General features: G+C 57.8%; 38 protein-coding genes. 34 read left to right on the top strand and 4 right to left on the bottom strand.

Annotated features, from left to right (window positions below):
- Positions 1-236 precede the first annotated feature (236 nt).
- Together HIJ39_RS10465 and HIJ39_RS10460 are read left to right on the top strand one after the other, a co-directional pair.
- Positions 237-1,688, top strand: coding sequence for a transposase (locus tag HIJ39_RS10465; RefSeq protein ID WP_169099412.1), 1,452 nt, complete (start codon positions 237-239; stop codon positions 1,686-1,688).
- Positions 1,689-2,027: 339 nt separating this feature from the next.
- On the top strand, positions 2,028-2,492 hold the full coding sequence (locus HIJ39_RS10460; RefSeq protein WP_169099410.1) for an amino acid permease: 465 nt from the start codon (positions 2,028-2,030) through the stop codon (positions 2,490-2,492).
- On the opposite strand, the gene HIJ39_RS10455 is transcribed toward HIJ39_RS10460, so the two are convergent.
- Both HIJ39_RS10455 and HIJ39_RS10450 read right to left on the bottom strand, forming a co-directional pair.
- Entirely contained in the window at positions 2,425-2,892 is a 468-nt protein-coding gene (locus HIJ39_RS10455) for a cyclase family protein (RefSeq protein WP_169099408.1), read from the bottom strand. The genes HIJ39_RS10460 and HIJ39_RS10455 overlap by 68 nt on opposite strands.
- 14 nt (positions 2,893-2,906) lie before the next feature.
- Complete coding sequence (locus tag HIJ39_RS10450) at positions 2,907-4,100, bottom strand: MFS transporter (protein ID WP_169099406.1); 1,194 nt, start codon at positions 4,098-4,100, stop codon at positions 2,907-2,909.
- A 185-nt stretch (positions 4,101-4,285) separates the two neighbouring features.
- Here HIJ39_RS10450 and HIJ39_RS10445 point away from each other — a divergent pair, with 185 nt between their 5' ends.
- From HIJ39_RS10445 to HIJ39_RS10380, 14 genes are all read left to right on the top strand, one after another.
- Positions 4,286-5,725, top strand: coding sequence for a purine-cytosine permease family protein (locus tag HIJ39_RS10445; RefSeq protein WP_169099404.1), 1,440 nt, complete (start codon positions 4,286-4,288; stop codon positions 5,723-5,725).
- Positions 5,726-5,798: 73 nt separating this feature from the next.
- Entirely contained in the window at positions 5,799-6,491 is a 693-nt protein-coding gene (locus HIJ39_RS10440) for an FCD domain-containing protein (protein WP_169099402.1), read from the top strand.
- Between the two features lie 14 nt (positions 6,492-6,505).
- Positions 6,506-7,549: a cupin domain-containing protein gene (locus HIJ39_RS23675; protein ID WP_207711606.1), complete on the top strand. Its 1,044-nt coding sequence runs from the start codon at positions 6,506-6,508 to the stop codon at positions 7,547-7,549.
- A 24-nt stretch (positions 7,550-7,573) separates the two neighbouring features.
- Positions 7,574-7,978: a RidA family protein gene (locus tag HIJ39_RS10430; protein ID WP_169099400.1), complete on the top strand. Its 405-nt coding sequence runs from the start codon at positions 7,574-7,576 to the stop codon at positions 7,976-7,978.
- A gap of 16 nt (positions 7,979-7,994) precedes the next feature.
- A complete protein-coding gene (locus HIJ39_RS10425) occupies positions 7,995-8,927 on the top strand; it encodes an amidohydrolase family protein (protein WP_169099398.1) in 933 nt (310 codons plus the stop codon).
- A 7-nt stretch (positions 8,928-8,934) separates the two neighbouring features.
- A complete protein-coding gene (locus HIJ39_RS10420; RefSeq protein WP_207711605.1) occupies positions 8,935-9,822 on the top strand; it encodes a fumarylacetoacetate hydrolase family protein in 888 nt (295 codons plus the stop codon).
- Between the two features lie 6 nt (positions 9,823-9,828).
- Positions 9,829-10,713, top strand: a complete 885-nt coding sequence (locus tag HIJ39_RS10415) for an FAD binding domain-containing protein (protein WP_169099396.1) — start codon at positions 9,829-9,831, stop codon at positions 10,711-10,713.
- Positions 10,706-11,197, top strand: a complete 492-nt coding sequence (locus HIJ39_RS10410; RefSeq protein ID WP_169099394.1) for a (2Fe-2S)-binding protein — start codon at positions 10,706-10,708, stop codon at positions 11,195-11,197. Before HIJ39_RS10415 ends, HIJ39_RS10410 begins: the two co-directional genes overlap by 8 nt.
- Complete coding sequence (locus HIJ39_RS10405) at positions 11,194-13,662, top strand: xanthine dehydrogenase family protein molybdopterin-binding subunit (RefSeq protein WP_169099393.1); 2,469 nt, start codon at positions 11,194-11,196, stop codon at positions 13,660-13,662. The genes HIJ39_RS10410 and HIJ39_RS10405 overlap by 4 nt, the downstream gene beginning before the upstream one ends.
- Positions 13,663-13,673: 11 nt before the next feature.
- Positions 13,674-14,423 (top strand): SDR family NAD(P)-dependent oxidoreductase, encoded by a 750-nt coding sequence (locus tag HIJ39_RS10400; protein WP_169099391.1) that lies wholly within the window; start codon positions 13,674-13,676, stop codon positions 14,421-14,423.
- A 25-nt stretch (positions 14,424-14,448) separates the two neighbouring features.
- A complete protein-coding gene (locus tag HIJ39_RS10395; protein WP_169099389.1) occupies positions 14,449-16,095 on the top strand; it encodes an FAD-dependent monooxygenase in 1,647 nt (548 codons plus the stop codon).
- Positions 16,096-16,111: 16 nt separating this feature from the next.
- On the top strand, positions 16,112-16,561 hold the full coding sequence (locus HIJ39_RS10390; RefSeq protein WP_169099387.1) for an SRPBCC domain-containing protein: 450 nt from the start codon (positions 16,112-16,114) through the stop codon (positions 16,559-16,561).
- Between the two features lie 20 nt (positions 16,562-16,581).
- Complete coding sequence (locus tag HIJ39_RS10385; protein WP_169099385.1) at positions 16,582-17,391, top strand: sugar phosphate isomerase/epimerase family protein; 810 nt, start codon at positions 16,582-16,584, stop codon at positions 17,389-17,391.
- The gene (locus HIJ39_RS10380; protein ID WP_169099383.1) at positions 17,384-18,964 is read left to right on the top strand and encodes a phytoene desaturase family protein; all 1,581 of its coding nucleotides are present in this window, start codon (positions 17,384-17,386) and stop codon (positions 18,962-18,964) included. Before HIJ39_RS10385 ends, HIJ39_RS10380 begins: the two co-directional genes overlap by 8 nt.
- A gap of 507 nt (positions 18,965-19,471) precedes the next feature.
- Here the strand turns inward: HIJ39_RS10380 and HIJ39_RS10375 are convergent.
- Entirely contained in the window at positions 19,472-20,578 is a 1,107-nt protein-coding gene (locus HIJ39_RS10375) for a substrate-binding domain-containing protein (RefSeq protein WP_169099381.1), read from the bottom strand.
- Between the two features lie 149 nt (positions 20,579-20,727).
- Between HIJ39_RS10375 and HIJ39_RS10370 the strand changes: the two genes are divergently transcribed.
- Genes HIJ39_RS10370 through HIJ39_RS10355 form a run of 4 tightly spaced genes read left to right on the top strand, consistent with a single transcriptional unit; the run spans position 20,728 to position 27,623 of the window.
- Entirely contained in the window at positions 20,728-22,449 is a 1,722-nt protein-coding gene (locus HIJ39_RS10370) for a peptide ABC transporter substrate-binding protein (protein WP_169099379.1), read from the top strand.
- Between the two features lie 50 nt (positions 22,450-22,499).
- Positions 22,500-25,616 (top strand): alpha-mannosidase, encoded by a 3,117-nt coding sequence (locus HIJ39_RS10365; RefSeq protein ID WP_169099377.1) that lies wholly within the window; start codon positions 22,500-22,502, stop codon positions 25,614-25,616.
- 35 nt (positions 25,617-25,651) lie between these two features.
- A complete protein-coding gene (locus tag HIJ39_RS10360) occupies positions 25,652-26,623 on the top strand; it encodes a Gfo/Idh/MocA family protein (protein ID WP_207711604.1) in 972 nt (323 codons plus the stop codon).
- 4 nt (positions 26,624-26,627) lie between these two features.
- Positions 26,628-27,623, top strand: a complete 996-nt coding sequence (locus tag HIJ39_RS10355; RefSeq protein ID WP_207711603.1) for a Gfo/Idh/MocA family protein — start codon at positions 26,628-26,630, stop codon at positions 27,621-27,623.
- 26 nt (positions 27,624-27,649) lie between these two features.
- Here the strand turns inward: HIJ39_RS10355 and HIJ39_RS10350 are convergent, their stop codons facing one another.
- On the bottom strand, positions 27,650-27,787 hold the full coding sequence (locus HIJ39_RS10350; protein WP_169099373.1) for a hypothetical protein: 138 nt from the start codon (positions 27,785-27,787) through the stop codon (positions 27,650-27,652).
- A 450-nt stretch (positions 27,788-28,237) separates the two neighbouring features.
- On the opposite strand from HIJ39_RS10350, the gene HIJ39_RS10345 reads away from it, so the two are divergent.
- The 14 genes from HIJ39_RS10345 to HIJ39_RS10280 are packed head-to-tail and all read left to right on the top strand — an operon-like array spanning position 28,238 to position 41,617.
- Entirely contained in the window at positions 28,238-28,960 is a 723-nt protein-coding gene (locus tag HIJ39_RS10345) for an SDR family NAD(P)-dependent oxidoreductase (protein ID WP_169099371.1), read from the top strand.
- A gap of 20 nt (positions 28,961-28,980) precedes the next feature.
- Positions 28,981-29,643: a DUF4286 family protein gene (locus HIJ39_RS10340; RefSeq protein ID WP_169099369.1), complete on the top strand. Its 663-nt coding sequence runs from the start codon at positions 28,981-28,983 to the stop codon at positions 29,641-29,643.
- The gene (locus tag HIJ39_RS10335; protein WP_207711602.1) at positions 29,643-30,221 is read left to right on the top strand and encodes an amino acid synthesis family protein; all 579 of its coding nucleotides are present in this window, start codon (positions 29,643-29,645) and stop codon (positions 30,219-30,221) included. The genes HIJ39_RS10340 and HIJ39_RS10335 overlap by 1 nt, the downstream gene beginning before the upstream one ends.
- 20 nt (positions 30,222-30,241) lie before the next feature.
- On the top strand, positions 30,242-31,261 hold the full coding sequence (locus HIJ39_RS10330) for a dihydrodipicolinate synthase family protein (protein ID WP_169099365.1): 1,020 nt from the start codon (positions 30,242-30,244) through the stop codon (positions 31,259-31,261).
- Positions 31,258-32,238 (top strand): ornithine cyclodeaminase family protein, encoded by a 981-nt coding sequence (locus HIJ39_RS10325; protein WP_169099363.1) that lies wholly within the window; start codon positions 31,258-31,260, stop codon positions 32,236-32,238. Before HIJ39_RS10330 ends, HIJ39_RS10325 begins: the two co-directional genes overlap by 4 nt.
- Positions 32,239-32,242: 4 nt before the next feature.
- Positions 32,243-33,424, top strand: a complete 1,182-nt coding sequence (locus tag HIJ39_RS10320; protein ID WP_169099361.1) for an ABC transporter substrate-binding protein — start codon at positions 32,243-32,245, stop codon at positions 33,422-33,424.
- Between the two features lie 9 nt (positions 33,425-33,433).
- Positions 33,434-35,284 (top strand): ABC transporter permease, encoded by a 1,851-nt coding sequence (locus HIJ39_RS10315; RefSeq protein ID WP_169099359.1) that lies wholly within the window; start codon positions 33,434-33,436, stop codon positions 35,282-35,284.
- Positions 35,281-36,060 carry an ABC transporter ATP-binding protein gene (locus HIJ39_RS10310; RefSeq protein ID WP_169099357.1) on the top strand — a complete coding sequence of 260 codons (780 nt, stop codon included), beginning with the start codon at positions 35,281-35,283 and terminating at the stop codon, positions 36,058-36,060. The genes HIJ39_RS10315 and HIJ39_RS10310 overlap by 4 nt, the downstream gene beginning before the upstream one ends.
- The gene (locus tag HIJ39_RS10305; protein ID WP_169099355.1) at positions 36,047-36,763 is read left to right on the top strand and encodes an ABC transporter ATP-binding protein; all 717 of its coding nucleotides are present in this window, start codon (positions 36,047-36,049) and stop codon (positions 36,761-36,763) included. Before HIJ39_RS10310 ends, HIJ39_RS10305 begins: the two co-directional genes overlap by 14 nt.
- 5 nt (positions 36,764-36,768) lie before the next feature.
- Complete coding sequence (locus HIJ39_RS10300) at positions 36,769-38,205, top strand: aldehyde dehydrogenase family protein (RefSeq protein WP_169099353.1); 1,437 nt, start codon at positions 36,769-36,771, stop codon at positions 38,203-38,205.
- 16 nt (positions 38,206-38,221) lie between these two features.
- Complete coding sequence (locus tag HIJ39_RS10295; RefSeq protein ID WP_243239531.1) at positions 38,222-39,082, top strand: VOC family protein; 861 nt, start codon at positions 38,222-38,224, stop codon at positions 39,080-39,082.
- Between the two features lie 19 nt (positions 39,083-39,101).
- On the top strand, positions 39,102-40,403 hold the full coding sequence (locus tag HIJ39_RS10290) for an aromatic ring-hydroxylating dioxygenase subunit alpha (RefSeq protein ID WP_169099349.1): 1,302 nt from the start codon (positions 39,102-39,104) through the stop codon (positions 40,401-40,403).
- A complete protein-coding gene (locus tag HIJ39_RS10285; protein WP_169099347.1) occupies positions 40,403-40,891 on the top strand; it encodes an aromatic-ring-hydroxylating dioxygenase subunit beta in 489 nt (162 codons plus the stop codon). Before HIJ39_RS10290 ends, HIJ39_RS10285 begins: the two co-directional genes overlap by 1 nt.
- A gap of 45 nt (positions 40,892-40,936) precedes the next feature.
- Complete coding sequence (locus tag HIJ39_RS10280) at positions 40,937-41,617, top strand: GntR family transcriptional regulator (RefSeq protein ID WP_169099345.1); 681 nt, start codon at positions 40,937-40,939, stop codon at positions 41,615-41,617.
- Positions 41,618-41,700 lie beyond the last annotated feature (83 nt).

The raw sequence follows: 41,700 nt of genomic DNA, 5'->3' as shown, positions 1-41,700 counted from the left end.
GTGTAGGAAAATCGCAGCGTCCAATGCGTCAAACCCGCGCGCCGTGCGGGTTCGGATTAAATGAAAAGGCTCCTAGGTGTCACGGACCATACGGCGATATCGGCCCCATCTTCGATGGGCGCGCCCGCAAAAAAATTCGGCTAAACCGTAGCAATTCCTTGACAATGCGCCCCGGACCCCAAGAATTCGGTGACTGGCAATATTTTGCAGTCAATCCGACGTAGAGGGGCCTGACCATGTTACGCAGCATGATGACCGATGCCCAAATATGGGCGCAAATTGAGGCCGATTTAGCCACTTGGAACGACGCGTGGGGCGCGCGTGAAGCCTGGGAAAAGGAAACGCGATGGAGCTTAACCGCGACCTTTGACGCTCAAGCCGAGGCGGCCCAATCCCGGTATGCATCCGATCGGGGCCGTCCGGCCCGGGATCCGTTTCAACTGCTGCGGGCGTTGGCATTAATGACAGTGCGACAGATTCCCAGTCTAGTGGACGGCGTGGCCATGCTCCGCCAATCCGTGTGGCTGTGTCACCTTTGCGGATGGGAGAGTCCCCGCGAGGTGCCGGCGGTGAGCACATTTTATGGGTTTTTGCGGCGGATGTACCCCGAAGAGCGCCCGCGTCACGGGGCCATGCGACGGTCCTCCGGCCGTCGCTTGAAGTTGAAGCGGGGCCAAAAAATGCCGACGCGCCGGCCGGGGGCCATTGGCCGTGTGGCCACCAGGGTTCAGCGCGAAGCGAAACGGGGGCGCCGTGCGGCGCCCGGCGATCTCTGGGACCGATTTTTAGCGGATACCAGCCGCGAGAGTGTGGACCGCGGGGTGTTGCCGCCCGTATGGGATTTGGCGGTGGACGGATCCCCGATTGAAAGCGGTGCGTCCAGCTTTGGCGCCAAACGCTGTACCTGCTCCACGCGTGGCTGTGGTTGTTTACGTTATTTTAGCGATCCCATGGCCTTGGTGGGGTGGGACAGTCATCGGAACCGGTATTACTTTGGCTATGATCCCTCGGCCATGGTGGTGGTCAACACGGTGCCCGGCCAACCGAGTCATCCGCTCATTGTTAGCTTCGCCCTCCATCCCGCGAATCGTCATGACGGCGTGGCCCTCCCCGATTTGTTGGTGAAGACACAAGGCCTGTATGCCACGCCAACGATCGCGATGCACCATCTCATTGGCGATGCGGCCTATGATGTCCAAGCGCTCTGGGATTTGACGCGGCAACGCGGGCTCATTCCGGCTTTTGCGCCCGGGCAACCGCTCGAACCGCCCCATGTGAGTGACGAGGCCACCGCGGCGGGCATCACCCTATCCGACACCCATCAGCCCATCTGTCGGGACGCCCGTCCAATGCCGCGCATGGGACAACCCCGGCCGGGGGTCATGGTCTATGGGTGTCCGCTCCGGAAAAAATCGGCCCTCCCCTGTCCCAATCCCTGCGACAAGGCGATGAAAACGGTCACCGTTAATGGCCGGGGATCCCGCTATACCGACAGTGGCGTGCCGTACGGCACGCCTGAATGGACCACCTTATATAACGAACGCACTGGGGTGGAGCGGGCCTTTAGTTTATGGACCGCGCACGGAATAAAGGCGGCGCATCATCGCCGCCCCTATCTCTGGTATGCCCGATTGGCACTCGCTGCCATCGTCTCACATCACGAAGCCTGGGTCCGAACCGCCGCGTAAGGCGGCGGTTCCTGAGGAGGTGATGATCCGACCCACCTATCGTCGCACATTTTGAGTCGTTTGTCACGACTCGGGCATCATCTGCGCAAAAACGGTGCTACGAATGCGACCCCTCTTGCTAAAAGCATTTTAGGCCCGCGCCTCGAGGACTTTATGAAAACTCTCCTAGGGAAATTTCTCAGGGAACGCCGTATTTTTGGTAGCCCAAGGGGGCGGGCCGTCCGTCTGAGCCTTCATTACTACAACAACGAAGATGACGTGAATCGGACCCTTGAGGCGTTAAGGGATTTTCGAACACAGGCTGCCCCCTAGAGGCAGCCAGCCAAGGAGGAGTCGTTCATGGCGGAAGATAGGCTTAAACCCAACACCCTGAGTTCTACGGACGCTTTAGCGTTGTCCGTGGCGTTGTTGGCCCCGGTAATGGGAGTCGCGCTGTCGACCCAATTTGCGGCTACCGCAGCTGGCGGGGCCACGCCGTTGTCGTTTTTACTGGCCGGAGTCGCGACTCTAAGCCTGGCATACGTCATTATCCATTTCACACGTAACTTGCCGTCGGCGGGGTTCGCCTACACATATCTTTCTGCAGGGTTAAGGCCTGCCGTGGGATTTATGGGGGGATGGACGTACGCGTTCGCCTTTGCGATCGGCATTCCGATGGTGCTCGGGGTTGCGAGCCTGTACATGGCCCAGGTGTTCCAGAATATCTTCGGGGCGAGCCCCAGTTGGTCCATCTTCTTCATCGTATTTCTAGCCATCGTGGTGGCGAGGGGGCGTCGACCAAGACCATGCCGACTTTCTTTTTAAGAAGCCACTCGGCGCCGTCTTCAGTAAGGACTGCGAAGGGACCGAAGTACCTTGGTGTTCCCCAGTGACGGTACTGGCCTGTCAACAGCAATACACCTTCGCCTGGTGCGAGGTGCGCGAGTTGTCGCATTAAGTGTTGTGCCGTGATGTCGTCTACGTTCTGACAATCTACCGTTCTCACAGTGGTCACGAACCGTTCGATGGGAAACTGGTCCAGTGTCCATCCCTCCGCATAGAAATGGGTCGGTGCATCGATATGGGTGCCAAGATGATTCCAAAAACAAAATTCGGACATACCATAGCCGTCCACCGCAGGTGTAGCAAAGTCATGAATGCGGGGTTGTGGAATTCCCGGGTAGAGGAGCATGGTCTCACTGATGGTGTGGGTTAGATCATTCACTTTTGAAGCCTCCTTTAGGAGTTGATGGCGGTCGACGGCTCCGTAACTGGTGCTCCAAGGTTAGCCGGAATAGCAAGGGCGGCGAGTCCGACCGAAAGCCCTAGGGCCGCCACCAGAAACATTGCGCCCGATGCCGTGGCACCGAATAGCGCACCAAATCCTAACGGCCCCGCCACGGCACCGATATAGCCAACGGTAAGCAAGAGTCCGGAGTCGCGGCCCACTGCCTTTGAGTTAGAAAGAAGGGCAGGGGCGGCAAGACCTAAGGTAAAAACGATTGCCGTTGATGCGCCTGCCAACCATGCCCAGAAATAGTCTAGAAGAGGGAGGACGACGAGCCCCACGACCGCAACGCCTATGACCACGGCTAGGCCGAGAAACGGCCTCCGAAATCCTCGACCGACTTTTAATAACCATGGCGACATTACCCCACCGACGATAGAACCAAGCGAAAGGAGTGCGACAAGAAGAGACGCCTGCGCGAGTGGCCAACCTTGGTGCACAGAATATTCCGGAAGCCAGGTAACCAGGGCGTAAAATACCGCACCTTGAGCCGCAAATCCCATGGCAATGGGGTATAGGCCCGGGGGCCGTGACGAAGAAGAGGGAAGGTTATGGACAGGAAGGGAACTTATTTCCCGAGGCTCTCGACGCGTTTTCAGGAAGAGCCAGCCGAGTCCAGTTATGGCTACCAAAATTCCCCACGCGAGAAATACTGACGGCCACCGATGACCGAGGTGGTTTAAGAGGGGGATGGCGAGTAAACTCGCACCAAGCCCGCCTGTCACTAGCCCATTGGCGTAAAGGGTGGTCGGCAAGGCGGGATTCCTGGGGCTGACTCCCCGCGCCACTTTCGCTAATGTCGGTTGAGCTAGGCCGACACCCAGACCGGAGAGAGCGACATTGAGAAAGAGGGACCCTTTTGTCGGACCAGCAAGCGATGGAACAATGCAGGCCAGAGTGAGAAGTCCCAAGGCTATCGCTAACGCCGTGCGGTGACCTACTTTATCGGCAATCCAACCGGATGGAACAGAAACGACCGCGATAATGAGCAAGGGAATCGCCGTCAGCGTTCCGCCCCAAAAGCCCCCGAGATGGAGCTGTTTCATAAATACCGGCAATAGAGGACCGATGGAGACCAGTGTTGTGCGGCACGAGAACGCGGCCAGCCACACAAGTACGAATCCAGCAATCTCGGCCAACGCCATAACCCCTTCCTTAGTCATTATAGGCCAACGGTTCATAACTAAAAACCTAGTCAATATCAGGTGATAATACGAGGTAAATTGAATATGGATAAACGATTGACAAATCCGAAGATATCACTTATCACTGATATTGGTATCGGTTGGTCAATCTGTGAAGGTCTGCTTTTTCAGGAAAGGAGAAAGCAATGGCTGCAAACAGCACGTTAGCCGACGTGGTCGAAGACCATGCGCTAGGCCGTGTTCCGGACTCGCAGCGAAAGAGTGGTTGGGCGCTCTCCTGGATGGCCATGGGAATCGCCACTACCCTTGTGCAGTTACTCATTGGAAGTTACGTGGCCGCAGTCGCCGGGATGGGATGGGCCATTACCGCCGATGTTCTAGTGGCTCTCTTCGGCGGTACGCTGGGGTGGATGGTCGCGCTGATTAGCCGGCAAGAGGGCTTATCGAGTACGGTGACATCCCGATTTTATGGGTTAGGTGCGCGAGGGTCGATAATCGCGTCCGTCATCTTCGGATTTATGATTCTGGGGTTTCTGGCGTTAGAGAATTCCCTCTTGTATTACGGGACTTTATTCGCCTTTGGATGGCACAATACCCTCGCTTTACGGATCGTGATTTTCGGGATCCTCACCATCGGTTGGATCTTGTTGACCACCTTCGGTGTCAACTTGGTCCTGAAAGTAGCGTCCTATTTGATGGTTGCATTTTTGATCTTGCTCGCCTACATGTTCTACCGTTCGGGATTCGCCGGCGGTCTGTCGTTCGTCACCATCTTCACACATGGGGCCTTGATACCGGGACTCGGTGGGGCCGGCCAGCGGTTTGCCGATGCGTTGGTCACGCTGGCAGGTTCGGCAGGAGCGCTTGCGCTGTGTGATGCCGACTACGCGCGGTATGCCCGTCGCCCAAAGGATGTCATTATCATGGCGTACGCCGGTAGCTTTATGATGGATGTCGTCATCATGATTGCTGGGGCGGTCATCGTCTTCGGCGGGATGGGACCGGCCGTTCACTATCTGATTGCGCACCACATGGCCACGTCCGCCACGGCGTCCAAAGCCGCCAACGCGCTGGCCTCCAACGACACCGGGGCATTTTTCATCATTCTGTCCGCGGTGTTCGGTTTCATTCTGATGTATGCAGCCCAGATTAAAGCCCAGGTACTGAACACTTACTCAGGATCTTTGGCCCTGACCAATCTGTTCGACGCCTTGGGAAAGTGGCGGCCGGGTCGATTTTGGATGGTCATTCTGGGGAACGTCGTGGCGCTTTTGATGGCTGCGGGAGGCATTCTCGGTCTGATTAACAGTTGGCTCAATATTTTGGGTGTGATGACGACTGCGTTTGCCGCCGTGATGATTGCTGATTACTACATCGTGCGCAAGCGTACGCTTGCTGATCATGCGCAGGTGGAATCGGTAAACGTGGCAGGGGTGACCAGCGTGGTCATTGCGGTTCTGCTTGCGGTGGTGCTGGAAAGCACACACGTGTTCCCGCTTGGGTTTTTAACCTCACTTATCGCAGTACTGGTAATCTATCCGATTCTTCGTACCACCGTGCTCAAGCCCGGCACCATGACGGGCACCGTTGGCGCTGAGTTGGCTCTGCAAGAAGTTGAAGGATAAGAAGTAAGGTGGGACGGCTTCCGGGTCATGCCGGTAGCCTGAGACAATTCAAACCGTCAAGGAGGCCGATAAGGTGTCGGACGAGACACTACGAAACATTGTCAGTAGCCGGAAGCCCCCCACTTTAGCGGCTCATGTAACCCAAGAACTTCGAGATGCCATCATTCAAGGAGAGTTGAAACCAGGCGAGCCCCTGTTGTTGGGTGAACTTGCTAAGAGACTTGACGTAAGTGTCATGCCGGTACGCGAGGCATTGAAGCGTCTGGAATCTGAAGGCCTCGTAGAGCAACCGCCCCAGAAGGAGGCGCGGGTAGCGCGGCTCTCGCTGGAGGATCTCGATGATACCTATGCGGCTCGAATGCTGCTGGAGCCACGGGTGATTAGGCGTAGCGCACAAAAATTCACTGACGCCGACTATCAACGCCTGTCGGCTATATTAGAGCGCTACGAGATCGCTTATGAAGCTGGCGACGAAGCGGAAGGGCGCCGTCTACACAAGGCCTTTCATTTTGGGATGTACCAGGTCGGTGGCTCGGTGTGGTTGCTTCGGCTTATCAGCACACTGTGGGATAACTCGGAACGCTATCGGCGGCTCTCGTTAACTCAACGGGGAACCGTTCACGACCGCCGACAGGAGCATGCTGGGGTGCTCGATGCCTGCCGGGCTAATAATCCCGACCAGGCAGCCAAGTTGTTGCAGGCGCACTTGCAACGTACGGCAACCCTGGTCTTCGAGCGTTCGAAGTCGTTGTTGGAACAAGCATGATGGGGGGCGATGGAGTGGCATTGACAGAAAATCATACGCCCGTGGAGCACCGGCTAATCTTGGAGAACGAATTGGTGCGGGTGTGGGACGTGTTATTGTACCCCGGCGAACTGCTTAAGCATCGTGACTATGCTCTGCCGTCGCTGGTCGTTGTGGTCGAAGGCGACCGAACCGAGACGGTTCGGTCCGACGGATCCCGTGAAACATTGGATGAGACTCCTGGGGCGTTTCGGTATCTTGAGGCGGGGGAATCGTTCGCGCTGAAAAACGTCGGAAGCCATCGGTACTGGAGTCGAATCGTGGAGATCAAGACGGCTCCGCATATGCGCAACATTGATCCGAAGGAAACGTTTTACGATGACGCATACGCACCTGTGGCCCAAAAAGTGCTCTTCGAAAATGAGCTAATCCGGCTTTGGGAAATTTCGCTACCGGTGGGCGGGGGTCACCCGACGCATCATCACATGCTACCATATGTGATTTTGTCGGTAGAGGGTGGACACAACCAAATGAAGTGGCAAGACGGCCGAACGACGCGCTCGTATGAGGGACCGGGCTTTGTGTTGTTCCGCGAGCCCGGCGGCATTCACCGACTTTACAATATGGACGAGACCAAACCGTATTTGAACCGGTTGATGGAAATCAAGGTTCCGTCCTATCCTCTGCCGGATTTGGAGACGCCGCTTACCGAGGAAGTGCTGATTGATACCACCGAGTCCGAATGGCGACCGAAGTCCTTGGAAGGGCTGTCGGAAATCCGGCTCTTCACGAACGAGGAGACGGGAGCCACCATAAGCTTGGTGAAGTTTGCCAAGGGGAGCGGGATCCCTGAACCCCATAAGCATGCGTCAAACCAGTTTATGTTCTGCCTGTCGGGCGAATACGTTTACACGGCCACCAACACGGTCTTGAGGCCCGGTTCGTTCTACTGGAATCCCAAGGGCAACGTCCACGGTCCTACCATGGCCAATGCGGATTCTGTGTTGCTAGAGATTTATGATGGGCCCCATTACCCTCAAAAACCCTCCTGGTACACAGACGACAAGGACGCTAAATAGGAAGCTTGAAAGGAGCTAGACATCATGCCGAAAGAAGAACTGCGCAATCCCGAGCTGAATGCACCCTTAGGCGTGTTTTCGCAGGCGACCAAAATTGAGGCTCAAGGAACCTTAGTGTTTGTTTCGGGTCTGACATCTCGCGATCCCGATGGCAAGGTCGTCGGCGTTGGGGACGTGAAGAAGCAAACGGAAGTCATTCTTGATCATATGCAGACCCTGTTACGTGAGGCAGGTGGTAGTCTCGACGATGTTTGCAAGGTCACTGTATATATTCGCAATATGAATGACTTCGCCGCGATTCACGAAGTGCGCCGCCGGTACTTCAAGGCACCGTTGCCAGCATCAACCATGGTGGAAGTGTCCATGCTAGTGAGCCCGGAACTCCTCATTGAAATCGAAGCCATTGCGGTAATACCGCCTAAAGCTTAAGCGAGGGGGCCTCGATGTGTGGGACGTGCACGTGCATCTAATTCCGCCCGACGTGGTGGACGCAGCTCAGAAGGGACAGTTCGGACTTCAGCGCGATGGAGATTGGATCGCTCTCGACGACGACCGCGTGCTTGCTGGAGGGCGGATGACCGATCTGCAAGCGGTCGAGCATTATGCCAGCCAACACGGGCTGTCCATCGTGCTTTCTGTCCCACCGGCCTTGCTCCGTCAAGGGCAGGATCCCTTATGGGCCTCCTTTGTCAACGACGCGCTAATATCCGTAAAGCGCGGCTTGACATGCGAAGTTGAAGTGCTCGCGATTCTCCCGTTTCGCGACGGCGACGCGACCGCTCGGGAGTGGAACCGGGTGCGCTACACGTGCGCCGGCGTCACCGTGGGGGGGAGCATGGGTGAGTCCCGGCTATCGGATCCGCGCTATGCGTCCTTATGGGGAGCTCTCGCCGAACGCGGGGCACTGGCACTGGTTCACGGTGGGGTACATAGCGATCCGCGTTTGTCTGCCCACTATCTCGGGAATCTGGTGGGTTATCCATACGAGGATACGGTGGGAGCCGCAGATCTTGTGTTTTCGGCTTTACCACTCAAGTACCCGGGACTCCAATGGTGCATCTCGCACGGTGGGGGTGCGGCCCCGTTTCTCATCGGTCGCTGGCAACGAGGGTACGATACGCGCCGACCTGGCATCGATACGACCCAACCGCCGCCTAAAGAGGTATACCGGGCACTATGGTTCGACAGCGCGGCCCACGACATAAGAGCCCTTAAATTTCTTCTCGAAGGGGCACCGGATCATGTGGTGCTTGGCACGGACTATCCCTTCCCCATGGGAACTGTTTGGCATTTGGAAGAAAATGCGTTGCCTGCGGGGGTGCTCGACACCCTCCAGGCTAATTCCGACCACTTGATGGAACGCGTAAGAAAGGGCTGACTCGGAGATGAAATTCTACACTATGCGAACCGGTGACGGTCGCGAGCGGCTTGCGGCCGAATACGGCGGTGGGTTGCGAGACATCACCACTGTTTTTCCTTCCATGCTCGACTTGATTCGCGGAGGACATCAAGCCCTTGAGCGCGTGCGAGAGGCCCTCCCCCAGGCACCAGCCCTGCCAGTCGGCGACTACAAGATTTTGGCGCCAATTCCACACCCGCAACGAGATGTGTATTGCGTGGGTTGGAACTACTTGAAGCATTTTAACGAGGGCGTGGGTAAGCGGGGCAGCCAGGAAACCGATCTCCCCGAGTTTCCCACGTTCTTCAACAAGGCAACTCGAGCCGTCATTGCGACGAACGATCCTGTTCCCTATGACCGCCTGTTCACCGAGAAGTTGGACTATGAGGCAGAAATTGCCGTGATTATCAGTCAGGAAGGGAAGAACATCGCGGAGGATCAAGCGATGGACTACGTGTTTGGCTATACGTTAGCCAATGACGTGTCCGCCCGCGATGTACAGAGACGCCATGGCGGACAGTGGCTGAAGGGCAAGAGCATGGATGGCTCGTGTCCATTGGGGCCCGCGATTGTCACCCGAGACGAGGTGGCAGCGGTCGAGTCCCTGAACATTCGCGGGATTGTGAATGGGGAAGTAAGACAAGAGGCACGTTTGAGCCAACTTATCTTCTCCATTCCTCGACTAATCGCTGAACTATCCCGCGGTATGACATTATTACCGGGTGATATTTTGCTGACCGGCACACCAGACGGTGTGGGGTTCGCCATGGACCCACCTGTCTACTTGCACCCCGGTGACCGAGTGGTGGTAGAAAGCGACGCTCTCGGGCGGTTAGAGAATGTCATCGGGCCTGACTTTCATGAAACGAGGTGAAATTAAGTGCTGTTAAAAGAACTCGAGTACGTCCGGCCGGAGACCGTAGACGAGGCAGTGTACCTACTCAATACGCTGACTGATGCGGGAATTCTTGCCGGGGGACAAAGCTTGGTCAATGTTCTGAAGCTTCGGATTGGCGGGTACAGCACGCTGGTCGACATTTCGCGTCTATCGGAGCTCAAGGAAATAGAGGTCTCCGACGAGGACGTTCACATCGGCGCGGGGGTGACCTATGACGAGTTGATCCGCTCCCCCGAGGTGGCCATGGCGCGTCCTATCCTGCCCGCAGTTGCCACCCGCATTGCTGACCAGCAAGTGCGTAATCGGGGTACCGTGGGCGGGAATTGTTGCTATAACGATCCCACGTGTCATTTTCCGCCGATTCTAACGGCGCTAGGAGCTACCTTTATCATTCGGGGCCCCGGTGGGGAGCGCGAAGTGGCCGCCGAGGATTTTTTTGTGAGCTACTACCAAACGGCTATCGAACATGGGGAAATATTGACGACTATCCGAGTCCCACGGCAACGTCCTGGTCAGGGCGACGGATTTGCACCTTTGTCAGCGGGGGGAACCGATGTTTTGAACATCATTACGGGCGCCAGTTCCGTTCAGCTTTCCGCGAGCGGAAAGGTAGAGGATCTTCGTCTTGTCGTCACCGGCGCGGGTGAGCGGCCAATGCGCCTCGCCTCCGTAGAGAAATCCTTGTTGGGGACGGACGGCGAGAGTACCGCGCTTGATACGGCTTTTGATGCGTTGGATGTCGCCATGTTTGAGCCGCCGGAAGACGTGCACGCATCGGCCGAATATCGGCGAGCCATGGTCCCAGTATTTGCGCGTCGGGCCGTCGAACAGGCCTTAAGCAATGCAAGGAGGGGTTTAAATGAATGAGCCAGCCAGGCGGCTATCCGTTCAGTTCACAGTGAACGGGACCCAGTGTGCACGCGATGTCGATGCTCGCATGTTGTTGGTCCGCTTTATCCGCGAGGAATTAAATCTGACGGGAACGCACTTTGGCTGCGACACGGGTCATTGCGGCTCGTGCTCTGTGATTGTCAATGGCAAGGTCGTAAAGTCCTGCATGATGCTTGCTGTACAGGCTGATGGGGCGGCGATAGAAACGGTCGAGGGATTAGCGAATCCGGACGGCACTCTTAGTCCGATCCAGGAAGCCTTCTCCAAGAACCACGCGCTACAATGCGGGTTTTGCACGCCGGGCATGATGATGGCCACCAAGTATTTACTGGAAACCAATCCGAACCCGTCAGAAGAAGAAATTCGGCGCGGTATTAAAGGAAATCTCTGCCGTTGCACTGGGTACGTGAACATTGTCCGGGCCATTCAGTCGTTAGCCCATGAGGAGGCGAAAGTATGAGCACCACGACGTTGACGAGGGAAAAAACAACAACCGGTCGGAAGACCTGGTCCGGCCAAAACGTTCCCCGAAAGGAAGATGGGAGGCTCGTTAAAGGACAGGGGCGATTTGCGGACGACATCCGCCGGCACAACGAGTCGCATGTCTACCTGTTACGCTCTCCTTATGCCCATGCACGCATTCGCTCCATCGATACGCGGTCGGCGCTGGAGGCACCGGGAGTCCTCACCATTCTCACGGGGGATGAGGTTCGGCAGTTGCAAAAGCCGTTTATGGAAATTGCACCCTTGCCAGGGGGGTACATCGAGGACTACTGTTTGGCGGTCGATAAGGTGCGGTTCATGGGGGAGCCGGTCGCGGCTGTCCTGGCGGAGACGGCCGAGCAAGCACGAGATGCGGCCGATCTAATTGAGGTCGATTATGACCCCCTGGAGGCCATCGTCGACGGTGAGGCGGCATTGCGGGACGACGCCCCGTTGCTTCATGGTAAGGTGGGGTCTAATGTTGTCTGGCATGGCCTCTATGACTGGGGGCAGTTCGAGGAAGCCAAGGCTAAGGCCGATAAAGTCGTCAAAATCAAGCGGCTGCACTTCCACCGGTTTACCAGCACACCCATCGAATGCAATGCGGCGGTGGTCGAATACTATGCCGGCTCAGGCGAGTATACCTTCTGGTGTAACAACACCATGCCCCAATTTGCGGCCATGTTTATGGGACCGGCCCTGGATATCCCTACGGACCGCTTGCATTTCGTCACACAGGATATTGGAGGCTCGTTCGGAAACAAGATTACAACCTACGTGTATCTAACGATTTGCGCCATCCTAGCGAAGAAGTCGGGTCGGCCCGTACGGTGGACGGAGTTCCGGTCTGACCATATCTTAGGGGGCTCCCACGGAAACGAGCGAACCTTTTTGGATATCGAGGTGCCAGTCATGAACGATGGTACCATCTTGGGCATTTCCGCCCGCGCAATCGATGACTGCGGGGCCTACCCCCGGTATGAACCCTTGGGATCGGTGATTTGGACCCAGGTGGTGCCGGGCGTCTACCGTTTCCGCAATGTTAGAGTGGATTACACCCAAGTCGTGACGAACAAGTGTCCCGTGGGCCCAAACCGGGGTTACTCCCGTTTACAGCATATGTGGATGGTGGAGCGCATTATCGATATCGTGGCACACGAGTTGAACCTAGACGCGGTCGACATCCGGCAGCGGAACTATATAAAGCCTGAGGAAATGCCGTATGAGACCCCCAACGGCTGCGTCTATGATTCGGGCGACTATCCGCGCTGTCTCAACATTGCACTTCAGCTCATCAACTACGATTACTGGCGCAAGCGCCAGAAAGAAGTCCAAGGTACGGGCAAACTCATCGGGATCGGCATCGGGTCAACACTGGACTCCGGTACGAACAACTTTGGCCAGGCCCGCATCATCAACAAAGACTTGCCGTTTTCAGGCAATGGTGAGGTCTCCAACGTCAAGCTGGATCTATACGGCGAGGTGGTGGTGACCATTGGCACTACGCCTCAGGGGCAAGGCCATGAGACCACCGCCGCTCAGGTTGTTTCTGATATTCTCGGGGTTTCGCCTGACCAGGTCCGGGTTTTGATTGGTCATGATAACGGACGCAACGTCTACACTGGTTTTTCCGGTACGTATGCTAGCCAGTTCGCTGTCACTGGCCTTGGGGCTGTTCAAGGAGCGGCGTTAAAGCTCAAGGCAGAGATCCAGGCACTTGCCGGTGGGATTTTCGGTGTCTCCCCGGAGCAAATCGAGTTGGTGGACGGCACGGCCCGTGTTCAGGGAAGGCAGGGACAAAGCATTCCTTTCATTGGGCTCGCCAACATTGTTTTTGCCAACAATGCCACGATGCCTCCCGGGCTTGATGTGTCTTTGAACTGCACCTACACCTATCGCCCTCCGTTCCAAGTGCCCGATGTAGAGAAAAAGATGGGCAATCTAACGCTAACTTACGCTACTCAGATGCATGCTTGTGTCATCCAAGTGGATGAAGCAACGGGGGAAACCAAGATATTAGAGTACGCCGCCGTCGATGACTCGGGACGACTGATTCATCCCCAAATCGTCGAGGGCCAGGTCCACGGGGCGGCGGGTCTGGGTATTGGCGCCGCTCTCTATGAGGCCTTGGAATATGACGCTGAAGGGCAATTGCTAACCCCCAATTTCTATGCATATAAAGCGGTCACTGCGCTGGATGTGCCGATGATCAAGACGGCTGCCATTGAATCGCCATCGCCGTTCAGCCCCAATGGGGCTAAGGGGATGGGCGAAGGAGGCGGCGCGCCGCTTCATGCGATATGCAGCGCATTACAGGACGTGATGCATCAGCGTAGCCACGCCATTGTTGATGACTCGTTCAACCCGGCGGAGCGCGTGTACCGCCTGTTGCGCCAGTCGCCATCGGCTTACCGAGGCGTGGAGGTCATCGCCAATCGATAGGAGGGAGCAGCTTGCGAGTCCAATATGACTTTCGGGATAGCGTGGTGGTAGTCACGGGGGGTGGCCATGGAATCGGTGCTGGGTTGTGCCGGGCTGTGGCTTCCGCGGGCGGTACGGCGGTGTCGTGCGACATCGCCCCCGACCCAACCTTAGAAGGGTTCCATGGATCTGGACGCATCATTGTAGAAAAGCTAGATGTTGGAGATCGCGAGGGCTTGCAGGGGTTTTTGAAGGGAGCGATCGACACCTATGGCAAGATTGATGCATTCGTCCAAGCGGCTGCAATTCAGCCTCGGCAGGACATCGAAGAGATTCCACCGGAAACCTGGCTTCGCATCATGGATGTGAACCTCAACAGTCTCTTTTACGCGGCACAGGTCCTCATGCCTCACATGAAGGCGCGCAAACGCGGGTCCTTTGTGGCATTCGCTTCAGGATTGGCCCAAACGGGGTGGGCTCGCGCTTCGGGTTATGCCACGACCAAGGCAGGCGTCATCGCACTTATTAAATCGATTGCCAAAGAAGGCTTGCCATACGGAGTTCGGGCCAACGTCATCGCCCCCGGAATCACCGATACGGACCTCTTTACTGGTCCCAACAATGAAGAAGAACAGGAGTTTTTCCGTGTTCGCGGTGGGGGCGTCGGTACCGTGGACGAAGTCGTGCCGCTACTAATGTTTCTCATTTCGGATGCCTCGGCGAGCCTCACTGGTGCCTTGCTGAGCCGGGATCTCATTATCCATCCGACGGCATCCGAATGATAGGGCGAGAAGGGGGAGAAGTGCGGTGGCGAACAGCGTAGACGTTCCGGTCGCGATTGTCGGGGCGGGACCGGTAGGTCTTGCCGCGGCTTTAGAGCTGGACCGATTCGGTGTGCCATACCAAATCTACGAGGAGGATGAAGGTCTCTCCACCAAGCCTAAAGCGGGGACGATCCTACCCCGCTCGCTCGAGATATTTGGGCTAGAGGGGGCCTTGGACGGGATTTTGCGAGAAGGTCTTCGTTTCGATGAGGTGCATTTCATCGATCGGCCCAGCGACAAAGTGCTGACGCGTATGTTGATGAGTCCCATGGCGGATGAAACACGCTATCCCTTTATCGTTAACCTGCCCCAGAGTGACTTGGAGCGATCGTTGATGGATGCTTTAGTGAACAATGGCCGCACTGTGCAGTTTCAGCACAAGCTAGAAGCGATGGTGCAAGACCAGGACGGATGTCGCTTACAGTTTTCTACCCCGCGAGGTAGGGTAGATGTGAGGGCTCGTTATATCTTTGCGTGCGACGGTGGGAAGAGCACGGTCCGCCACTTTTGCAATATCCCCATGGAGGGGGTCACACATCCAGAGCGGTTTCTCGTAGCCGATTTCGAAGTTGACCTGGACCGACGCGTCGGGCGTCAGTTAACCTATCTCTCTTATATCTTTGATCCTGAGGAATGGGTTATCTTCGTCCGCCAACCGAGTTTTTGGCGATTTCTGATTCCGGTCCCAGAAGGAGCCCCGGAGCCCACTCGTGAGGACGTGGTGACCAAGGTTAGACGGGTTGTAAAAAATGAATCATTACCCATTCGCTTTCTGGACATGGGTATCTACCACGTTCACCACCGCACGGCGGCACGGTGGCAAGATGGCCGTGTGTTTCTACTCGGCGATGCGGCCCACCTCATTACGCCGGTGGGCGGATTGGGGATGAACACGGGAATTCAGGATGCCAACAATCTAGCCTGGAAAGTGTCCTGGGTGCTGCAGCACGGCGCTCACGAGGATTTGTTGGCAACCTACGATCGCGAACGGGCGCCAATTGCCCGCTTCAACGCACGCAATCAAGCAGAACGAAACCGGGACGTCATGCGGATGAAAAGCCCACTAAAACGGATCGCCCGCAACGTGCTTTTAGGCTGGATGGATCGCTCGGAGGGTCTTCAGTGGCGGGCGGCCCATGCCCGGTCATTGCTTGGAACATCATACAAACCCGCAGGTCCGCCGCCGGGGTTGCTTGATGGGTTATCGGCGGTACGGCGATTTACCCGACCGCCGATCACTGCCGGTGATCGGGTGCCGGACGGGAAAATCTGGGGACCGGACGGACGAGCCCATTGGCTTCATGATCTGGTAAAACCGGGTTTCGTGGCCCTCCTTTTCGTGGACCCCCGATCGCGTCCTAGCATTGACCCCGACCCAGACGGGTTGATGACCTACATTGTGCACCGCTTTGATGCTCCGACGGAGACAGGACTACGCAGTCGTTCGTTGATGGATCCAGGGGGAAGCCTTGCCAAGAAGCTAGGTGTCCCAAGCGACCATTTCGTTCTCGTGCGCCCCGATGGGCACGTGGCGGCGATTGCCCCGTTCGTGAAATCCTCGGATGTGGCGGAAGCGTACAAACGATTTACTGGCGTGTCCGAGGCCATACCCGAAGCACACATCATTTAAAAAAGAGGGGAATTCCATGAAAATCACGGAAACAGGAAACTTTACCGTCTCTGCATCGCCTGATAAAGTTCTGGCGTTGGTTAAAGATCCGGACTTCCTAGGCCGTACACTACCTGATTCCAAGGGATACCGCGTGACGGGACCAGACAGCTGCACGGTCGACATGAGGGTGGGTGTGTCGCACATCAAGGGCGTGATGCCCACGACGCTGAAAATCCAACCGCAAGAGTCAGGCGAGCCGTTGGTGATTAAAGTTGGTGCTCAGGGTCTTGGAAGCCGTGTGGACATGGCGCTTCAGTTTCACTTTCAGCCGTCGAAGGGCGGAACGACGATAGATTGGACCAGCGACGCATCGGTAAGCGGGGTTTTGGCCAGCGTGGGCGCGGGGCTCCTTCGGCCCTTGGCCAAACGAAATTTTGACGCGATAGTCTTAGCGATTCAAGACGCGATTGAGGCAGCGATCTAAATTAAGAGGCGGTGGAAGGCATGGATCCACGGCGGTTTGCGGTGAGCGCGATTACCACTCAACGTTGGTCGGCATGGGATGATCTTCGGCACTACAAGGCACTCGGAGTCTCGGGCATCGGCATCTGGCGGCAGAAGTTAGCTGGCGTTGACCTGCCCTCCTATCGGAAGGCGCTAGCGAACGAGGGACTTCAGGTCACGAACCTCTGTTTTTCGGGGCAGTTTACTCTCGGACTGGATAAGGCAATCGACGACGGCAAGCGAGCCCTCGATGAAGCCGCTGAATTGGGGGCGCCAACCGTTTTGATCATCTCTGGTCCGTTGCAGTCGACGGATATGGAAAGCGCCGAAGGGCAACTGAAAGAAGGGTTGCAGCGGTTAGCCAGTGGCGCGTCCGAACTTGGGATTACCTTAGCGTTGGAAGCACTGCATCCCATGGACATGACACAGTGGACCATTATCTCCACGGTGGACAAGGCGCTCGATATTCTTGACGAGTTGGACCATCCCTCTATTCGACTCATGTTAGACCTCTATAACTGCTGGTGGGACCCGAGCCTCGCGCTGGCGATTCGCCGAGCAGGGGCTCGGATTGCCTCGGTTCAGCTCGCAGACTGGCGAAATCCAACGCGGAGCTTCACGGACCGAACCGTGCCGGGCCGAGGGGTGGCCCCGCTCGCCCGACTCATCGCTACCGTGGAAGAAGCGGGATATTCAGGCTTTTATGACCTCGAAATCTTCTCCGATGAGATTTGGGGGAACCCAGAGAAATACGAAACCATCGTGTCGGAAGCCGTTCAATGGTGGACGGAGGCCGCGCCTCATGCATGACGCCGATATTGTCATCGTTGGGGCGGGCCACAATGGACTGGCGGCTGGAATCGTGCTTGCGCGCGCAGGGCTCAAGGTAATCATCGTCGAATCCCGAGATACGGCCGGTGGTGCTGCTAAATCCGGCGCTTTAACGAGGCCGGGCTTCATCCACGATTTCTATGCAAGCAACGTGGGTCTCTTTTTGGGATCCGCCCTGTATCGGGAGTTCGGGGACGAGATTCGGGCGGCAGGCTTTCAGACCGATGTCGCGGACCAACCGTACGGCAATGTGTTTCCGGACGGGCGAGCCCTTCCTATTTATACGAACGCTGAGGCCACGGACGAGGCCATTCGGGCTTTTTCCAGCGCCGATGTTAGCGCATGGCATGACCTCATTCGAGAATTCCAGGAGGCATCCCCGTACCTTTTTCCCCTATTGCAAATGCCGATTCCGTCGTGGGCCTTTGGAAAAACCTTGTTTCGGTTGGGTAGGCGTCTGGGGTGGGCGCGAGCCCAAGAACTTGGCGCATTATTACTCCAGTCTCCTCGCGAGTTTGTGGATAGCCGGTTTACATCTCCGGAAATGAAGGCCCTTCTGATTCCTTGGGGATACCATCTCGACTTTAACCCTGATGCCAGCGGCGGGGCAACCTTTCCGTTCTTAGAGTCCATGGTGGACTTCGCCAACGGCATGGCGATTACTCATGGGGGCATCGGACGATTGGTTGACGCTTTGGTTTCCGTTTTCGAGCGGCATGGAGGCAAGTTGTTGTTGGGCCGGACCGTGGAGCAGGTCGTTGTGCGTGGAGGCCGAGCCGTCGGAGTGCAGACCACCGACGGTCAGGAATTGAGCGCCCGGCGTGCTGTGCTAGCCAATGTCACGCCGGCGGTGTTATTCGGTCGCCTGGTTCGGGAAGACGCGGTGCCCTCCACCTTTTACCAACGCATCAGGCGTTTTCGATATGGCCCGGGTACGATGATGGTTCACTTGGCACTCGACGGTCCGGTTCCATGGCGTTCGCCCACCATGGGTCGTTCCCTTTATGTGCACGTCGCCCCGTATGTGGATGATGTAGCTGAGGCCGATTACGAGTCTCGTATGGGACTATTGCCAAGAAGTCCAATGTTAGTTATTGGACAGCAGTCGGTCTGGGATTCGTCTCGGGCTCCAAAGGGTTACCACACGCTCTGGGTGCAGGTACGCTCGGTACCAGGGAATCCCCGCGACGATGCGGCGCGTAAAATTGACATCACGAGAGGTTGGGACGGCTTTAAGGAAGAGTACGCTGATCGCGTCATGGAGAAGATCGAACTCTATGCTCCCGGTCTTCGTGATCGGGTGGTTTCGCGTGCGGTGCTCTCACCGATCGACTTGGAACGCGATAACGCCAACTTGGTTGGTGGGGATAGCGTATCTGGCAGCCATCATCTCGACCAGTTTTATCTCTTTCGACCTGTGCCGGGATGGTCGCGGTACCGCACGCCCGTGGCTGGCCTGTGGATGGCCGGTGCGTTCACTTGGCCGGGTGGGGGATTGAATGCGACATCGGGTTACCTGGCGGCCAAGGAGATTCTGAAGGGGAGGCAGTGATGTGTTCGGAGGTACCTTAGTCAGGAGGGCGGTCGTTGCACAGAATAGCGAATTGATAGGGCATGGGCTATGGAGAACTTGATCGTCTAGAATCACGGGTTCTTATTTGGGGTCATAAAAAGTGCCCGGGGTATCCCGGGCAACTGTTTGACAGGGGCGAAGAAAATAGCGCGAAGGGGTGTTGTTTTCCTGCTTGCCCGAATTCGAATTCGCATTTTGGTGACCGAGACTCCCGTTTAGAGGCATCCTCTCTCCTTGGATGTTCGGGTTCCGTATCTGAACGCCGTGGGTTTTCTTCTATCGTTCATTCCAAGTCGTAGCGCTTTGCATAACGGCGGTTGTCGATTCCCGAAAAACATCGTGGGGTGCCCACCTTTCAGCGAGTAGCGTCCCGTGCAAGTTTTTTAAACAAAGAGTCGTTCAGTTTACGGAGGCGTCTGATTGGCAATCCATTGGGGTATGCGCTTTCTGGTCCGGCGAAAGGGTGCCTTACTGGGACCTGGAAAGCTAGTATTCATTCCGGTTTGTCCCCGTGGACCCTCCAACCGATAAGGTCGCCGGCACCGATACGGAAGTGATTGATTCACTAGTATCATCCCACTGAGAGGCCAATATCTTAAACGCCTCTTGGATAATACGGGCTTGATCTTGCACCATGGTGGTCAATGTCGGCGTGTTGTCGGTCAGATAAGCATCAAAGGTGACCAAAGAGACATCCTTTCCGAGCTGCTTTCCGAGTGCTTGTAATGCAGCGACCCAATGGTCTGCCAGTTCGTCATCGGCGGCAAAGACGCCGGTAACGTCTGGGTGGTCTTGAAGATATTCTGTCACCCGTTGGACGGCTTCAGCTTTGCTGGACCCCTGTATTGGCTGGAAAAGACTAACCTCAGCAATGTGGTAGGCTTCAAGCGCATCCTGATACCCTAAAAACCGGTCGCGAAGGGTGGACGTCTGAAACGGGTCCGGCGAATAGAAAACAATCTTTTTGTGGCCCAGTTCTAAGAGGTGGCGTGTTAGTTCTGCCGCTGCGAGGCGATTATCCGTGGAGACGCAGGGCACGGCCACACCGGGTAACGACTTATCCACCAGGACCAAGGGGAATTGCGCCAGATGGAGGCGCAATATCTCACGATTATAAAATTGGCCGTTGACCGGGAGTACAATGATGCCCTTCACCCCGAGTGCCCAAAGCCGGCTGATGGCCTCTTCCTCTTGTTCCTGACTCCCATGGGAACAGGCCAAAGCGAGCGTCAGTCCCTGTTCTTGCAACGTGGATTCGAGTGGGCTCAGCATTGGCGGTCCGAAACTTTGATCGAGTGACGGTAGCACAAATCCCACTGCCGGTATGGACACCGGGTCGGCTAGGGCGATGCTTTTTTCGGACGATTCAGGGGCCGCTCCCGCCACAAACGAGCCCGTCCCGGGGTGACGGGTGATGAGCCCTTCGTCCGTTAGCAACTTGAGGGCATGGGACGTTGTCACCCGGCTTACGTGATATTTTGCCATCAGCACATGTTCTGGCGGGACTTGACTTCCTTTGGGCCATGCGCCTTGGATGATGTATTTTTTCATGTCCTCATAAATTGTCCGATACATGCGCTGCTTCGCCACCATCGCCTCCTTAGATAATGCAATAAGACAATAAAAAATATAGCTCAGAGTAAAACAAAAATCAATAATAGGTTGACATTAGTGAAAAGACATGAAGTAATGAGACTATTGATATGTCTATTGCATTGTCAGCCAAACGAGGAGGAAGTTAGATGAAAAGCCTGCGGCTTCGAATGACGGCGGTCGTGGCCGGGATGGTGAGTCTGGGTGCAGTTCTGGCCGGCTGTGGCAGCAGCACCACCGTCGCTCAATCACCCCCCACGCCATCGGCTCTTACCATCGGCCTCGCCACCGGGCAAAACATGAACTGGTGGCCACCTATCCAGTCGGCCACCGCCTGCGGCAATGTGGTTGGGGGCGGGGGCATTAACGGGCCCGAGTCCTATATGCCGCTCTTATGGGTGAATCGCCACGACAACATTAACCTCTCGCGGTCAATTGCCTCGGGCATTCAGGTGAGCCAAAATGACACCGTCTTCACGATTCACCTGAATTCCAAATGGCATTGGTCCAACGGCCAGCCGGTGACGGCATCCGATGTCGCTTATGATGCGGACTTGGTGTTGGCGGCCGCACAAAAGTCGTCGCCACTGACCTACTGCTTTACCGGTACGGGTGGGGTCCCAACGGACTGGAAAAGCGTGACGGCAGAAGGTGCGCACACGGTAGTGATTACCACTACCAAGTCGGTCAATCCCATCTGGTTTGAACATAACGGGTTGAGTCAATTGGTGCCCATTCCAAAAAAGACTTGGGATCGATACAGCAATGTTGACCAAGAACTTCACTGGATTCAGAGCATCAGCGACAGTCCTTCAAACCCCGTCTACCAAGTGGTGGATGGACCGTATCGTGTAGCCCAAGCGGTACACAACCAACATTGGACGTATGTCGCCAATCCCCAATACGACGGCTCCAAACCGAAAGTCAAGAAGGTCACCTACGAATATGAGCCGTCGGCGTCTGCCCTTCTTGGCCAGTTGAAGAGCGGCGAAGTGGCTTACGCTTCATTGCCATTCTCGTTGTATCAATCGGCAAGCGACATTAAGGGATATCACGTGGTGCACGAGACATTCCTCGGGTATAGCGATATCGCCATCAACTTCCGGTCCAATGCCGCATCGGTTGGTCCGTTGCTGAACCATCTGTATATCCGCCAAGCTTTGCAAATGGGCATCGACCAAGCCTCGTACATTCAAAGCATGTATCATGGTCTGGGTGTCCAGAACTATGGCCCCGTTTCCAAGGAACCGTCGAACCCATACTACGACCCCACACTCAAAAACCCTGACCCCTATAATCCCGCCAAAGGTCGGAAGCTTCTTGAGGCCCACGGCTGGCACCTGGTGAAGGGCGTAATGGAAAAGAACGGTCAGAAACTCACGATGCCGATGTTGTATGCGTCCGGGTCCGTCTCGTTCCAACGGATTGCCCAAGTGCTCCAACAAAGCTGGGCCAAAGAAGGCATTCAAGTCACCCTCTCACCCAAGGCCCCGCAAAACCTGAGCACTATCATTGGCACCCCGTCGGACTCGAATCAGTGGGCGTTGGCGGGCGGCCTCGGTTGGGGCTACGGCCCGGATTACTATCCGTCGGGCGGGGGGCTCTTTGCCACCAATTCCGGGTACAACCTGGGGGCGTACCATAGCCCGACCATGAATCGACTCATTGCCGACACCTATCTCGGGGGCACCTCGGCCCAGTTGAAGTCGCGGTTCGATGCCTATGAGGTGTACACGAGCCAGCAATTGCCGGTGCTCTGGATGCCCAACAAGGACGACTTGGAGATTGTCTCCAACCAACTGAAGGGCTTTCGGCAGAACTGGAACACCATTCAGCAGTATGTGCCCGCGAATCGATTGAGTTTCAAATAGTCACGTTGTATGGGGCAGAACAGCACGCATAGACCATCGAGGAGGAGCCCATGGAGTTAACGTTAGAAAAACTGGAACGGCGCATCGCGGAATTGGCACCCTATCGGTATCGAGGGATGAAGCCCACGGGCCCTTTTCAAGCCGTGTGGGATGCGGACGGGAGCCTCGGGGGGCGTCCGCCCCAGGTGGGTCCGGATGTGCATGAGACGCTGGGAGTGGGCGATCGGTGGTCGGGCCGCGACCGGTACGTGTGGCTGGTTCGGGATATCGCCATTCCCGAGCCGCCTCCCGGCGAGGTGGTGGTGGGCAAATTTGATTTTGGCGTGACCGGGAGCGGCAACAACGCCGGGTTCGAAGGGCTTGTCTTTCTCGACGGCGAGCCCTATCAGGGCATCGACAGCAACCATCAAGAGCTCTTCTTTCCTCAGAATCGATGGGGCCAAACGGTGCGGCTGGCTCTGTGGCTGTGGACCGGATTAGAGGGTGGGGGTCCCCCGAAAGACCAGGAGCATGTGGTTCGAGAGTCCAGGGTGGGCTGGCTGGATTCAACGGCCGATGATCTTTATTATTCAGCGCGTGCCGTCCTCGAAAGCGCTAAGGTGCTGTCTGTCGGGAATCCCTGGCATCATCAGTTGCTGGCTTCCTGTGATGGGGCCTTATCTCACCTCGATTGGAGTGAGCCGGGAAGCCCGGAATTTTATCAATCGGTGTCTCGCGCGAGCGAGGAACTGTCCAAGCGCTTGCAAGCATTGCGAGGCGCGCCGAGCCCCGTCACGATCCATGCGGTGGGCCATACGCACATCGACGTGGCCTGGCTGTGGCGACTCCGACACACTCGCGCCAAGGCGGCGCGGTCGTTTTCTACCGTGTTGCGCCTAATGGAGCGATACCCCGATTACCAATTCATTCAATCCCAACCGCAACTCTATGCATACCTGAAGGACGACTATCCCGAACTGTACGCGCAAATTGTCCAGCGCGTGGCCGAGGGGCGCTGGGAACCGGAAGGCGCGATGTGGCTTGAAGCCGACTGTAATCTGCCGTCGGGCGAGTCGCTGGTGCGCCAGATTCTGGTGGGCACGGAGTTTTTTTCGGAAGAGTTTGGGCGCCGGTCGGAGATCTTGTGGCTTCCGGATGCGTTTGGCTTTAGCGGGGCCCTGCCGCAAATCCTCGCGAAGTCCGGAATCAAGGCGTTCATGACCACCAAGCTCAGTTGGAACCAGACGAATCGCATGCCCCACGACACCTTCCGGTGGCGCGGCATCGACGGCAGTGAGGTCATGGCCCACTTCGTCACGACCCCATCCCGCCCATTGGATGTGCGGTCTACGTACAACGGCGACATCACCGCGGCCAGTGTGACGGGGATCTGGGACGCCTATCAAGACAAAGACCTGAACCAGGACTTGTTGCTGTCATTTGGGCATGGCGATGGCGGTGGCGGGCCTACGCGGGACATGCTTGAGATGCGACGGCGTCTGGAAGACATGCCCGGTATGCCTCGCGTTAAGTCCGGTATTGCGACCCAATATTTTCGGGATCTGGCCCAGCGCCTGGAAACCGCCGAGCGTGCGACGGCGGTTTGGGACGATGAACTGTATCTGGAATATCATCGGGGGACCTTTACCAGTCAAGGCGCCATCAAACGCCTCAATCGGAAACTGGAACTGGCCCTACGCCGTGCGGAGTGGATGGCAGTTCAAGAAGCCATGGCTCACCACTCCTGGGCACACTACCCCGGCGACGCGCTCAAGTCCATTTGGCAGGTCTTGTTGCGAAATCAATTTCATGACATTTTGCCGGGCTCCTCGATCGCCGAGGTGTATGAGGATGCTCGGGCGGAATTAGGCGACGCGCTGGAGAGGGCCGAAGCACTCGGTCAGCAATCGGCGAGCCGTCTCGCCTCCGCGTCCCATGACGGCTTGACGGTCTATAACGCCGCCAATTGGGCTCGGGTCGGTCCCGTGAGGCTCCCAGTGCTGGCGCCCGGGGAGGCCTATGCCGCGGATGATGGTCGGCGCTTGCCCGCGCAGTCCACGGCGCAGGGCGTACTGGTCGAGGTGGAAGTGCCGGCATTCGGCTCAACCCGCATTCGTCGGGTTCCCGACGATAGTCGCACGACCGAACCATGTCCCTTTGACGCCGGTGAGCGGCGGCTGACCACGCCCTTTTACGAGGTGGAGTGGAATGCCTACGGGCAGATGACGAGGCTCTATGATCGCGAGGCGCAACGGGAGATTATTGCCGCGGGCGAGTGCGCCAACGTGTTGCAGGTCTTCGAGGATAAGCCGCTTCGCTTTGATGCTTGGGATATCGATCCCTTCTACCAAGACAAGCGAACCGATGTCACGGCGCTTAAGGCATGGACGGTAGTGGAAGCAGGGCCCCTTCGCGCTGTGTATCGGGCCACGTGGCAGTTTGGCAAGTCGACCATTGACCAGGACATCGTCTTTTTCGCCCACCATCGACGGATCGAATTTCATACGCACGTGGACTGGCACCAGCGGCAGCAACTACTGAAAGTGGCCTTCCCGGTGAGCATCCGAGCGCGGGAGGCTACGTACGACATCCAGTTCGGCAATATTAAGCGTCCGACCCACGCGAATACTTCATGGGACGCCGCCCGATTTGAATCGGTTGCGCATCAATGGGTGGACCTATCGGAGCACGACTATGGCGTCAGTTTATTGAACGACAGCAAATATGGCCACGATGTGAAAGATCACGTGATGCGCCTGTCGCTGCTGAAGTCGGCCCTTTACCCCGACCCCGATGCCGACCAGGGAGCGCATCAATTCGTGTACGCGCTCTTCCCCCATCCCGGGGATTGGCAACAGAGCGGCACGGTCCAGGCGGCCTGGGACGTCAATGATCCCCTGATCATTGTCGAGGGCGATCAGGCGTCAATGCCCCCGAACTTTGTGTTTACCGGACATCCGGTGATGGTGGACGCCGTGAAACGGTCGGAAGACGGCCACAAGATGGTGATTCGATGCCATGAATATCAGGGTGGCCGCGGGCGAGTCGAGTTGGCCGTGTCGCAGACGGGCACGATGTGGCAGGAATGCGACTTGTTGGAACGGCCGAGTGGGTCCGTCCATAGCGGCCCCATTTCGTTCGACATCCGTCCTTATGAGATCAGAACCTTTCTCATCGAGGCGTTTTAAACCGGGCTGAAGAGCTTATGAGGGGGACACAGGTTATGAAAGTGCTGATGGTTGGGGCTGGGACGATGGGCCGGGTTCACGCGCAGGCCTGGGCCGAAATCGACGAGGGCGAGTTGGTGGGCGTCGTGGATCCTGATCCGGCCTGCGGCGCCTCCCTCGCGCGATCGGCGTCGGTGCCTGCCTTCGCGAGTCTCGAGGAGGCGCTGGGCGTGATGGCGGTCGATGTTGTCGACGTGTGCGTCCCCACATATCTTCACCGGGCCACGGTAGAACAAGCCCTGACCGCCGGATGCCATGTGATTTGCGAAAAGCCCATGGCGCTGAACCTTGACGAGGCGCAATCCATGATTGACGCGGCCACGCGGGCTCGACGACAGCTCTTGATTGCTCACGTGGTACGGTTCTTTCCGCAGTATGCGCTGGCCCGTCAACGGGTGAAGAACGGGGCGATTGGGGAGGTGGGGACGGCACGCACCTTTCGCGGCGGCGCGTACCCTGTCGGTTGGCAAGACTGGTATGGAGACCCCAACAAAAGCGGCACGTTGGCGACGGACTTGCTCATTCACGATATCGACTTTCTCCGCTGGACCTTTGGCGAGGTTCAGCGTGTTTACGCGAAGAGCCTTAACGTTAAGGGCGATCACGTGTTAGTCAGCCTCCGGTTTGCCAATGGTCTTATCGCTCAGTGCGAAGGCAGTTGGGCCTACCCCGCGGGATTTTCCTACGCGTTCGAATTGGCGGGACGTGAGGGTCTCATAGCCTTTGACAGTCGGCAGAGTCGCGCGATCGAGGTGTGGGAGTCGACGGCCCCATTAGCACCGCGGGTGGCCATCCCTGAAAGCCCGCTCGTGCAAAGCCCCTATGTGGCGGAATTGGAGCACTTTTTAGCGGTGATTCGGGACGGCGTTGAGCCGCGGGTCACGGCGGAAGATGCTTTTCGGGCTCTTGAACTCAGCATGATGGTCCGTCGTTCCTGGGAAACGGGCCAACCGGTCGAGGTGGAATAGGACGGTGAACAGTGCCAGCATGAACATCGGTATTCTCAGTTTTGCCCATATGCATGCCTACAGCTACGCCGCAGTGCTTGCCCAATTGGAGGATGTCCATCTCACGGTGGTGGCCGATGACGATGAGGAGCGCGGTCGAATGGCGGCGCAGCAATGGGGCGCCGCGTATTTTCGTGACTATCAACGGGCTCTGCGCGAGCCGCTCGATGCTGTTATTGTGACCAGTGAGAACGCGCGCCATGCCGAAATGGTCGTGGCGGCATTTGATGCGGGCATGCATGTTTTGGTGGAAAAGCCGATTGCGACCAGCGTTGCCGATGGGATGCGCATGGTGGATGCGGCGGATGCCGCCCATTGCATCCTGCAGGTTGCGTTTCCCATGCGCTTTAATGTGCCAATCGCCGCCGTGAAGAAGCAGATTGACCGGGGAAGCTTGGGCAAGGTTCTTGCCATCAACGGGACCAACCGAGGCCAAAATCCGGGCGGATGGTTTGTGGATCCGGCGCTTGCCGGTGGCGGCGCCATCATGGACCATACCGTGCATGTGGTGGATTTGATGCGCTGGTACACCGGCGCCGAGGTTCGAGAAGTGTACGCTGAAGTCGGACGTCGTTTCTACGATATACCCACCGACGATGCCGGGCTGTTGTCTTTAGAATTCGACAACGGAGTTATTGCTGGGCATGATCCGAGTTGGTCCAGGCCTCAGGGAATCTTTCCTACCTGGGGCGATGTCACGTTAGAGGTGGTGGGGACTGAACGAGTGGCGCGGGTCGATGCCTATGCGCAACATGTGATGGAGTACAGCGCCCGGGTGGGCCATGCGGTACACCGAGGCTGGGGTGACGATCCCGATGCGCTCATGATTAAGTCCTTCATTGACGCCTGTCGCCATGGTCGAAAACCGTTGGTGACTGGGCTTGATGGGGTTCGGGCCACAGAAGTGGCGCTTTTCGCATACGAGTCGGCTCGTCTGGGGAGGCCGGTTCGATTAAGGTAGGGGACCGAAGTCCTCATAAATAGCAATCACTGGATCCGGATGTCGGGATCCACGGCACCGCCAATGTCTCGCCCGCAATCGATAACGGATTGCGGGTTTTTTATTTTGTCATCCCGAATAGCGATAAGATTTTCACCCACAGTGACGCCGTTCGACTCAGCCAAACGGGACACCACCTACGTACATCGTTTGGTGAAATCTCGGAAGTGCGGGCCATAAGGGGTTAGCGAAGCCATTGGTCACTTTTGTCGATGGGGATCGTTATACTGGTGAAGACTATACATCTCAAGGAGATCGCGATGACCCCATTTCATTCCCGTGAATCCCATACCCCTTCGCGTCGCCCTCGCTCCGGATACCATCGTGCGCGGCGCGTGTGCTCCTGCTGTGATTGGGGATCGGCGCCTTTCAGAAGGAAACCACAAGGACGCTGAAGTCGTCGAGACATAGCCGAAAAGCGCTTCCATGACTGCCTCGAACGTTCGCCCTCGCTAATCTCGGGTATGAATTGACCAACCCATGCGCAATAAACTGTATACAGTTGACAGTTTATCCTTTCTTTTGCTATTCTTCCAACGACATCGCAAACCCGCATTGAAAGTTGGGGGAACATTATGAACAAACGCGTCGCCGTGGTGTCGGGAGGAAACGGCGCCATTGGACAGGGCGTGGTCGATGCTCTAAGGCAGCGGGGTGTGGAACCCGTTGTCTTTGACCGGAGCGCCAGCTCTGCGGCCGAGTCTGGGACTCGGCAGCTTGAAGTCGATGTTACCAATTACGTCGACGTATCGCGCCAAGTGGCCACGGTCGTGCGCGATTATGGCCGCATTGACTATCTTATTTGCGCTCAAGGTGTCGTGAGCGAAGCCCCCGTCATCGATCTGGAACTCTCCGAATGGGAACGCATCCTAACCGTGAATCTTACCGGAACGTTTGTTATGTGCCGGTCGGTATTGCCATTCATGCAGCAAAAACGGTTCGGCCGGATTGTCACCTTCTCAACAGGTTATATCACCCGTGGCTACGCCAATGGAGCTCATTATGCGGCCGCTAAGGCTGGCATCGCTGCGCTCACCAAATCGTTGGCGCTGGAGGTTGCTCCCTTGGGGATTACCGCCAATTGTGTGGCGCCTGGTCCGGTGGATTCGCCCATGTTAGAGCAGATCACCCAAGGCAAGCGGGAAGCGTGGGAAGCCGGCATTCGGGCTCGGATTCCACGGGGGCGGGTGGCGCAAGTGTCCGACGTGGTGGCGCCCGTCCTGTTCTTTCTCAGTGACGAGGCTGACTACATCACGGGCCAGACCATGCATGTGAGCGGAGGCCTTTACAACCCCTAACCGGAAAAGGAGGAGAAACCATGGGACCAGAAGCCGTTCTTTTTTCGGAAATGGAACCCCAGAAAGAATGGGAAGCGGATTTCAACGAATGGTACAACACCGAGCACGTCCCCTTGAGAATGGCGCTTCCGGGATTTTCCCGCGCTAATCGGTACCGCTCGACCACCGATGAGCGCCACTATCTGGCCGTCTATGAAATGGCCGGGGCCGATGTGCTGGCATCCGACGCCTATCGGGCCATCAAGGAAAACCCATCGGAGCGCACCCGGTGGATGCTGGCCAACGTTGGCGGATTCACCCGCTATACATATCAACATTTGGGCATCACAACCCGCCCCGACCAGTCCCGCATCTGGGAGGCACCGTATCTCTATGCGGTGCGGTTTGACGTGCCGCCGGAACGGGCTCCTGAATTCGATGCCTGGTACGAGCGCGATCACATTCCCACGCTTTTGCAAGAGCCCGGATGGCTTGGCTGCCGACGGTACTCGATTGTCGATGGAACCCCGAAGCTGATGAGCCACCTGGCGCTCCATTACATCAACGACCCCGATGTGTTGAACTCGGCGGCACGCTCGATCGCGCGGCGTAGCCCCTGGCGGGCTGAGCTGGCCAAAGAATCTTGGTTCAAGGGCGAATACCACGTCTATCAGCGGCTGGAGCCCGTATGGGAGGGGAAATGATGGAACCTGAGATTCGCAAGTGGTACCTAGTTAAGGAGACTGTAGAGTCGGCCATGGGCCGCGCGGACAACGGACAGCCGTTGGTCAAGGTGGCCAGCGCGGTGGTGATCAAGAATCCGGTGGCGGGTCGCTACGTGGAGGATTTGTCGCCGATGGTCGAGATGAGCGGGATTTTGGGCCCGAAGCTGGTTGGCCGCTTGGCCGAGGCAGTGACAGAGCCGATTGAATCCTACGGCAAGGCAGTCTTGATCGGGACCAATGGGGACCAGGAGCAGGGGGTCGCCCTCATCACCACGGTGTTCGGCAACCTCTTTCGCGAGCAGGTGGGCGGCGGAAAGGCCTGGATCTCGTCGATGACCAAGGTGGTTCCGACCGGCGCCTCAATCGACGTGCCCCTGGCCCACAAAGACGCACTGTACGTGCGTTCCCATTACGACGGAATGACCTTGACCTTCCCTGACGCGCCCTATCCGGATGAGTTGGTGATGATTGCGGTCGTGGCCACCCGCGGCAGGATCAACGCGCGCCTGGGCGGTCCCAAGGCTTCGGAGATCACAGGAGTAGACGGACTAAGTTAGCACCACATCAGGAGGTAACTATGCACAAAGAATACACGCGGGCGGAAGCCAAGGATTGGGCCCGTCGCACCTGGTTCGGGTGCACCAACGTCGTCATGCCAACCTTTACGTCGGACCTGACAGGGCTCAATGAGAAAGCCATTATCCACGATATCAACCGGTCCAGCGAGCTGGGATTCTGGGGTAGTCTTCTGGTGTCGGAGTGCAACACCACAACCGAGGAAATGATTCAGCTCGTCCGGGTAGCCGCTGCCAATCGTCCCCGTGAGGATTACCGATTGGTGCTGCACGGCTCGTTTGGTACGAGCCAGGAGCTGGTTCATGTAGCCCAGGAGGCAGAAAAGGCAGGGCTGGACGCGTTGCTTCTGTCCTACCCGCCCAGCTTTTATCCCAAGTCTTCCGACGAAATCGTGGCCTTTACGCGTAACATTGCCGAGCAAACCAACTTGGCCATGATTCTGTTCGCGGTGCCCACCTGGGACTTCGGACGACTGGACGTGACCGGATTTCCCATGGACGCACTCGAGAAAATGACCGACATCGACACGGTGGTCGCGTTGAAGTACGAGTGCGGACACCCCGGAAGCGGCGGCATGGTTGAAATTCAGCGGCGCATCAAGGGCAAGGTGCTTATTGCCGATCCGCTCGAACAAAACGCCCCGGGGTGGATTGACGCCTACGGCATGCCCTGGATGGGCACTTCCAATTACGAGTACTACGGCGATGCGGTGCCCAAATGGCACCGGCTCATGACGGTCGGCCAGTGGGAAGAGGCGATGCCGCTCTTTTGGCAGTTCCATCCGGCCCGCATCGCGAAGAGCGGACTGATGGCCTCAGTAAGCGGCGCCAAGCTGATTCACCGCGCGGCATGGAAATACATGCAGTGGCTGCAAGGGTTCAATGGCGGGCCGCTGCGCATGCCGCAAATGCGGGTTGACGCCAAGAGCATGAAGCTATACCGAGACAGTTTGGTACGGTCCGGGTCTCGTCCGACCGACGATCCTGACGAACTCTTCTTCGCGGGGAGAAACCCTCTATGACCGAGCCCATCATCCTGCGTCATGACGATATTGCTGGGCTTTTGACCCCAGCGGACGCCCTCGAAGTGATGGATGGGCTCTTAAGCCTCGAGGCCGACGGGCGTATACGTCAGCCGGCCCGCACCAATATTGTCTATCCCGGAGGATGGTTCCGGGTCATGCCTGGGGCTCTTCTCGGGGAGGACGATACCTACACGGGACTAAAGGTGATGAACCTTTCGTCGGAAGGGCTACGTTATCTCATCCTGCTCTTCTCCGGAAGCACCGGAGAGCTCTTGGCGCTGCTGGATGCGGCGCTCGTTACCGCGAGCCGTACGGCCGCCATGGCGGCGGCGGCCGCCCGTCGCCTTTTGGGACAGGATCGGGTCAGTATCGGCGTCTTTGGTAGCGGCTATGAGGCACAAGCTCAGCTCCGGGCGCTGGCGGGGGCGCTCAATGCCGACTCGGCTGTGGTGTACAGCCCGAATCCAGCCCACCGGTCCAATTTCAGCAAGACGATGAGCGAAGAGCTCTCGATTTCCGTCACTCCGGTGGAATCGGCCCAAGAGGCCGCGGGCCATCCGTTGCTGGTGCTGGCCACCAAGACCGATAAGCCGGTCCTGCAGTCGCACTGGGTGGCACCAGGTACGGTCATCCTGTCGATTGGGTCCACGCGTCCGGAGCAGCGTGAGATCGACACCGCCCTCATTGAGCGGGCCACCGCCATTATTGCGGACCATCCGGCCCAGGTGATGACTGAGTCGGGCGACTTCATTGCCGCCACGGCGGACAACCGGGTGAGCTCAGAACGGCTTATCCCGCTTGCTCAACTTGATGCCCATTTCAACAAGACTGCCGAGAGCCTCATCCTCTACAAATCCACCGGCACCTCGACACAGGACCTCGCTTTAGCTGTTTTTCTCTATCAAAAGGCAAGGCGTGAACGCGTTGGAGAATCGTTGGCCCAGTTTCCGTGGCTAAAATCAAAGGAGGTATAACGAGATGAGACTTCGTCGAAAGATGGGTGGACTGGTCTTGGCCAGTGTTGGGTGTCTTGGGGTATTGGCAGCCGGATGCGGAAGCTCTTCGGGGAATGTGGCGGCGTCGGGGGGTAAAGCGCCGTTGAAGATTGGTGTATTAACCGAACAGACCGGGCAGTTCAGTTGGTTCGGGACGGACACCGAGCGGGCCGCGAAACTGTGGGCGACGACCGTCAATAAAAAGGGTGGGATCAACGGGCAAAAGGTTCAACTCGTGACCTACAACACCCAGTCGAGTCCGGCAGACGCCGCTCAGGGGTACAAGTCCCTGTCCAGCCAAGGTGTCGCCGCGGTAGTTGGGCTGGGCCTCTTAGGCGACATGCAGGCGGTAGCGCCCTTGACGGCTAATGGGCCGGTCGTCTATTCCAACTGCGGAATTTACGATCCCCAAGGCGAAAAGAATGTCTTCGCCGGACAGATTTTCATTCCGGAGCTGGACGGTTATGTGTTGAATTGGCTTAAGCAAAACCACATCACCAAAGTCGGTCTGATCACCACCAACGACGCTACCGGCCAAGCTACCTCGGCGGCTCTGACCAAACTGGCTCCCAAGGACCATCTGCAGTTGGTTGGGCAGGAGTTCTTCGACCCCACCAGCACAGACGTCACGCCGCAGCTCAGCAAGTTGGAAGCCGCCCATGCGCACGCCATCTTGGCCTTGGTGGTCGGGCAGCCTCTAGGCGTGGTGTTGCAGGGAATCCACGAACTGGGGATTACGGCGCCGGTCATTACCTCGGAAGGAAACTTGACCCCGGCGTTCTTGCAGTCGTTGAGTCAGCAAGCGCCGAAGGATCTGTTGTTCGCGGCTTCGCAGGACATGAGCTATGGCGATCTGCCCAGCGGCACCCCGGGCAAGTCTCAAATTTCCGCGTTCGACACGCTGTACCAAAAGACCTATTCGGCCACCCCGGGGCTCGGTGCGTCCTCGACGTGGGACGAACTCAATATTTTGGGCCAAGCCATCAAGAGTGCGCATAGCACCAAGGCCAGCGCGATTGACAGCGCCATCGAGAACATTCACCACTATGTCGGTCTGCAGGGAGTCTATGACTTCTCCCAAACCGACCACCGCGGGCTCGGTCTGAGCAGCGCGGTCATGCTCCAGTATAAGAACGGGAAGCTCGTGTACTCATCCAAACCTTAGGAGGCTGCCATGTCCCAATTCATGCAGTATACGTTCGGCGGACTCACTACGGGAGCCATCTTCGCGCTGATTGCCCTGGGATTCACGCTGATCTTCCGGGTCAGCCGCGTGATGAACCTGGCTCAAGGCCAATTCTATGCATGGTCGGCGTTGATCGAATCCTCGCTGCTGGCTGCGCTCAAGGTGCCGCTCTGGATGTCGCTCTTGGTGGCGGTCGTAGCCACCGGAGTGCTGGGCGTCATCATTGACTACGCGGCCCTCAGACGGACTCGGGCCACCGACATTTCCACCCTGTTGGTCATTACCCTGGGAGCCTCGACAGCGCTTGAGGGACTGGCGCAAGTGATTTGGGGCAGCAATCCGCTGTCGCTGCCCGCGTTCACGGGAAATAACACGTTCCACTTTCTCGGGGCATCCCTCCTGCCGCAAGATATTTGGGTGGTGGGCGGCCTGGTGGTGGTGGTCATCGCACTCGGCTTATTCGTGGATAGGACCATGGCCGGCAAGGCCTTGACGGCGATCGCGGAAATGCCCTCCACGGTGGGGATGCTGGGTATTAACCTTGGGCAGTTTCGCTTGTTGGCATTCTTCATCTCCGGAGCCATTGGCGGCTTGGCTGGGGTCCTGGCCAGCCCCATCACCTACATCTCGTACAGCTCGGGGCTACCGCTGGGCCTGCAAGGGTTCGCAGCCGCGGTTGTCGGCGGCATCGGAAGCCCCTTGGGGGCGGTGTTTGGCGGACTCGGATTGGGTCTGGCACAGCAGTATGCGGCCGGATTTGTCTCATCCATCTACGCTTCCGCGGTTCCTTTTGCCATCTTGGTGGTCGTGTTGATTTTCCGGTCGTTTCGCCAGCGCACCGCGATTATCGATGGCCGCCGGGCGCGGGTGCAGTTCATCCCGTTCGGCCGTCCCTCACTAGTCATGGCGATTGCGTTGGGAGTGCTCATGGTGGTCACGCCATGGACCGGACATGAAGGCTTGGAAAGCATGGGCATCAACGCCGGCATCTTTGTGCTGGCCACCCAAGGACTGCAACTGATGCAGGGCCAAACCGGTATCATCTCGATTGGTCAGGGGGCATTCATGACCTTCGGCGCGTACGCCACCGCCATTTTGACCGTCCACATGGGACTGTCGCCATTTCTTGGACTCTTGGCGGGCGTCGTGTTGTCGGCGCTCATCGCCCTGGGACTGGGCGCGGTGACCCTGCGCCTCTCCGGCTACAACCTGGCCATTGTCACCCTGGCGTTGGCCGAGGTTGTGGACACCGTGGTCAATGGCTGGCGGGGATTGACCCAGGGGGCGACCGGCATCGTGGGCATCCCCACCATGGGCTCGCTCTCGACCAACGCCTTCTATTATCTCGTGTGGGCGCTGGTCATTGTCGGGGCGATTGTGCTTTACCGCATTGACAAGAGTGAGCTGGGACGGGCACTTAAAGCTCTGAGGCAGGATGAGGTGGCGGCGGCGACCAACGGCGTCGCGGTAGCCCGGCTGAAAATTGGCGTATTCCTCATTGCCAGCGTCTTCGCGGCCGTATCTGGAAGCCTCTACGCCCAATCCATCAGCTTGGTAACACCAGGCACGTTTGATCCCTCAACGTCGATCCTGCTGTTGGTCATGGTGTTTGTAGGGGGGGAGACCTCCATTCTGGGACCGGTGGTGGGTGCCGTCGTCATGGTGGCTCTGTCCACGGTGTTGTCTGGTGTGGCTGAGTGGCTGTCGGTTATTCAAGGCGTGCTGTTGGTGTCCATTATGGTGGGCATGCCGCAAGGCATCATGGGGGCGATTGAGCTTTATTGGCGCCCGCGAAAGGCGCGGGAACCGAACGGTTCCTCGAAGGAGATGACCGCATGACAACGTTGAGTGTGGACCATGTGGTGCGGGCTTTCGGCGGCGTGCGGGCGGTGGACGATGTCAGCTTCCAGGCTGGAGCCGGCTCCATCCACGCGATCATTGGCCCCAACGGCGCGGGCAAGACCACGCTGTTCAACTTGATTTCGGGTGTCTTGCCGCCGACCACCGGGGCAGTGCGGCTGGACGAGGTGTCCTTACATGACAAGCCGTCCCACCAGATCGCGGAGCTCGGCGTCATCCGAACCTTCCAGCACCCGCGGGTGTTTACCGGGTGGACCGTGCGCGACAACGTGATGCTGGGAGCGCACTTGGAGGTGCGCACCGGATTCCTGTCGACGATATTAGGGGTGCGGCGTCAAAGGCATCTTAAAGCGCTTGCCGAAGAACGGGCGGACGCGGCGCTGGGCGAGGTAGGCTTGGGCGATGCTGCCGACCTGGTGGCGGGCCATCTTACCACCGGCCAAGAGCGGTTGATGGATATGGCGCGTGCGTTGGCGGCGCGTCCCCGGGTGCTGCTGTTGGATGAGCCAGCAGCCGGGCTCACCCCGATGGAGACCCGCGAACTGGCGCAGCGCTTGAAGGCTCTGAAGGGGCCGGACCGCGTCATCATCGTCATTGAGCACGATATGTCGCTGGTGTTTGACGTGGCGGATTCCGTCATGGTCATGAACCAGGGCCGATTAATTGCGTCGGGTTCACCGGCGCAAGTTGCCCAAGAGGCGGCGGTCCGAGAAGCTTACCTGGGAAGCGAGATGCTCGAACATGCTGGCGATTGAGCACGTGTCTGCGTCCTATGGGCGCGGGGATGTATTGGAAGACGTGAGCTTGGTAGTGGGGCCGGGCGAGATTGTGGCGCTCTTGGGGCCAAACGGGGCCGGCAAGACCAGTTTGTTTCGGGCGGTTGCGGGCCTGATACGGGCACGGTCCGGCCATGTCCGTTTCAAAGGCGCGGCCATTGAGGCGTTGCCGCCCTGGAAAATTGCACGGCTGGGCATCGGCTTCGTGCCGGAAGGCCGTCAGCTGGTGAACTCGCTGTCCGCGCGAGACAATGCACGGCTCTTGATATCCTACGGCACGACTAAACAGCCCGCGGAGCGTGAAGCGGCCATAAATCGGGCCCTGGCATTGTTTCCTCAGCTTAAAGGCCTGGAAGATCGGACCGTTGGCAGCATGTCGGGAGGGCAGCAGCAAATGGTTGCGATGGCGCGGGCGCTCTCCGGCGACCCGGAGCTTTTGCTGCTGGATGAGCCGTCGCTTGGATTGGCACCGCTCACGGTGAAAGAGGTGTACCGTGCGATTGAGGCATACAAGAGCAGCGGGCACGGCATTTTGCTGATTGAGCAGCATGCAACGGTGGCACTGTCGGTGGCTGACCGGGTGTATGTGATGAACCACGGGAAAGTGGTGGCACATGAGCGGGCGGAGAACATCGATCGCGAAGGCGATTTATGGAATGTGTACATGGGACAGAAGGGATGACATCGATGAGCAGCTTTAGCGTGGGCACAGGACTTTATATCACTGGAGAGTGGCAGACGACAGACCGGCTGTTGGAGGTGCACCACAAGTTTACGGGCGACCTCTTGGGGGAATTGCACCAAGCCGGCCCAGCCGACGTCGACCGGGCCGTCCGGGCTGCCGACCAGGCCATGCGCCAAAACCCGCTGTCGGCCTATGAGCGGTACAGTATCTTGCGCCGTTTGGCCGACTTGTTCGGGGAACACCACGAGGAATTGGCGCTGACCATCGCGCGTGAGGGCGGAAAGCCTCTGAAGGACGCTCGGGCCGAGGTGTCCCGCGCGCAGCAGACGGTGATTGTGTCGTCGGAAGAGGCAAAGCGCATCCATGGAGAAACCGTGCCGCTGGACGCGGCCCCGGGAACGGGCCATCGCTTTGGCCTGTATATGCGGGTACCGGTGGGCGTAGTCGCAGCCATCAGCCCGTTCAATTTTCCCTTGAATTTGGTTGTGCACAAGGTGGCACCGGCAATTGCCGCAGGGTGCGCTGTGGTGCTGAAACCCGCCTCTACGACTCCCCTGACGGCCGTCTTGCTGGCGAACCTGTTGACCGAAGCGGGGCTGCCGCCCGGCTACCTCAACCTGGTGGTGGGACCGGGGAGCGCCGTGGGGGACCAGTTAGTCAAACACCCGGCGGTTCGCATGGTGACGTTCACCGGGAGCCCAGGCGTGGGCCTCGCCATTCATCAGGCGGCGGGCCTAAAGAAGATTACCTTGGAGCTCGGCAACAACTCCGCAAATATCGTGCACCGCGACGCAGACGTGGTGCAGGCGGCGGGCCTTTTGGCGCAGCGAGCCTATGGATCGGCTGGACAGTTTTGTGTGTCCGTCCAGCGCATTTACGTGCATGAGGACATTGTTGCGCGATATCAAGAGGAGATGCTCGCGGCCATCGACCGGCTGAAGGTTGGCAATCCCGAGGATCCTGCTACCGACGTCGGCCCCTTGATCACCGAAAACGAGGCACGGCGGGTGCACGAGTGGGTCGATGAGGCCCGTACTGGCGGGGCTCGGGTTCTGACGGGCGGCGGGCGCTCGGGGCCGGTGGTGGCACCCACGCTGTTGACCGACGTCACAGCCGACATGAAGGTGGTGGCGCAGGAGGTGTTCGGACCAGTCGCCTCGATTATTCCGTACGCCGACTTTGACGAGGCGATTCGGTTGGTGAACGAGGGACCCTACGGACTCCAAGCCGGAGTCTTCACCCACGACTTGGATCTGGCTTGGCGGGCAGCGGCCAAGATCGAGACGGGCGGCGTCAACATCAACGACACCTCAAGCTTCCGCGCCGACCACATGCCCTACGGCGGGCAGAAGGACAGCGGCATTGGACGCGAGGGACCACGCTTTGCGGTGGAGGAAATGACCGACATCCGCATGGTGACCTTCAATTTCAACCGGTAAGGAGATGAGTCGAGTGATGCCTCCGATGATTATGGAGTCAATCGTGCTGGAGGTGCCGGATCGCGAAGCCGCGGCCCGATACTACCATGACGTGTATGGCCTGTATCAGTTTCCCGGTGAGACGGAAGTGCTGGGGAGACCGGCATACTGGCTCGGCACCCTCGGGCATCTGGGAGTGCGCAAGGAAATTGCGTTGGTTCAGGGAAGCTCCGAGCGTCCGTGGCGGCTCTTGCAGATGACGTACGTGACGTCGGATCTGAAGCAGCTGCGCGAGATGGTGTTGCCGCGGCTGCAGCAGCGAAACATTGCCTTTGAAAATCTCGGAGAGAGTTTCGCGGTCAACGATCCGGACGGCAACCGGGTGGTGCTGGCCCATCCTTCGCCCTCGTGGCCGGTCATGGAAGCCCGGCTGGAACGTCCATTTTTGCTGACCAAGTTGAGCCACGTCACGTTGGTGAGTGGCGATTCGGCGGCCGCCTCGTGGTTTTACCGCGAGATCCTCGACTTTCGGATTGCTGAGGAAACCGACGGCGTGTTCTTTTGGCTGGGTAGCAGCTCCGACCACCACAGTCTCGCGATTGCGCCCGGCAGGGGCACCGGTGTGGATCATGTCGCCTTCGAACTGGAGAGCTGGGCAGAAGTCAAGCGCCTGGCGGATCATTTGGCGGATCAGAATGTCGCTCTGGAAGCGGGCCCAGGGCGCCATCGGGTTGGCGGCAACATCTTTATCTACACCCACGACTTAAACGGTCTGCGTTTTGAATTCCTCTGCGAGATGCGCGAAGTGGTCAATCCGGAAACCGCCAAGGTGTGGCCGCGCGGGAGCCGGGCGATTACTTACAATGCGTGGGGCATCGTGCCGCCAGAAAATCCCTAAAAGAAAGGAAGTTAGCGTTATGGCAGAGGCACACGATGTGAAGTCTCGGGTGGCGCAAAAGCTCGCCCTGATTGAGCCCGAATCCGGGAATCTCCCGGCGTCCATTTTCACGGACCCGGATCTGTTTTACCAGGAGGTCCGGACGCTGTTTCTGAGTTCATGGCAGTTTTTGGCCCATGCGTCCGAGATTCCGGAAAATGGCGACTTTGTCACGCGGGTCATTGGACAGCAGGATGTGATCGTAGCCCGCGGTTCGGATGGTGAGGTGCGCGCTTTCTATAATCTCTGTCGGCATCGCGGCATGCGCGTATGCCGAGTCGAGCATGGCAACACGCCGGCGTTCCGGTGCCCGTACCACGGCTTCACCTATCGCAATACCGGGGAGCTTTCCGGCATTCCGCAGGAGAAGTCTATTTTTCCAAACGGCCGCGTCGATAAGGGACAGCTCGGGCTGTATCCAGTCCGGATCGAAATCTATCGCGACATGATTTTCGGCACCTTGGGCAGTCAGGTCGAGCCGCTCGAGAAATTCTTAGGCAACATGCGCTGGTACCTCGATTTAATTGTGGGCCGGGCTCCCATGGAAGTGTTAGGCCCCCCGCATCGGTGGATTGTCCCGAGCAATTGGAAAATCCCTTCGGAGAACTTCCTGACAGACGCCTATCACACGCTTTTTTCCCACCGGTCCATTTCCGAAATCGGCATGGCGCCCAAAGCCGATTTTGCCCAGAGCGGCTACCACGTGAACGCCGGAGGCGGGCACGGACGCGGCATTGGATCACCGGCCGACGTGTTTATGTTCGATGAGGGACTTCGGTCGACGTTTGCGTCCGCGCTTTCCGCGGACCAAGTCCGCGTCTTAGAGTCCATGAAAAACGCTCATGGCACGGTATTCCCGAATCTGTCGTTTTTGGTCTCGCTGGTCAAGGTGGACGACCGGCCCATATCGCTCACGACCATTCGCCTTTGGGAGCCGTTGGACGTGAATCAGACCCGGATCTGGTCGTGGTTCCTAGTGGAGAAGGACGCCTCGGCGGACTGGAAGGAGCGCTCGCGTCAGGCGTATATCCTGACGTTTGGGCCGTCCGGCATTTTCGAGCAGGACGACACCGAAAACTGGACTGACATCACGCAAAACCTGACGGGACCCGCTGTCGAGGCCAAGCCGGTCGAGCTGCTCTACCAGATGGGGATGGGTCAGCATCCGCTCACGGACTTTGCGGGTCCTGGTGATGTCTATCAGGGTAAGTACTCCGAAGCCAATGCCCGATCCTTTTATCGGCGATGGCTTGACATCCTGACACGAGGGGAGGGCGCGTGATGGATATCGAATTGACTCTCCAAGTATCGGATTGGCTCTACCAAGAGGCCGACCTGTTGGATCAAGGGCGCTTTCAGGACTGGCTCAAGCTGATGGACCCGGACGTTCACTACTACGCGCCAGTCCGCCAAAATTTGTATCAGAACAGCCTCGACAGCGAGATGCGGATCTTTGAGGAAAATCTCCGCACCCTCACGCTGCGGGTCGAGCGCCTCTATACGGAATTCGCTTGGGCGGAAAGCCCGCCCTCGCGCACCCGGCACAACATCACCAACATTCGGGTTCGCTCGGAGGCCGATGGGGTGGTCGCCGCGCAAAGCAACTTCATTTTTGTGCGGAGCCGCGGTGAGGATGCGGCATCGGACGTGCTGTCTGGCCAGCGAGAGGACACACTGCGGCGCACAGCCGACGGATTCATGCTCTTGGAGCGGCGCATTGTACTCGACCAGAGCGTATTGGCCGTTAAGAATGTTGCATTCTTTCTCTAAATGGCGAAATGATCCAAGAGAATATTTGGAAGAGGAGGGCGATCGATGGCAGACAATCTGTTCGGGGAACCGATCAAGAAGGACCCTAACTTGACGACGCTGGTCGTCAACCGCCTGCGGGAAGCCATTGCCAATGGGTCGCTCGCCCCTGGCACGGAGTTGAGCCAAGTAGAGATCGCAGACATGCTTCAAGTCAGCCGTGTGCCAGTGCGCGAAGCACTGAAGCAGCTCGAGGCCGAAGGACTGGTGTTGTCCCGCCCTTATCGGAAGACGGTGGTCTCCTTTCTGGATTCCAACCGCATTATCGAGCAAATGGAAATTCGCAAGGCCCTAGAGCGGTTGGGACTGGCGCATGGCATTCCCCGAATGACCAGCGTGCACTTAACAGAGGTCGAGGAAATTTTAGCGCAGGCGGAATCGGACGGCATTGTCCATGAAGAATGGACACAACTCAATCGGATGTTCCACACCCAATTGTACGCCGTGCTGGATTGGCCGTTTTTTCAAGGGTTGATCGATAGCATCCAACTGAACGTTGGGCGGTATCTCCGGCGACAGGGAAAGCCGGTTTTTCGAGAGGCGGTGGCCAACCGGGAGCATCGAGCCATTGTGGCCGCCTGCCGGGCGGGGAACATCGAAGAAGCGCAGCGGCTTATGGACGGTCACATCGACGCCACCAAGATGGGGCTTTTGAAGGCGGTTGAGTCCATCGATTCCGGCACATAGCAGCGTAAAGGAGACACGCATGCCCCTGCAGGGCACTCACACACATGAAAAAAGGGCGTCGGCACGGGGAGTATGATGAGGGT

The organism is Sulfobacillus harzensis (genome assembly GCF_012933365.1).
Classification (GTDB): Bacteria; Bacillota; Sulfobacillia; order Sulfobacillales; family Sulfobacillaceae; genus Sulfobacillus_B; species Sulfobacillus_B harzensis.
Note: the sequence above shows the minus strand (reverse complement) of the source record. Positions and strands in the feature narration are given on the sequence as shown.

Coding starts and splice junctions, on each gene's coding strand:
- HIJ39_RS10405 (WP_169099393.1), top strand. CDS start 11,194: ATGAGCACCACGACGTTGACGAGGGAAAAAACAACAACCGGTCGGAAG.
- HIJ39_RS10385 (WP_169099385.1), top strand. CDS start 16,582: ATGGATCCACGGCGGTTTGCGGTGAGCGCGATTACCACTCAACGTTGG.
- HIJ39_RS10280 (WP_169099345.1), top strand. CDS start 40,937: ATGGCAGACAATCTGTTCGGGGAACCGATCAAGAAGGACCCTAACTTG.
- HIJ39_RS10430 (WP_169099400.1), top strand. CDS start 7,574: ATGCCGAAAGAAGAACTGCGCAATCCCGAGCTGAATGCACCCTTAGGC.
- HIJ39_RS10335 (WP_207711602.1), top strand. CDS start 29,643: ATGGAACCTGAGATTCGCAAGTGGTACCTAGTTAAGGAGACTGTAGAG.
- HIJ39_RS10345 (WP_169099371.1), top strand. CDS start 28,238: ATGAACAAACGCGTCGCCGTGGTGTCGGGAGGAAACGGCGCCATTGGA.
- HIJ39_RS10290 (WP_169099349.1), top strand. CDS start 39,102: ATGGCAGAGGCACACGATGTGAAGTCTCGGGTGGCGCAAAAGCTCGCC.
- HIJ39_RS10320 (WP_169099361.1), top strand. CDS start 32,243: ATGAGACTTCGTCGAAAGATGGGTGGACTGGTCTTGGCCAGTGTTGGG.
- HIJ39_RS10315 (WP_169099359.1), top strand. CDS start 33,434: ATGTCCCAATTCATGCAGTATACGTTCGGCGGACTCACTACGGGAGCC.
- HIJ39_RS10370 (WP_169099379.1), top strand. CDS start 20,728: ATGAAAAGCCTGCGGCTTCGAATGACGGCGGTCGTGGCCGGGATGGTG.
- HIJ39_RS10285 (WP_169099347.1), top strand. CDS start 40,403: ATGGATATCGAATTGACTCTCCAAGTATCGGATTGGCTCTACCAAGAG.
- HIJ39_RS10380 (WP_169099383.1), top strand. CDS start 17,384: ATGCATGACGCCGATATTGTCATCGTTGGGGCGGGCCACAATGGACTG.
- HIJ39_RS10420 (WP_207711605.1), top strand. CDS start 8,935: ATGAAATTCTACACTATGCGAACCGGTGACGGTCGCGAGCGGCTTGCG.
- HIJ39_RS10460 (WP_169099410.1), top strand. CDS start 2,028: ATGGCGGAAGATAGGCTTAAACCCAACACCCTGAGTTCTACGGACGCT.
- HIJ39_RS10360 (WP_207711604.1), top strand. CDS start 25,652: ATGAAAGTGCTGATGGTTGGGGCTGGGACGATGGGCCGGGTTCACGCG.
- HIJ39_RS10390 (WP_169099387.1), top strand. CDS start 16,112: ATGAAAATCACGGAAACAGGAAACTTTACCGTCTCTGCATCGCCTGAT.
- HIJ39_RS10340 (WP_169099369.1), top strand. CDS start 28,981: ATGGGACCAGAAGCCGTTCTTTTTTCGGAAATGGAACCCCAGAAAGAA.
- HIJ39_RS10300 (WP_169099353.1), top strand. CDS start 36,769: ATGAGCAGCTTTAGCGTGGGCACAGGACTTTATATCACTGGAGAGTGG.
- HIJ39_RS10375 (WP_169099381.1), bottom strand. CDS start 20,578: ATGGTGGCGAAGCAGCGCATGTATCGGACAATTTATGAGGACATGAAA.
- HIJ39_RS10330 (WP_169099365.1), top strand. CDS start 30,242: ATGCACAAAGAATACACGCGGGCGGAAGCCAAGGATTGGGCCCGTCGC.
- HIJ39_RS10410 (WP_169099394.1), top strand. CDS start 10,706: ATGAATGAGCCAGCCAGGCGGCTATCCGTTCAGTTCACAGTGAACGGG.
- HIJ39_RS10450 (WP_169099406.1), bottom strand. CDS start 4,100: ATGGCGTTGGCCGAGATTGCTGGATTCGTACTTGTGTGGCTGGCCGCG.
- HIJ39_RS10325 (WP_169099363.1), top strand. CDS start 31,258: ATGACCGAGCCCATCATCCTGCGTCATGACGATATTGCTGGGCTTTTG.
- HIJ39_RS10465 (WP_169099412.1), top strand. CDS start 237: ATGTTACGCAGCATGATGACCGATGCCCAAATATGGGCGCAAATTGAG.
- HIJ39_RS10295 (WP_243239531.1), top strand. CDS start 38,222: ATGCCTCCGATGATTATGGAGTCAATCGTGCTGGAGGTGCCGGATCGC.
- HIJ39_RS10445 (WP_169099404.1), top strand. CDS start 4,286: ATGGCTGCAAACAGCACGTTAGCCGACGTGGTCGAAGACCATGCGCTA.
- HIJ39_RS10365 (WP_169099377.1), top strand. CDS start 22,500: ATGGAGTTAACGTTAGAAAAACTGGAACGGCGCATCGCGGAATTGGCA.
- HIJ39_RS10305 (WP_169099355.1), top strand. CDS start 36,047: ATGCTGGCGATTGAGCACGTGTCTGCGTCCTATGGGCGCGGGGATGTA.
- HIJ39_RS10310 (WP_169099357.1), top strand. CDS start 35,281: ATGACAACGTTGAGTGTGGACCATGTGGTGCGGGCTTTCGGCGGCGTG.